This window comes from Methylobacterium sp. E-045 (assembly GCF_022829685.1).
Taxonomy (GTDB): domain Bacteria; phylum Pseudomonadota; class Alphaproteobacteria; order Rhizobiales; family Beijerinckiaceae; genus Methylobacterium.
On the sequence record NZ_JAKSYE010000099.1, the window covers coordinates 55,940 to 110,605 of the forward strand.

The following is a 54,666-nucleotide window of genomic DNA, read 5'->3' on the forward strand; positions in this document are numbered from 1 at the left end:
GCGCTAGGCCCGCCTCCGCGAAGCCCTCCTCCTCGGCCGGCAAGTCCCCGGTGACGAAGACCGCGTCCGCCAAACCCGCCCCGGCCAAGCCGAAGGCCACGGACGGCTTCGACACCGAACGCCTCAACGCCCTCCTGCGCGGCGACCCCATCACCCCTTCGCGGCGCTGACCGGGGACGGCCCGGTCCTCGGGCGGCGGAGCGCGGTGTGACGCGTTCGACCGGTCGAGATGTCGAAGCGGCCGGCACCCGTTCAGGCCGGGCAAGCGGCTCGCCACCCATCTCGGGCCACCGAAAGTGTTTGAACGCCCGGTGTTCGAAAACGGCCTTTCGTTGAGCTCGCGGCCTCGGCGGTCTATGCACGGACCCCATGGACCTCCAAACCTCCGCACGCCGATCCGTGGCTCCCCTCGCCTGCAACCTGCGGCCTCTCAGGAATGCGGCGCCGTTCCTGCCCATGAGCCGCGCCGAGATGGACGCGCTCGGATGGGATTCCTGCGACATCGTCCTGGTGACGGGGGACGCCTATGTCGATCACCCGAGCTTCGGCATGGCCATCATCGGCCGGCTGCTCGAAGCGCAGGGGTTCCGGGTCGGCATCATCGCGCAGCCCGACTGGCAATCGGCGGAGCCGTTCAAGGCACTGGGCCGGCCGACGCTGTTCTTCGGCGTCACCGGCGGCAATCTCGATTCGATGGTGAACCGCTACACCGCGGACCGGCGCCTGCGAAGCGACGACGCCTACACGGCGGGCGGGGAAGGCGGCGCCCGCCCGGATCGCTGTACCATCGTCTACACGCAGCGCTGCCGCGAGGCCTACAAGGACGTGCCGATCATCCTCGGCGGCATCGAGGCGTCGCTCCGCCGCATCGCCCATTACGATTACTGGTCCGACAAGGTGCGCCGTTCGATCCTGGCGGACGCCAAGGCCGATCTCCTCCTCTACGGCAATGCCGAGCGCGCCGTGGTCGAGGTGGCGAACCGCCTCGCGGCCGGCGAGGCGCCGCACGAGCTCGACTCGGTCCGGGGCGTCGCCCTGTTCCGCCGCGTGCCCGAGCATTGCACCGAGCTGCCCGCCGACGATCTCGATTCGGCCGACGAGGCCGCCATGCGCCGCCCGGGCGAGACCGTGATCCGGCTCCCCGCCTACGACGAGGTCAAGGACGACAAGGAGGCCTATGCCCGTGCAAGCCGTGTGCTGCACCGGGAGGCCAACCCCGGCAACGCCCGCCCCCTCGTCCAGCGCCACGGCGACCGCGACCTGTGGCTGAACCCGCCGCCGATCCCGCTCTCCAGCGAGGAGATGGATGCGGTCTACGACCTGCCCTACGCCCGCGCGCCGCACCCCTCCTACGGCGACGCGAAGATCCCGGCCTGGGACATGATCAAGTTCTCGGTGACGATCATGCGCGGCTGCTTCGGCGGCTGCACCTTCTGCTCCATCACCGAGCACGAGGGCCGCGTCATCCAGAACCGCTCGGAAGGCTCGATCCTGCGCGAGATCGAGCTCATTCGCGACAAGACGCCGGGCTTCACGGGGGTCATCTCGGATGTCGGCGGGCCGACGGCGAACATGTACCGGATGGCCTGCAAGGACCCGAAGATCGAGGCGGCGTGCCGGCTGCCGTCCTGCGTGTTTCCGGACATCTGCCCGAACCTGAACACCTCGCACGACGACCTGATCCGGCTCTATCGCAAGGTCCGCGAGGTGGAGGGCGTCAAGAAGGTGATGGTCGCCTCCGGCGTGCGCTACGACCTCGCGGTGCGGAGCCCCGAATATGTCGAGGAACTCGTGACCCACCACGTCGGTGGCCGTCTCAAGATCGCGCCCGAGCACACCGAGCGCGGCCCCCTCGACCTGATGATGAAGCCGGGAATCGGCACCTACGACCGCTTCAAGGAGATGTTCGACGCCGCCGCCAAGAAGGCCGGCAAGAAATACTACCTGATTCCGTATTTCATCGCGGCGCATCCGGGCACGACCGACGAGGACATGATGAACCTCGCCGTCTGGCTCAAGAAGAACGACTATCGCGCCGACCAGGTCCAGACGTTCCTGCCCTCGCCCATGGCGACGGCCACGACCATGTATCACACCGAGATCAATCCGCTGCAGGGCGTGCGGCGCGGCGGCAGCGAGCCCGTCGACGCCATCAAGGGGATGCGGCAGCGCCGGCTGCACAAGGCGTTCCTGCGCTACCACGATCCCGAGAACTGGCCCCTGTTGCGGGAGGCGCTGCGGGCGATGGGCCGCGCGGATCTCATCGGGCCGAGGCCGGACCAGCTCATTCCGTTCTCGCAGCCGCCGGGAACGGGCTCGGGCAAGGGGCAGCCGCGACCCATGCGCCATCCGGGCGCGCCGCGCTTCACCACGAAGGGCGTGCCGCTGCGGAAGTGACGGTTTCGCGCGTCGGGCGACCGAATGGTCCAAGGGCCGCTTTCGGGGTTCTACGCCGCGAAACGGATTCTTCCCGCGCCTGCCAGGGGACCGGGCGGTCGACGGGGGGCGACAGGTTTCGACCGGGACATCGCCGTTCTGGCGGGAGGCGTCGACACCCGGCCATCGCCGCCCCGCCGCTCCTGATCACGGCCATCCCGTCGCGGACCCGCACGGCGTCCAGATCGGAGCCGTCCCGCGAGACTTGGTGTAAGCCCCGTCTCAACCTCGCGGAGGGGGGAGGAACGTTGTGGGTCTGATCTACGCGCTCGGTGCCTATCTGAGCTGGGGCGTCGTCGTGCCGGTGCATTTCCGGCTGCTCGATGCCGTGCCGGCCGGCAGCATCCTGGCTCACCGCATCGTCTGGTCGAGCGTCCTCGTGGTCGGCCTGCTGGCGATCCTGCGCCGGCGGATCCGCAATCCGTTTCCCCTGAGGCGGCGCCATCTCCTCCTCGTCGTCTCGGCCGGGCTGATCGGCGTCAACTGGCTGCTCTACCTCCGGGCGGTCCAGTCCGGTCACATGCTCGATGCGAGCCTGGGCTATTTCATCAATCCGCTGATGAGCGTGGCGCTCGGCGCCCTCGTCCTCGGCGAGCGGCTGCGGCCGGTCCAGGCCGTGGCGGTGGGGCTCGCCGCCGCCGGCGTGGTCCTGGCGGTGGTCCTGGCCGGACACCTACCCTGGCTGTCCTTGAGCCTCGCCGCGAGTTTTTCCCTCTACGGGCTGGCGCGCAAGGTGGTGGGCGTCGACGCCATGGTGGGCTTTGCCGCCGAGACCTTCCTGCTCCTGCCCGCCGCCGCGTTCTATCTCCTCTTCGCCGCCCCCTCCGTGGTGAACGGCGATCCCGTCCGCCTCGGCCTCCTGCTCCTCACCGGCGCCACCACCGCCCTGCCGCTGATCTGGTTCGCCGCCGCCGCACAGCACCTCACCCTCTCCACCCTCGGGCTGATGCAATACCTCGCCCCCTCCTGCCTCCTGGGGCTCAGCGTCCTCGTCTACGGCGAGCGGCTGGAGCCGCATCGACTGGTCCTGTTCGTCCTGATCTGGCTGGCGCTGGCGCTCTATGCCGCCGATTCCTTCCGCGCGGCACGGAGGGCCAAGGCGCCGCCGGAACCCGTCACCGCTGGCCCCGAACGCCGCGGCATGCGATCGTTCTGAGGGAGATTCGGAGGGTCTGGATGCGCAACCGTATCACCGACATCGCCGGCATCAGGGTCGGCCACGCCCATGACGCGCGCGTGGCGAGCGGTACCACCGCGATCCTGTTCGACGCAGCCGTGGTGGCGGGCGTGGATGTGCGCGGCGGCGGGCCGGGCACCCGCGAGACCGACCTCCTCGACCCCGAGCGCACGGTGGAGCGCATCGACGGCCTGGTCCTGTCCGGCGGCTCGACCTTCGGCCTCGACGCGGGGGCGGGCGTCGTCGCCCGGCTCGCCGAGTCGGGGAGGGGATTTTCCATCGGCGACGTCCGCGTCCCCATCGTCCCCGGCGCGATCCTGTTCGATCTCCTCAACGGCGGCGACAAGAACTGGGGCCGCTTCTCGCCCTATCGCGACCTCGGCTATGCGGCTGCTGCCGCGGCGTCCGAGGATTTCGGCCTCGGCACCGTGGGGGCGGGCTACGGCGCCCGCACGGCCAATCTCAAGGGCGGTCTCGGCTCGGCTTCGTCCCTCGTGGACGGCACGCCCGTACGGGTCGGCGCGCTCGTGGCCGTCAACGCCTTCGGGCGGGTCACGGTGGGGGAGGGGCGGCGCTTCTGGGCGGCGCCGTTCGAGCGGGAGGGGGAGTTCGGCGGCCTCGGCTTCCCCGATCCGATGCCGGCGGACGCCTTCACCTGGCCGCGCGAGGCCCCGCCCGGCACCAGCACCACCCTGGCCCTCGTCGCCACCGACGCGATCCTCACCAAGGCTCAGTGCCGCCGCCTCGCGGTGATGGCGCAGGACGGGTTGGCGCGGGCGATCCACCCGGTCCACACGCCCCTCGACGGCGACGTGGTCTTCGCGGTCTCCACCGGGGCCGTGCCGCTTGGCGATCCCGTCACCGACCTCGCCCGTATCGGCGCGGCGGCGGCCGACACCCTCGCCCGCGCGGTCGCCATCGGCATCCACGCGGCGACCGGCCTGCCGGGGCTGGCGATGCCTCCCGCCTGGCGGGATCTGTGGGGCGGGTAGAGGCCAAAACGGTTTCCCGGCGCCCCATTCCCCGGACGCCCGGAGCGAGGCGGAGGGTGATCAGGAACCCAACTCAAGTAGCGCTGCGTGAGCGGCTCATGCCACTCACCCGAAGAGTTTTGCGCGAAGTGTTTTGACCGCTTCGCGACGTCTCCCGATGAGATCCGGATCGGGTTCCGCTCACGCCCGACCCGCCCGGGGAAGGGATGGGTGAGGGGCCGGGTGGCTCACTCCCCCTTGGCGTCCTCGACCAGCTGCGCCAGCCCCGCATCGACCTCGGCGCCGAGGAGGGCCCGCTCCGCCTCGCTGAGGTCGCGCGCCCAGGTCGGGCCGGCGAACCCGGCGGCGCATTTGGCCCGCTCGGCGGCGATATAGGCTTCCGTTTCCTCCGGCTGCCGGCGCATCGCCTCGGCGAAGCCGAACCAGGCCGCGCGCTCCACCACCGCGAGGCGGGCGCGCAGGCGGATCATCACCGCCCGGTCCGGGCTGACATCGTCGCTCATGGGAGATTCGTTCCTGGCTGATTCGCTTCCGGCCGGGTCAGCGCCGCGGCTCGCAGCGGGTCTTCACGTAGGTGCCCGTATCGTCGCCATGGCCGGCATTGGCCGCCAGGACCGGCCCCTGCATCATGCACTCCTGAAGCGTGTGGGCCGGCCCCGTGATCACGTCGAGGGCCGTCTCGCGGGAGCAGTCGGGGGCCTGGACCGTCGAGGCGCAGACCAGGGCAACGATGAGGACTGAGTTCATGAGACCGGAACCTAGACGCGCGGGGCAGGGCGGCAAGGGTGGCCTGCAGGAAAATGCAGCGCTCCACGCTCGACGGTGCGGCTCCGGACACGTGCCGAAGCCTTGAGGAATGCCATGGCATAAGACTTTTATCCTAAGATAAATAGCCCAGGTAAACTAGCCTAGGCATTCCGGCTTATGCCCGGGAGGCTCGTGCCTGTGGACGTATCGCCTCACGCTCCGCACCATGGGCCCATCCGTGCTCCCATCCGTGCTAAGGTCGGACCGGTCGCGGGCGGGATGCGGGACAGCGGAGCGGGAATGACGGTGGGGATCGAGATGGGTCTGAGCATGGGGTCGGGCGAAGAGCCCGCCCGGCTCGATCTCGAGGAGCTGCTGGCCACCCGGCTCCTGGTCCAGGGCAATTCCGGCTCCGGCAAGTCGCATCTCCTACGCCGCCTCCTCGAACAGAGCGCGGGCTCGGTCCAGCAGGTGATCATCGACCCGGAGGGCGATTTCGTCACCCTCGCCGAGGCCTATGGCCATGTGGTCGTGGACGGCGCTCACGGGGAGGGCGACCTCCAGGCCATCGCGGCCCGGGTGCGCGCCCACCGGGTCTCCGTGGTCCTCACCCTGGAGAGCCTCGACATGGAGGCGCAGATGCGCGCCGCCGCCGCCTTCCTCGGTGGCCTGTTCGAGGCCGAGCGCAGCCATTGGCATCCCGTCCTCGTGGTCGTCGACGAGGCGCAGATCTTTGCCCCCGCCGCCGCCGGCGACGTCTCCGACGAGGCGCGCAAGGCCTCCCTCGGGGCCATGACCAACCTGATGTGCCGCGGCCGCAAACGTGGGCTCGCCGGCATCATCGCCACGCAGCGCCTCGCCAAGCTCGCCAAGAACGTGGCGGCCGAGGCCACGAATTTCCTCATGGGCCGCACCTTCCTCGACATCGACATGGCGCGGGCCGCCGACCTCCTCGGCCTCGACCGCCGGGGCGCCGAGCGGTTCCGCGATCTCGCCCGCGGCGAGTTCGTGGCCCTCGGCCCCGCATTGAGCCGCCGGCCGCTGGCCCTGCGCATCGGTCCGGTCTCCACCTCGGCGCGCTCGGGTTCGCCCAAGCTCGTACCGCTTCCCGCCCCCGCCGACGCGGATCTGCGCGCCCTCATCCTCACCCGTTCGCCCGAGGATGGGCCGGCCTCCTGGGCCCCGGCACCGCGCACCCCGCCGACGCCCCGTGCGAGCCCCGCCGACCTCCTGCGCGAGCTCAGCGCCTACCGGCCGGAGCCCGTCGAGGCCCCCGCCCCCTTGAGCGAGGAGGACCTGCGGGCCGGTCTCGACGAGGTGCTGCGCGGCATCGCCGCCGATCCCGATGCGGGACGTCAACCCGTGGCCGTGATCTACCAGGACTTTCTCGTCCGCTGCCGCATGCGCGGGCTCGACGGCGAATCCCTCACCCTCGCCGCCTTCCGCCGCCGCCTCGGCGTGGCGCGGGCCGGGTTCGACGGGCAGGCCTCCCCGGCCGACGGGGACGGGCGCTGGGACGAGGCGCAGGCCGCCGCCGCCAGCCTGCCCGACGAGGTCCAGGGCCTTTTCCTGCTGCTCGCCCGCGCGGCCCTGGCCGGAGAGCCCTGCCCCGGCGACGAGGCCCTGGCGCGGGCCATCGGCAGCCGCTCCCCTGGCCGAGCGCGGCGGCTCCTCGCCTATGTGGAGACGCGGGGCACCATCGTCTGCCGCACGGATTTTCGCGGGCTGCGCGTCATCGCCCTGCCCGTCCTCGGCTGCGAGACCGGGCCGGGCGACCCCAAGGCGCTCCTGCCGGGAAGCGCCGAGCCGGAGATGCCGGGTCTGTTCGCGGCCGAATAGGCCGCGCCCCTCGCAGCCAAGGGGCGGGCCGTCGTCACACCCGCACGCGTCCGGCCTCGGAGGCCCGCTCGATCCTCGTCATGCCGAGGAGGTGATAGATCAGGATGGCCCCGAAAGTGGCGGTGCCGATGCCGCCGAAGGCGAAGGAGCCGATTTTCAGGGTGAGGTCGCCCGCGCCCAGCACCACGGCGACGCCCACGGTGAGGAGGTTGCGGGCATTGGCGAAGTCCACCCGGTTCTCCACCCAGATCCGCCCGGCGGTGGCCGCGATCAGCCCGAACACCACCACCGAGAGGCCGCCGATCACCGGCACCGGCAGGGTCAGGATCAGCGCCCCGAATTTCGGGCACAGGCCGAACAGGATCGCGGTGAAGCCGGCGACCACGAAGACCAGGGTCGAGTAGATCCGGGTCATGGCCATGACGCCCATATTCTCCGCATAGGTCGTCACCCCGGTGCCGCCGAGCCCGCCGGACAGCATGGTGGCGAAGCCGTCGCCGAGGAAGGCGCGGGCGATGTAGGGGTCGAGATTGCGGCTCGTCATCGCGCCGATGGCTTTGATATGGCCGAGATTCTCGGCGATCAGCACCACGAAGACCGGGGCGATGAGGGCGATCGCCTTGGGGTCGAAGACCGGCGCCACGAAGCCCGGCACGCCGATCCAGGGGGCGGCCAGGACGGCGGAGAAATCGATGGGTTTGGCGAGACCGAACCCGTTGGCGAGGAGGAGATAGAGCAGGTAGGCGAGGGCCGCTCCGATCAGGATCGGCAGGCGTCGGGCGAGGCCGGGCGCGTAGATGGTGATGACGCTGACGATGACCACCGTCAGGAGGCCGAACCAGGTGTCGAAGGCGGAGGCCGAGATGATCCGCGTGGCGATCGGCGCGAGGTTGAGGCCGATGGCGGCCACCACCGCGCCGGTCACCACCGGGGGCATCACGCGCTCCACCCAGGCATAGCCGACGAGGCCGATGACGGCGCCGACGAGGCCGTAGAGCAGGCCCGCCGCGACGATGCCGCCGAGCGCCACGGCGATGTTGGGGTTCGGCCCCGCCCCGGCATAGCCCGTGGCCGCGATCACCACCCCGACGAAGGCCGCCGACGAGCCGAGATAGCTCGGCACCCGGCCTCCCGTGGCGACGAAGAAGATCAGCGTGCCGATCCCGGAGAAGAAGATCGCCAGGTTGGGGTCGAACCCCATCAGGATCGGCATCAGGGCGGTGGCACCGAACATCGCCACCACGTGCTGGAAGCCGAGGAGCACGGTCTGGCCCGCTGGCAGGCGCTCGTCGGGCATGACGTCCGTGGCCTCGGACGTCGCATCCTTGCCGCGCCAGACGGGGAAATAGGGTTCGGCTGCCATGATCGCGTCGTCTCCGGACGGTGGGGTCGCGTAATGCACATCGCGTGATGCAAGGAGCGTGGCAGGCGCATCCCAGGGAGCGGATGGCCTGAGCGCTCTCCCCCGACATGGATGCCGGTTCGGCGAAGAGGGGCGCCGCACGACGAAGGCCTGGAGAGGTGTCCCGACCCGACTTGGTCGGGCGCAGCCCTAGCCCGGCCCGGTCGCGGCCTCCTCCGACCGCCCCGCCAAGGCGAAGGCGATGGGCAGCCAGAGGAAGAAGAAATGCATGTTCACGAACGAGAACGGGTTGGGAAGGTCCGATCCCATATAGCCGAAGCTGAAGATCAGCGCGGTGCCGCAGAATCTCGAGAGCGCTTCGTCGACGGTCGCGAGGTGACGGCAATAGACGAAGGTCATCGCCAGAGCGGCCACCAAGGCCGGAACGCCGAAATACATCGCCGTGCCGAACAGGCCGTTATGGGCGTGGTTGAAGAGCGAATCGGCAAAGCGGAAGACGGGCGTGAAACCGAGCAGCGGCCGCTGCGAGATATGCTCGAACACCCAGGTCCAGATCTGCTGGCGGCTGGAGGGGCGGCAGAAATTCGACTGGTCGACGCAGAGCATCGCTCTCAGCCAGGGCTCGATCACGATCAACGCCGTGGTGAGGCTCCAGGCCAGGAGGGCCACCGCGAAGAGGCGCCCGCCGGTGAGGCGCCAATCGTTCGGACGCCATGCCAGCCGCGTCGCCGCCAGGGCGACGATCGTCGCGAGGATGGGGCCGCGGCTCTGGGTCATGGCCACGGCCACGACGATCGGCAGCGCGGCCAGGGCGACGAGGGCGAGCGTCGCGGGTGTGGTAGGACGTGACCGGTCGCCGAGGAGGGCGACGATGCCGATCAGGGCGATGCAGAGGCCGCCGGCTCCCGGGATGGAGTTGGACGGCCGGCCCAGCGGCACGAGCCTGTCCGCGAAGGAGAGGCCCCCGCCGAAATGCAGGACGAGGGTCAGGAGGGCGCTGAGGCTGGCCACGGCGAAGAGCGCGCCCAGGATGAAGCGGAGGCCGCAGCAGGCGAGCAGGCGGCGTCCCGCGAGGAGCGCGACGGCCAGGAGCGCGAAATTCGCCACCGCATCGCTCGCCGGCCCCAGGGGGACGCGGTTGACGAGAAGGCCGAGCACCGTCCAGGCGGCGAAGCCCGCGAGCACGGCGAGCCCCCATTCCAGGGGGCGCGGCAGGCGTTCGCGCAGAAGCGTCGGATCGCTCACGGCGATGGCGACGAGGCCCGCGATCATCAGCTTGGCCGAGAGGTTCTTGGCGATGAAATAGGCGGAGACCAGAAGCAGGAGGTAGCCGGCCACGCAGAGGGCGTTCCGCCCCGCGAGGCCGCGTGCCGAAGTGTCCGGAATCGTCATGCGTCACGCCCCCCGGCAGGGAGTCTCGGTGCGGTCTCCACGGCGCGGAGGATGGCCTCCGCCGTTGCCGCGGGATCGATCGCGAAGGATTGCCGGGAGCCCTCCGGGCCGCCCAGGATCGGCACGTAGCCGGCCCCGCCCTCGCTCGCCCAGTGAAGCACGGTGCTCTTGCGGGAGGTCGAGGCCATCAGCTCGACGACGGTGGCGCCGGGCTTGCAGAAGATCGTGTTGGCCAGGGCGGCGCCATGCACGGCGGTCACCACGTCGGCCCCCGATATCGCCGCCATCTGCTCGGCATGGTTGCCCCATCCCGGCTCGAAGATGCGGAAGCCCGCGCGTTCCAGCCGCTCGACCAGCGCGTCCTCGCCCTCCACGACACGCAGGCGCTGGTTGCGGCGCCGGAGATAGAGCTTCGAGGCCGGCGGCGTGACCGGATGCCCCCGATAGGCCGCGCGGAAGATGGCCCGTGCCGTATCCAGCGCCTGGGGAACGCCGAAGATCCGTTCGATATTGGGGCAATGGCTCCGGGCATAGAGATAGCGCTCCGCGACCACATGGTCCGTCGCCCTGAGCACGAGCTGCCGGATCGGATAGCCGAGCGCCTTCAGCCCATCGAGGAAGGCGGCGACGAGGGGCGGATGGGAGGCGGTGACGAACACCGTCTCCTCCCGCTTGTCGATGGCGCCGACGCGCACGGCCTCGCAGATCGGCATCAGCACGTCGGTGAGGAGATGGCCGTAATGGAAGACGGGCGGGATCGCCAGGCAGCGCTCCCTCACGACGACCTTTCTGAAGCCGATCGGGGCGGGATGGCAGAAGGCCCAGCGCGCCTGGCCCCGCTGGCCGAGGGCGACCTGGCGGCCCGTGTCGAAATCGGCGGGGATCACGGTGTGGCCGGGAATCAGCACGTCGCCGATCCCGGCGATCATCGTGCGGGTGGTGTCCTCCGTGCAGGCCGTCTCCAGCCCGTTCATCACATCGGCGTTGTGGCGCATGACGATGGCCCGCGCCGCGTCGTATCCCGGGGCGTAGAGGCGATGCCTCCGGGTCTCGTCGCTGATCACCTGCGCGCGGTCGGCCGGCCAGGCGAAATCCGGGAAGTAACCCGTGCTCCGCCGCAGGGCCGGATGCCAGCCCAGCAGGGCGGTGCTGACGGCCGAGGCATAGGGCTTCAGATCGAACAGGCGTTCGAGGAAGGTATGGTGCCGAGCCAAGCAGGTCCCCCACGAAATCGCACGCTCGACCCTACGGCACCATTGGTGAAGAACGCCGAAACGATACAACCGTTTCTACGGTCTCGCCCCGTGTTTAGGGTCGGAACGTGTATTTCGAATGCCCGATGCAAATGGAGAGCTTGGCGCACCCGGTCGAACCCGGTTCTTCGGTCCGATGCCGTGGAGCAGGACAAGTCCGCCGCCGTTTAATGGCTCTGCGGTAAGCAGCCCCGGTGGATAAATCAACATCCGCCTGCTCGTCGAACCCGTGCGCACGAACGGCCGGATGGGCCGCATCGTTCGGAGTGCGGCGTCAGAGCGCCCCCAGCAGGCCGTCCGCCTTCCGGGCGGATACGGGTGACACCGGCGATGACACGGGTACGGTGTGATAGCGCCGGCCGGCATAGACGAGGCCCTGTCCGCTACCGAGCTCCGCGAGATCCACCACCTCGCAGAACAGCACGTCGTGGCTGCCGACGGCATGGCGCGCGACGATGCGGCAATCGAAGGCGGCGAGCGCTCCCTCCAGCACCGGCGCCCCGGTGGTGAGTTCGCCCCACGCCCCGGCGGCGAAGCGCTCGTCCATGGGGGTGCGGCCCCCGAACGCGCCCGCGATGCCGGCCTGCTCGCCCGACAGGGTGTTCACGCACAGGACCGCGTTGGCGCTCACCGCCGCATAGGCCGAGGAGGTGCGGTTGATGCAGACGAGGAGGGTCGGCGGCGCGTCGCTGACGCTGCAGACGGAGGAGGCGGTGAAGCCCGCCCGTCCCCCCGGTCCATCGCTGGTGACGAGATGGACCGAGCTGGCCAGATGCGACATCGCCTCGCGGAAGGCGCCGGCTTCGACCGGGGGCATCGTCGTCTCGGTCATGGCCGGGGCTGTCCTCTAGGCAGGTCTAGCAAAAATGGTCACCGGTTTTGCGTTCCAAGACCTGCGACACGTCGGAGGCTTGAGCGAGGTGGAGCGTTGGCTTGCTCATGCGAACCCGCTCAGGGTCGGTCGAGAAAGGCGAGGAGGGTGCGGTTGAACGCCTCCGCCTGCGTCACGCTATGGGCGTGGCCGCCGCTCTTGGCCAGATCCAGCCTGGCGTCGGGCAGGCCGGCCGCGAGCCGTTCCGAGCACAGATAGGGCACCAGCACGTCGTCTTCCGCTGCCATCACCAGAGTTTCGTGCGGAATGTCGGCGAGACGATCGCTGAGATCGAAGGCCTCGAGCGCCGCGATCCGCCGGAACGTGTTCTCGGACCCCGGGAAATGCGCCAGGGCATGGGCCTCGTCCGCCGCCACCCGTCCGGCGTTGAGCGACAGCCAGGGAGCGGGATAGAGGAAGATGGCCTGCGCCGCCACGTAGGCCTCCGGTCCGGCATGGGTCAGCAGCGCCTTGCGGGCGGCAAAGCAGCGTTTCGTCGCCGGATCGGCCCTGGCCCAGCCGTTGACGACCACGAGACGCCCGACCCGGTCGGGATGGGTACGGGCGAGCTCAAGGCCGATCAGGCCGCCCAGCGCATGGCCGACGATGTCGGCGGTGGCGATGCCGAGCTCATCCAGCACCCCGAGCGCGTCGCGGGCCATCGCCGCGATGTCGTGGCCCTCCTCCAGGGCAGCGGGCGAACGCCCGGTGCCGCGATGATCGTACCCCACCACCCGGAAGCGCTCGGCCAGGGCCGGGATCTGCGGCGCGAAATAGCCGCAGGAGCCGCCGAGACCGGGCGAGAGCAGGAGGGTGCGCGCTCCGGCCCCGTGGACCTCGTGGTGGAGGGCTGCGCTCACGGCTTGCCCACATGCGCGATGGAGGCGATCTCGACGAGGGCGTCGGGCTTCACCAGGCCGCACTGGATGCAGTAGCGCGCCGGCTTCTCGCCGGGGAAGTAGGTGGCATAGACCGCGTTGATCGCGGCGTAATCGGCCCAGTCCTTCAGGAAGATGTGATTGAAGGTGACGTCGTCCATGGTGCCGCCGGCCGCGGTGACGACGCCCTTGATCGTCTCCAGCACGTGGCGGGTCTGGGCGCCCGCATCGCCCACATGGACGACGTTGGCGTCGGCATCCAGCGGCAGGGTGCCGGAGACGTAGAGCACGCCGTCGGCGAGGGTGCCCGGCACGTAGGGGGCGAGGGGCTTGCCGGTACCGGGGGGAATGATCACGGTCTTGGGCATGGTCCTGGACGTCTCCGCTGCAGAAAGGACGGTGTTCGACGGCAGCGCGATCGAGGCCGTGCCGCCGATCTCTCCTCCCCACAAGGGGGAGGGAGGGGAGCCCTACATCGCGGTCTCGCCCAGGGCCGCTTCGAAACTCGCCACGTCCGAGACCCAGCCGAAGAAGGTCTCGATATTGGCGAGCGCTCCCGCCTGGAGGCTGTCCGGCCCCGCCTGATGGGTGGCGTCGGCCAGCACGATGCCGAAATATTCGAGGAAGAAGCCGTCGCGCAGGGTCGATTCCACGCAGACGTTGGTGGCGATGCCGGTGAAGACCAGGGTGCGGATGCCGGCTGAGCGCAGCAGGCTGTCGAGCTGGGTGTTGTAGAAGCCGCTGTAGCGCGGCTTTCCCAGCACGATGTCGCCGGGGTCGGGCACCAGCGCATCCACCAGGGCGTAGTCCCAGCTTCCCTTGGCGAGCAGCCGCTCGTTCCTATCGGGACGGCTGCGCATGGTCTTGAGGGCGTTGGACTTGTGCCAGTTCGGCGAGCCCGGCCCGCCGGCCTCCACATAGTCCGGGTCCCAGCCGTTCTGGAACCAGACGATCCTGATCCCGGCCTTGCGCGCGGCGGCGACCGCCGTCGCGATCTTCTCGATCACCGGCCCGGTCGCCGAGACGTCGAACCCGGCGAGATCGAGATAGCCGCCCTTGGTGGCATAGGCGTTCTGCATGTCGACGACGATGAGGGCGGTGGCCTCGGCGTCGAAGGCGATCGGCTCGGGCCGGGCCGGGAGGGTGATGCCGCCATGGCGGCCGGCCGGGTCGTGATAGCCGGCGACCATCACGCCACCTTCGCCATCGGCACGGCATCGGCGGTGACATGCGCCCGCGATCGCATCAGCGGCTGGATGCGGGTGCCGTAGGCGTCGAGCCCTTCGAGGAAGTCGTCGAACACCAGGAGCACGCCCTCGGTGCCGGGCACGGTGGCGACCTCGTCGAGCATCCGCGCCACCTCCGCGTAGGAGCCGACCAGGGTGCCCATGTTGATGTTCACCGCCGAGGTCGGGTCGGCCATCTGGCGCACGTTGGTGTCCGAGCCGGATTTGGTATCGGCCGCCCCCTGGACCCCGAGCCAGGCGATGGCCTCCTGATCCGCGCCCGCCTTGTAATGGTCCCAGGTGGCGCGGGCCTCCTCGTCGGTCTCGGCGGCGATGATCATGAACAGCACGTAGGACGACACGTCTCGGCCCGTCGCGGCCTTGGCGAGTTCCAGCCGCTCGACCGTGGGGGCGAAGGCTGTCGGCGTGTTCACGCCCTTGCCGAAGCAGAAATTGTAGTCGGCGTATCGGGCGGTGAACTCCATCCCGGCGGTGGATTGGCCGGCGCAGATGATCTTCATGTCGGCCTGGGGCCGGGGCGAGAGCCGGCAATCGTCCATCTGGAAGAACTCGCCCTTGAGGTCGCAGGACCCCGTCTCCCACAGATCGCGCAGTACCTGGGCGTATTCTGAGAGGTATTCGTAGCGCCGTGAAAAGTATTCGTCGCCGGGCCACAGGCCCATCTGCGCGTATTCCGGCCGCTGCCATCCGGTGACGAGGTTGAGTCCGAAGCGCCCGCCGGAGATGGAATCGATGGTGGAGGCCATCCGCGCGGTGATGGCGGGGGGCATGCACAGGGTGGCGGCGGTGGCGAAGAGCTTGATCCGGCTCGTCACCGCAGCGAGGCCCGCCATCAGCGTGAAGGATTCGAGGTTGTGGTCCCAGAACTCGGTCTTGCCGCCAAAGCCCCGCAGCTTGATCATCGACAGGGCGAAATCGAGCCCGTAACCCTCGGCCTTCAGCACCACCTGCTTGTTGAGCTCGAAGCTCGGCCTGTATTGCGGCGCGTTCTCCGACAGGAGCCAGCCGTTGTTGCCGATGGGAATGAAGACGCCGACATTCATGACCGCCTCGCTAGTCTGGCGGAGATTGGACGAAGGGATCCAATCCCGGTCAAGGTTGCGAACGGATCGTGCCGTGATCGCCCCGTTCGGTGATGAACGGTAGCTGTTTGGACCATATGGTCAAACTCGAAATCCGATATTTCAGCCGTTTGCTCAAACTCTCTTCGATCTGCCCAGCCGGGAGGCGGCTTCTGCTGAAACGCGCGGCGGATACGCGAATCTTCTCGGGCTTTTCCCGGGCGGCGACACGTTTTCGTGAGGCCGCCCTCTCGGACATTGCCTTCGGGGGAGACGGGGTCAGTAATCTGGAGTTATTCAAAACAACCCGGAGAGGAAACCCCATGCGCTACCCGATGCTCGGTGCTCTCGCCGCGATGCTGCTTCCGATGGCGGCCCACGCCGAAGGCGATGCCGCCGCCGGCGAGAAGGCATTCGCGCCCTGCAAGGCCTGCCATGCCTTCGGCAAGAACGGCGTCGGCCCGGACCTGACCGGGGTGGTCGGGCGCAAGGCGGCCTCCCTCGACGGGTATTCCTACTCGGCCCCGCTCAAGGCGTCGGGCATCACCTGGGACGAGGCGAACCTGCACGAATGGCTGAAGAACCCGAAGGCCAAGGTGCCGGGGACGAAGATGGTGTTCGCCGGCTATCCCGACGACAAGAAGATCGACGATGTGATCGCGTATCTCGCCTCGAAGAAATAGGCTCGCTTTCCGATGCCTATCGCAGGCCCAGACTCGCGAGGATCAGGGCCTGCGTGCGCGACACGGTGCTCTCGAAGAAGTCGGGTTCGTCGAGGCTCCGGCCGGTGACCGCATCCACTTGGACCGCGAAATCGGCGTAGTGCTGGGTGATCGCCCAGATCGAGAAGATCAGGTGGTGCGGGTCGTGGGCACCGATGCGGTCCTGGTCGATCCAGCCGCGCAGGATCGCCGCCTTGCTCTCCACCAGCCCGCGCAGGGGGCCTTCGAGTTCGGCCCGCAGGAGCGGCGCGCCCTGGACGATCTCCAGGCAGAACAGCCGCGAGGCCTGCGGCGCGTCCCGCGACAGGGTGAGCTTGGCGCGGATATAGGCCCGGATCGCCTCGGCCGGATCGCTGTCGGCGTCGAGTTCCTGCAGCGGGTCGAGCCAGACGTCGAGGACGCGGCGGAGCACCGCCAGATACAGCTCCTCCTTCGAGGGGAAGTAGTAGAGCAGGTTGGCCTTCGACAGCCCGGCCCGCTCGGCGAGGCGGTCCAGGCTCGCCCCGTGCAGGCCGACCCCCGAAAAGATCTCCAGCCCCGCATCGAGGATCGCCTCGCGCCGCGCCTCGCCGTCCTTGCGGCGGCGGCGGGCGGGGGGCTTGTCTGCGATCAGCGGCACGTGGTCGTCTCCTGGCGCCCCGACCGAGGCGACACCGTCACGACGCATGTCGATCGCGAATGCGCCTGTTCGTCCGGTATCGTCACACTCAAGGAGCGCAGGACAGGTCGGCTGAAACCGCCCGACACGTCCTCCTCCACTCTCCCACAAGGCTGCAGTCGCTCAGGTTCATCGTCTCGGCGCCTGACCCGAAGGAATAGGTGCACCTCTCAAGTGGTTTGCTACCGACCCACCCATCACCAGGAAAGCCCAAGATTTCTAATTCGGTCTGGGAACCGCGATACTGGCCCTCACTTTGAAAAGCTTCTTTGTGGGCACGAGAGTATATGCTTGTTCCAAGTCTGCCGCTTCTCCCGAAGCAGAGTGTTTCGCTGCCCGGATTTTCATCGCCCTCCAAATTCCGAGGCTTCATATCCTTCGTCCAGCAACCTTTCAAATCCGATGCTGCTTTCGTCTTCTTCGCGACGGCAGGCTGAACGAGCACTGGGATGAGTGCCAATGCATGGGCGAAAAGAAAGTATCTCTTCCAATCGCACACGGTCATGACCCCGCCGGGTGATGGTCGATCCAGTGCCGGGCGATGTCGATCCGACGTGCCACCCATACGTCCTTATGGGCGGCGATATGATCAAGGAAGCGGGCCAGCGCCCCGATCCGGCCCGGCCGTCCGACGAGGCGGCAATGCAGCCCCACCGACATCATCTTCGGCGCCGTCCCGCCTTCTTCGTAGAGGGCATCGAACGTGTCGCGCAGGTAGGTGAAGAAGTGGTCGCCGGTGTTGAATCCCTGCAGGGCGACGCAGCGCATGTCGTTGGCGTCGAGGGTATAGGGCACCACGAGGCCCCGCCCGCTCGGCGCCTCGATCCAGTAGGGCAGGTCGTCGGCGTAGGAATCGGCGAGCCAGGTGAAGCCGGCTTCCACCCCGAGATCGAGGGTGTGGACCGAGGAGCGGCCGGTGTACCAGCCGAGCGGCCGCTCGCCGGTGATCTCCGTGTGGATGCGGATCGCGTCCGTCATATGCGCCTTCTCCTCCTCGCGGGTGAAGTCGCGGTAGTCGATCCATTTCAGGCCGTGGCACGCGATCTCCCAATCGGCCTCCTTCATGGCCGCGGCGATATCGGGATGACGGGCCAGCGCCGTGGCGACGCCGAACACGGTGACGGGGATGTTTCGCGCCTGCAACAGCCGCCAGATCCGCCAGAACCCGGCGCGCGACCCGTATTCGAACATCGATTCCATGTTCATGTGCCGCTGGCCCGGCCAGGCTTGCGCGCCCACGATCTCCGACAGGAACGCCTCCGAGGCCGCGTCCCCGTGCAGGATGCAGTTCTCGCCGCCCTCCTCGTAGTTGAGCACGATCTGCACCGCGATCCGCGCACCGTTCGGCCAGCGCGGATGCGGCGGGTTGCGGCCGTAGCCGACGAGGTCGCGGGGATAGGTCACGGGGCCTGCCGTTCGGATGGACATATGGACGTTCGACGCACAGTCCTGCCACGACCAGTCCCCTCGATCCAGATCGCACCTGCTCTATCGATTGTAGAAACGTAGTCCATGAGCTACATTCCTCAATCATGGACATGCGCCGCACCGACGTGTTCGACGGTTGGCTCAGGGGCCTTCGCGACACACGCGCAACGGCACGGACGGCACGGATCGCGCTGCGCCTCGACCGTCTCGCCCATGGCAATCCTGGCGATGTAAAGCCGGTCGGAGAGGGCGTGAGCGAACTGAGAATTGATTATGGGCCCGGCTACCGGATCTATTTCGTTCGTCGGGGCGAGGCTCTCGTGATTCTCCTGTGCGGCGGCGACAAAGGAAGCCAGGATCGCGACATCGCTCGGGCCAAGGCGATCGCGCGGACCGTGTGAGGTGAGACTCCTAAAGCGAGAACTCCGCAAGGAATGAGCGATGACCAAGACCCAGCCCTATGATTCGGCGGATTATCTCGACACCGATGAAGCTGTGGCCGAATATCTGGCCGCCGCGTTCGAGGAGGGAGACGCCACCCTCCTGCGGCATGCGCTCGGCGTTGCTGCGCGCGCTCACGGCATGACCCAGATCGCCAGAGAGACGGGTCTCTCCCGCGAGAGCTTGTACCGGGCCCTGTCCGACGAGGGCAATCCGAGCCTCGATACGACCATGCGCGTTCTGAAAGCCCTCAACCTGCGCTTGACGACGACGGTGGTCCCGGCTCCCTAGGAAGCGACCCGCGCACGCTCCTTGCCTGCACCCCGCCGCCCGCGACCAACACCCGAGGTTTCCCGTGCTCCTGACCCCACGCGAAAAGGACAAGCTCCTCGTCGCCATGGCCGCCCAGGTCGCCCGCAACCGGCTCGCCCGCGGCGTCAAGCTGAACTACCCGGAGGCGATCGCGCTCATCACCGACGCCGTGGTCGAGGGCGCGCGGGACGGCCGCTCGGTTTCCGAACTGATGCAGGCGGGCGCCCATGTGCTGACCGCCGACCAGGTGATGGAGGGCATCGCCGAGATGATCCACGACATCCAGGTGGAGGCGACCTTTCCCGACGGCACCAAGCTCGTCACCGTCCATCATCCGATCCGCGGCGCGCCCTCGGCGGATGTGCCGGGCACGGTGACGACGCTGCCCGGCGAGATCGTCTTCAACGACGGCGCGCCCCGCACCCTGCTCGCCGTGTCCAATGTGGGCGACCGGCCGATCCAGGTCGGCTCGCACTACCATTTCTACGAGGTGAATCCGGGCCTGACCTTCGAGCGCGAGAAGGCGAGGGGCCAGCGCCTCGACATCGCGCCGGGCACGGCGGTGCGGTTCGAGCCGGGCGCCACGCGGGAGGTCGCCCTGGTGCCGCTGCTGGGAGCACGGACGGTCTACGGGTTCCGGGGTGACGTGATGGGGTCCCTATGACCGACGAGACATCCCGTCTGCGCGACGGCATCCTCCTCGTGACCCGTGCCGCCGAGTTCGCGGCGCGGCGTCACGTGGGGCAGACCCGGAAGGGCGCGGCGCGCGAGCCTTACGTGAACCACCTCGCCGAGGTGGCCTCGCTCCTGGCCGCCACCGCCGAAGCGCCCGATGCCGATCTGGTGGCGGCGGGCTGGCTCCACGACACGGTGGAGGATACCGGGACGAGCAACGAGGAGATCGAGCAACTGTTCGGCCGGCGCGTCGCCGAACTCGTGGCCGAGGTCACCGACGACAAGTCGCTGCCCAAGGCCGAGCGCAAGCGTCTCCAGGTCGAGCGGGCGCCGCACAAGTCGCCCGGCGCCCGCGCCCTCAAGATCGCGGACAAGATCAGCAACCTGCATTCGCTCGTGGTGAGCCCTCCGGACGATTGGGGCGCGGAGCGCGTGGCGAGCTACATCGATTGGGCGAAAGAGGTCGTCGCCGGCTGTCGCGGCGTCAACGCGGCGCTCGACGCTCTTTTCGACCGCGCCGTCGCAGAGGCACGAGAGGCCGCCTGATGTCCAACACCCCGCGCCCCGCGAGCCTTCCCCGCGCTGCCTATGCTGACATGTTCGGCCCCACCACCGGCGACAAGATCCGGCTGGCCGACACCTCCCTCGTCATCGAGGTGGAGCGCGACCACACCACTTACGGCGAGGAGGTGAAGTTCGGCGGCGGCAAGGTCATCCGCGACGGGATGGGGCAGTCGCAGGTGACGAATGCCGACGGCGCGGTGGACACCGTCATCACCAACGCCGTGGTCCTCGACCACTGGGGCGTGGTGAAATGCGATGTCGGCATCGTGAAGGGGCGAATCTTCAAGCTCGGCAAGGCCGGCAACCCGGATATCCAGCCGGGCGTCGACATCGTCGTCGGTCCCGGCACCGAAGTGATCGCGGGCGAGGGCAAGATCCTCACGGCCGGCGGGTTCGACAGCCACATCCACTACATCTGCCCGCAGCAGATCGAGGAAGCCCTGTGCTCGGGCGTCACCACCATGCTCGGCGGCGGCACCGGCCCAGCGCACGGCACCTTCGCCACCACCTGCACGCCCGGCCCGTGGCACCTCGCACGGATGATCGAGGCGGCGGACTCGTTTCCGATGAACCTCGCCTTCGCCGGCAAGGGCAACGCCTCGCGGCCCGAGAGCCTCGTCGAGATGGTCCGCGCCGGGGCCTGCGCCCTCAAGCTGCACGAGGATTGGGGCACCACGCCCCAGGCCATCGACACCTGTCTCACCGTGGCCGATCTGCACGACGTGCAGGTGATGATCCATTCTGACACGCTCAACGAATCCGGCTTCGTCGAGGACACGATCCGGGCCTTCGCCGGGCGGACCATCCACGCCTTCCACACGGAAGGGGCGGGGGGCGGCCACGCGCCGGACATCATGAAGGTGGCGGGGCTGACGAACGTCCTGCCTTCGTCGACCAACCCCACGCGCCCGTATACGAAGAACACCATCGACGAGCATCTCGACATGCTCATGGTCTGCCACCACCTCGACCCGGCGATTCCCGAGGATCTGGCGTTTGCCGAGAGCCGCATCCGCAAGGAGACCATCGCCGCCGAGGACATCCTGCACGACATCGGCGCGCTCTCGATGATGTCCTCGGACAGCCAGGCCATGGGCCGGGTCGGCGAGGTCGTCATCCGCACCTGGCAGACGGCGGACAAGATGAAGCGCCAGCGCGGCAGCCTGCCCGGCGATGCCTCCGGCAACGACAACCTGCGCGCCCGCCGCTACATCGCGAAATACACGATCAACCCGGCCATCGCGCATGGCGTCTCGGCCCATGTCGGCTCGGTGGAGGCGGGCAAGCTCGCCGATCTCGTGCTGTGGACGCCGGCCTTCTTCGGGGTGAAACCGGATCTCGTCATCAAGGGCGGCATGATCGCCACCGCGCCCATGGGCGACCCCAACGCCTCGATCCCCACGCCCCAGCCGGTGCATTACCGTCCGATGTTCGGGGCGATCGGGCGCTCGCCCTTCGCCACGGCGCTCACCTTCGTCTCGAAGGCCGCCATCGAGGACGGATTGGGCGAGCGGCTCGGGGTGCAGAAGCGGCTCGTCGCCGTGGAGAACGTGCGCGGCGGCATCTCGAAGAAGAGCATGATCCTCAACGACGCCACGCCGACCATCGAGATCGACCCCGAAACCTACGACGTGCGCGCCGACGGCGAGCTCCTGGTCTGCGAGCCAGCCGAGGTGCTGCCCATGGCGCAGCGGTATTTCCTGTTTTGAGGTAGGGTGGAGTCCATTGGCAGGAGGCTCCCGATGTCGAACGCCGCGCTGAAGCCGCTGGCAGACAATCTCTACGAGCGGGATTTCTACGCCTGGACCAAGGTGCAGGCGCGTGCCCTGACGACGCGCGAGGACAGGGCGCTCGATGTCGTCAACCTGATCGATGAGGTGGAAAGCTTGGGCCGGAGCCAGCGGGCGGCGATCGCGTCCCGTCTCGAGATCCTGATCGCGCATCTTCTCAGGTTTCGCGTTCAGCCGGAGCGGGCATCCCCCAGTTGGCGCCGGACGCTGCGCGAGCAGCGTCGACAGATCGCGCGCCTGATCGAGCGCAATCCGAGCCTTGCCCGACTTCCCGGCGAGATCCTGCCGGAGGTCTACCGCGATGCCGTTCACACCGCGTCGCGCGAGACCTTCCTGGAGGAAATACGCTTCCCCACATCCAATCCCTTCGCCTTGGAGCAGATCCTGGATCCGGACTTCGAACCGTGATGATGGAAATCGATACGAAGACCGGGACTGAGATCGAGGCGGTCGACCTGAGCGCCTGGGCCGAGACCCAGGCCGCCGCACTCCGGGAGGCGCGTTCGGCCGATATCGACCGCGCGAATCTCACGCGCCTGGTCCATGACCTCGGTCTGCGCGAGCGTCGCGCCTTGCGGGCGCGCCTCGGTGTCATCCTCACCGGATTGCTGCGCTGGACGGAGCAGGTCGATCTGCGTTGCCATGGCTGGGCCGCGACGCTCGATATCCAGAGATTGCGCGTCGCGGACATCCTCGAAGACAATCCGAGCCTTCGCCCCCTGGTCCCGACGCTGGTGGCGGAGATCTACCCCGTGGCCAAGGCAAGGGCGGTGCTCGAGAGCGGATTGTTCGACGACACCTTTCCCGACGGCTGCCCGTTCCTGGAGGACGAGATCTTGACGATCGGATTCCTGCCCGATCCTTACGGGGACGACGCCATCCGCGGCGCGAATTGGTGGAAACGTCGCGAGCCATGATCCGCGCCACCCGCGTCCTGCGCCGCGACTCGCTCTCCGGCGAGATCGTCGACCGCATCGTCCTCGACCATGGCGACCGCCATCGCCGGCGCATGGCCATGCGCGGGGTCGGCGGCCTGTCCTTCCTGCTCGACCTGCCCGAGCCGACGGTTCTCGACGACGGCGACGCCCTGGTGCTGCAGGACGGCCGCCTCGTCTGGGTCGAGGCTGCGCCGGAGCGCCTGCTCGAAATCCGGGCCGCCGACGACCTCGCCCTCAAGCGCCTGATCTGGCACATCGGCAACCGGCACATCCCGGCCGAGATCGGCGCGGACGCGGTCTACATCGCCCACGACCACGTGCTGGCCGAAATGGTGCGGGGCCTTGGCGGTTCGGCCGAGCCGGTGGAGCGTCCGTTCCGGCCCGAGGGCGGCGCCTATGCCGGCGATGCCGCCGGGCACCACCACGGGCATGGCCATGCCCACGATCATGACCATGCCCACGAACATGCCCATGGTCACGACCACCCTCATCCGCACGACCACGACGCGGTGCCGGGTTGAGCCTCGTCCTCTGCCCTCATCCTCTACCCCCTTGGGCCGGTGGCGGGCAGGGCTTCCAGGGAAGGGCGCCCGGCGCCATGAGGGATGATCCCCGATGATCGACACCGTCCGGCTCATGGCCTGGCTCTCGCCGGGCTATCCCGTCGGGGCCTATGCCTATTCGCACGGGCTCGAATGGGCGGTGGAATGCGGCGATGTCGGCGGCGAGGCCTCGCTCCTGGGGTGGCTCGGCGACGTGCTCGAACGGGGCGCGGTGCGCACCGACCTGATTCTTCTGGCCCATGCCCATGCCGCCGCGGAGGCGGGGGACGTCCCGGCGCTGGTGGAGATCAACGACCTCGCCGTCGCCCTGGCGCCCACGCGCGAACTCCACCTCGAGACGACGCAGCAGGGCCGCAGCTTCCTCGACGCCACCCGCGCCGCCTGGAACATCCCGGACCTCGACCGGCTGAGCGAGGCGTTGCCCGGCGAGGCGGCCTACCCGGTGGCGGTGGGGCTTTCGGCCGGCGCCCACCGCATGGCGCTCGCCCCGGTGCTCGCCGGGTTCGGCCTCGCCGTCCTGCAGAATCTCGTCTCGGCGGCGCTCCGCTGCGCACCCATCGGCCAGAGCGCCGGCACGCGGGTGATCGCCGCCCTGACGCCCCGGGTGGCGGCCCTAGCCGCGACCATCCCGCCCCTGAGCCTCGAGGAGATCGGCACCGCGACCCTGCGCCTCGATCTCGGCTCGGCCCGGCACGAGACCCAGTACTCCCGGATTTTCCGCTCGTGAAAGACCCCGTTATGACCTCACTGAACGGTCCCTCCCCGAACGGCCCCTTGCGCGTCGGCATCGGCGGCCCCGTCGGCTCCGGCAAGACCGCGCTGATGGAGCAGCTCTGCAAACGCTTCCGCGATCGCTTCGAGATCTGCGCCATCACCAACGACATCTATACCAAGGAGGATGCGCGCATCCTCACCGTGGCCGGCGCCTTGCCCGAGGAGCGGATCATGGGCGTCGAGACCGGCGGCTGCCCGCATACGGCGATCCGCGAGGACGCCTCGATCAACCTCGCGGCGGTGGCCGAGATGCGCCGCCGGTTTCCGAAGCTCGACCTGATCCTTATCGAATCCGGCGGCGACAACCTCGCCGCGACCTTCTCGCCGGAGCTCGCCGACCTCACCCTCTACGTGATCGACGTCGCCGGCGGCGAGAAGATCCCGCGCAAGGGCGGTCCCGGCATCACCCGCTCGGACCTGCTCATCGTCAACAAGACCGACCTCGCCCCCATGGTCGGCGCCGATCTCGGGGTAATGGAGGCGGATACCAGGCGCATGCGCGGCACGCGGCCCTATGTGTTCTCGTCCCTGCGCGAGGGCCACGGCGCCGACACGGTGGCCCGCTTCATCGTCGAGGCCGGCGGGCTGGAGTAGGAGCCGGGAGCCATCCCCCTCATCCGCCCCTCGAGGTTCCCCGACGTGTCGACACCCCTGTCCGCCCGCGAGGGTTCCGTGCGGGAAGTCTTTCTCGCCTTCCTCAAGCTCGGCCTCACCGCCTTCGGCGGCCCGATCGCCCATCTCGGCTACTTTCGCGCCGAGTTCGTGCATCGCCGCCGCTGGCTCGACGAGGCGGCCTATGCCGACCTCGTGGCCCTGTGCCAGTTCCTGCCGGGGCCGGCCTCGAGTCAGGTCGGGTTCTCCCTCGGGGTGATGCGGGGCGGGGGCCTCGCCGGCGGGCTCGCCGCCTGGGCCGCCTTCACCCTCCCCTCGGCGCTCCTCCTCGTGGCCTTCGCCTATGGGGCGGACGCCCTCGGCGCCCCGGTCGGATCGGGGATCGTCCACGGGCTGAAGCTCGTCGCGGTGGCGGTGGTGGCGCAGGCGGTCTGGGGTATGGGCCGCACCCTCGCGCCCGATGCCACCCGCGCCGCCATCGCCTTTTCCGCCCTCGCCCTCACCACGGTGCTGACCGGATCGTCCGGTCAGGTCGCCGGCATCGGTCTCGGTGCCGTGGCCGGGTTGGTGCTCTGCCGCCGGTCATCCGGGGCGGCGGGCGGTCATCTCGGCATCCCGGTCTCGCGCCGGGCCGGCGCGGTGGCCCTTCTCCTGTTCGGCCTGTTCCTCGCGGTCCCGCCGTTCCTGGCAAAATCCCTGTCCTCGCAGGGGCTCGCCCTGTTCGATGCGTTCTACCGCTCCGGCGCCCTCGTCTTCGGCGGCGGCCACGTGATGCTGCCGCTCCTGCGCACGGCCCTGGTCGAGACCGGCTGGATCGGCCCGGATGCGTTCCTCGCCGGTTACGGCGCGGCGCAGGCGGTGCCGGGGCCGCTCTTCACCTTCGCGGCCTATCTCGGCGCGGCCCTCGGACCGCAGCCGAACGGTCCGGCCGGGGCTGCCATCGCCCTGGTCGCGGTGTTCCTGCCGGCCTTGCTTCTGGTCTACGGGGCATTGCCCTTCTGGGAATCCGTCCGCGAAAGACCCCTCGCGCAGGCCGCCATGCGCGGCGCCAATGCGGCGGTGGTGGGGATTCTCGCCGCCGCGCTCTACGATCCCCTCTGGACCGGCTCCGTCCTCGGCTCGCGCGACTTTGCCGTGGCGGCCGGCGCGTTCCTGCTCCTGACGATTGGGGCCGCCCCGCCCTGGATCGTCGTCCTGCTCACGGCCGTCGCGGGGGCGGGCCTGGCGGTGGTGGGGGGATGACGCCCCGCCCCCGTTTCATCCCATCCGATCACTTCGGAATGAGGCCGAGTGCGGGAAAGACGAAACGATCACCCGTCGCAATTCGCCGACAGCAGCGCGAGCGTGCGCTGGAAACCCTGGTACTGCGCCATGCTCGACGGGTGCCGGATCTCGGCGGCGTCGGGCATGATGCCGGCGAAGTCCGATCCCGGATCGGCGACGAAGGGGCGCGGGCCGACATGGGCGCCCATCCTGTTGGTCACGTCGACCTCGCCGCAGACGGCGTCCGCCTTGCCCCGGCGCAGCCGCCCGTAGCGCGCCTCGGCCGGGCTCTTGAGCCCCCGGCCGACCAGCGCCATCACGGACGCCGACATCTCCGCCCCGATCGTGGCGTCCGACCCGTCGGTGACGGTCTGCGCCGTGGCGGCCCCGGCGGCGAGAAGGGCGACACAGAGGTAGACGGCGCGCATCACGAGGCCTTCGCCACCACTTCGATGTCCCGGTCCATGCCGCTCTCCACCTTGAACTCGCGCGTGAAGACCTGCCCGTCGTGGCGGGCGATGAGGACGTAGTCGCCCTCCGCCAGGGTCACCTGCGGGAAGGCGCCGATCGCCTCGCGGATCGTGTCGCCGCCCGGCGTCAGCACGCTGAAGGCGGTCCCGGCGAAGGCCTCGGCGCCGGGGGCGGCCACGAGCTTGAGGGTGACGGTGGCGGCCCGGTGGTTGAGGGTGGCGTCGGTGACCTTGCCGTTCTCGACCTTGAGGTCGGCGCGCTGGATCGCGTTCGATTCCCCGTAATTCGAGACCACATGGTAGGTCCCCTCCGGAAGGCGGATCAGCTCGCCCGCCTTGACGCCGCTGCGCACGAGGCGCCCTTCCGAATTGGTGCCGATGGGCACGAAGACCGAGAAGGCGAGGTCGGCGGGGGTGATCTTCATGTCGCCGATGGCACCCGAGAGCTTGAGCGCCCCCGCGGTGATCGTCAGGCGGTCGCTGAGTGGCGCGCCCGCCATGGTGATGCGCTTCGAGGCGCTGGCGAAGCCGTAGGTGACGGTGGCGACATAGGCGCCGGGGGCGAGGGTGAAGCTCGGATCGGCCGCCTCGGAGCGCGCGACGATGTTCGGCCGCACCCCGTCGGAGCGATCCTCGTAGATGCGCCAGGCGAGGCCGGAGCGCACCGGCTGGTTGCTGCCCGCGAACAGGGCGGTGAGGGTGAGCGGCGCCTCGCCCTCGACGGGGGGGCTCGGCAATTGCGGCCCCGTGATCGAAGGGGAGGGCAGGGCCGGGCCGTTGCGGCCGCCGAACGGATCGCGCTCCTGCGCCTGCGCCGACAACGCCGCCATCGCCATGGCTCCCGTCACCGCGAGCGCGCGCATCACCGGTCCCATCCGCTGTCTCCTTCACCGGTCCACCCCGCACGGGTCCGCCATGCATGGCGGCGATTGCCAAGCTGCGGACCGCACGGCATGTTTTCGCGTGTCGCAGTTTTTCTGCCGAAAGCGATCCCCCCGCTTTGGATCCGGACCGTGGCGGCTCCAAGGCCGAAGCTTCTTATCGATCGCCGAAGCGGCTCGGCTCGCCTCGGACCGGTCGCACGCCCGGCTTTGCCCCCCGCGTCCCTCATTCGCGCCCAGCAGGTTTCATGGACAGCATATCCGACATGTCGCGGAACGACACACTCGATCTCCTGCGCATCCGGCGCTCCGTCCCGCCGGTCAATCTCGACGGGCCGGGTCCGAGTGTGAGCGAGCTCGATGCGATCCTCACCATCGCCTCCCGCGTGCCCGACCACGGCAAGCTCAACCCCTGGCGCTTCCTGGTGATCGAGGGCGACGCCCGCCTGCGCGTGGGCGACACCATCGCGGAGGCCTATGCGGCGGATCATCCCGAGGCCGATGCCAAGCGTCTCGACCTGGAGCGCCACCGCCTCGCCCACGCCCCCCTGGTGGTCGCCGTGGTCTCCAGCGCCGCCCCCCACGTCAAGATCCCGGAATGGGAGCAGGTGCTGTCGGCGGGCGCCGTCTGCATGAACCTCGTCGTCGCGGCCAATGCCGCGGGCTTCGCCACCGCCTGGCTGACCGAGTGGTTCGCCTACGACCGCCGCATCCTCGACACCCTGGGTCTCGACCCGCGCGAGAAACTGGCCGGCTTCATCCATGTCGGCCGTGCCCGCGAGGTCCCGAGCGACCGCCCGAGACCCGTCCTGTCCGACATCGTCACACGATTCTGAGCGGCGCCATGCATTACGATTCCGAGAACCGCACCCTGCCGCACAATCCGCTGAAGGCCCTGGTCGCCCCCCGGCCCATCGGCTGGATCAGCGCGATGAACGCGGCCGGCCAGATCAACCTTTCCCCCTATTCCTACTTCAACGCGATCGCCTCCGGCCCCGACATGGTGATGTTCTCGTCCTCAGGCCGCAAGGACGCGATGACCTTCGCGGAGGAGGGCGGTGAGTTCGTCTGCAACTTCGCCACCTACGGGCTGCGCGAGGCCATGAATGCCACCTCGGCCCCCCTCGCCCGGGGCGACAGCGAGTTCGTGGCGGCCGGGCTGACTCCGGTGCCGTCGCGCAAGGTGCGTCCGCCGCGGGTCGCCGAATCCCCCGCCGCCCTGGAATGCCGGTGGCTCCAGACCGTCCCGCTGACGCCTCTCGACGGCAGCGAGGCCAGTCACTTCCTGGTGATCGGCCAGGTCGTGTCGATCTATGTCGACGATGCCTTCGTCAAGGATGGCCGGGTCGATACCGGCGCGATGCATCCGCTCCTGCGCGGTGGCTATTTCGACTATTTCAGCGTCACCGACGAGGCGCGTTTCGAGTTGAAGCGCCCTTCCGGAGCAGGTCAGTAGCCTCGGCTCGGCCAGCCTCCCACGATCGGCGCAAGCTGAGCCATGACGAGAGCGGCCGGGGTCTGCGTCGTGTCAAAGTGGGAACCAAGATAAGGCCCGAGGTCTTAATGGGCCGAGCTGTCGTTCGGCGGCTCCTTTCCGCGAAACGCCTGAGGGGGCGCTCGCACAGGTTGTTATATCATGCTCCTCAAGTTCACCGCCCCGCTTCTGCTGGCCGCCACTCTCGCGACGCCGGCTCTGGCGCAAACGACGACCCGCCCGCCGACCATACTGATCCATGGCAATTACTGTGGTCCCGGCAACAACGCCCCGCTTCCGCCCATCGACGCCCTCGACGCGGCCTGCGCCCGGCACGATGCCTGCACGCCGGATGGCGGGCTGCCCACCAAGGCTTGCAACCTGCGCCTCCAGCGCGAGGCCGCGCTGGTCTCGCGCGATCCGCGCCAGCCGGACGATCTCCGCTCCCTCGCCGGTCTGATCTCGGTGAGCGCCTCGATGATGCTGGCGGATACGGGCTCACGCTCCGCCCCCGCAGTGACGGCGGTCCCCGTCAGTCACGACGTCGTCTCGCCCGACGCCCAGCGCGGGCCGGATGCTCGGGCGACGTTGGCGGATGGGGACGGCGAAGACGCCGAATAAGCCCTTCCGAAGTACTGTCGCGGGAGGCGACTGCTTCCCGGCCCCATCCGCTGATGCGTCAGTTGTCCGTGGACGGGGCCGGGGCCGGACCGCCGAGGGCGATGACGAATCTTGCGTGATCCGGTTCGAAGACGAGTTTCGCCTCGAATCCGTCGCTCCGTGCCGCTTCGACCTCGCGTGCGAGGTCGCTCTCCGGCGGGCATGCCGTGTCGATCGCCGCGACCCTCGCCGCCGCGGCGGCGAGGAGAACCAGGGAGCGGACCTGCGCGAAGGGCGGTTTCAGCCCGCCGTCGCGATCGCGGCTGGTGGGGACCCCGATCTCGGCCCTCACGGATTCGGCGTCCCAGGCGATGCCGACGAGACGCTCACCCGCATCCGCAAGGGTGTGCAGGGCCAGGGCGCCCCTTGCCGTTTCGATGAGGGCGAGGATCCGCGTCGCCCCATCGGCCAGCCCCTGTATCGCCTCCTCGACGGCGAGCCGTGCGCCGAGACGCATGACGTCGCGGGCGCCCTCGCAACGGGGCAGAACGATCCCGTGCGGTGCCGCACCCATCATCGCCGGGAGGTCGCGCTCCAGATCGCGCGAACGCAGGTAGATCAACGGCGCGTCCTGTCCGCGCTCGGGGAGGAATGCCGGCGCTGTGAGGCCGGTCACGTCCACGATCAGCGCATGCGAGCCGCTCGCCCGGGCCGCCGCTGAGGCCCCCTTCCAGTCCGCCGCGACGGCCTGCGCCTCTGCGGAGACGATCAGGAACGCGTGCATGACGGCCTCCCCCGTGACCCGGTGCGGGACGCCCCATGGCTGAACACCGTCATGGAACCGGCCTCTGGCCGCGGCCCATGCGCTCGGCGAGGAAATCCACCAGGACCCGGATGCGGGCGGGCATGGCCGGGCCGCCGACGAACACCGCATGGATCGCCTCGCGGTCCTGGGGATTGTACGCCTCCAGGAGCGGGACGAGCCGGCCCGCCGCGAGATCCTCCGCAATATGGAAGGTGCCGACGCGGGTGATGCCGACGCCCTGCACGGCCAGCTGGACCAGGGTCTCGCCGTTGTTCGCCGCGACGTTGCCCCGCACCGCCAGGAGGTGATCGCGCCCGTCCTCGCGGAACGGCCAGCCCGGCTCGATCCGGCGGAAGTTGAAGTCGAGGCAATTATGATCGGCCAGATCCGCCGGAACCCGCGGCGTGCCGGCGCGGGCGAGATAGGCGGGCGAGGCCACGACCATCCTCCCGGTCTCGCCGAGGCGCCGGGCGGTCAGTGGGCTGTCGGCCAGCGGCCCGAACCGGATCGCCAGATCGGCCCTCCCGCCGATCACGTCCACGACCTCGTCGCTGAGGTCGATCTCCACCACGATCCCCGGATGGCGGGCGACGAAATCGCCGATGAGGGGAACCACCACCCGTCGTCCATGGGCCAGCGAGGCGCTGACGCGGACCCGGCCGCGCGGGCAGCCCTGGTCGGCGATCTGCGCTTCGGTCTCGTCAAGATCGGCGAGGATGCGCCGCGCCGCCCGTCCGTAGGTCTCGCCCTCGGCGGTGAGGCGCAGAGAGCGCGTGGTGCGCACGAGGAGGCGGACGCCGAGCCGGGCTTCGATCCGCGCCACCACCCGGCTCACGGCCGACGGCGTCAGGCCGAACCGGCGCGCGGCCGCCGACAGGCTGCCTGCCTGGGCCACGGCGAGGAAGAGGGCCATGTCACCGGCCCGGTCGACCCTGTCGCGCAGCATTGATGCCTCCGGCGCACGGATGTTGGTCCCGTCACGGTACTACCAGGGAGATCCGTCCTCCGCCATGTGCTGGTCTGGAACAGACGGAAAGCACCCCTCATGAGACTCAACCTTCCCCTGCTGGCGCTGTCGGCCGGTGCCTTCGGCATCGGCGTCACCGAGTTCACGCCGATGGGCATGCTGCCCCTGATCGCGAACGACCTGCGGGTCTCGATCCCGGCGGCGGGCCTCGTCGTCAGCGCCTATGCGATGGGCGTGCTCCTCGGCGCGCCGCTGATGACCCTGGCCTCCGCCCGGATGCCGCGCCGCCGCCTGCTGGTGGGGCTGATGGGCATCTTCACCCTCGGCAACCTTCTCTCGGCGGTGGCCGACAGCTACGCGATGCTGGTGGTCGCCCGCCTCGTCACGTCCCTGAACCATGGTGCGTTCTTCGGGGTCGGCGCAGTGGTGGCGGCGGGCATCGTGCCCCCCGAGCGCCGCGCCGCCGCCGTCGCCGCGATGTTCTCGGGGCTCACCATCGCCACCATCGGCGGCGTGCCCCTGGCGGCCTGGATCGGGGAGATGCTCGGCTGGCGCGCGGCCTTCTGGGGCATCGCCGCGGTGGGGGCCGTGGCTATGCTGTCGCTGCGCCTGGCCCTGCCGCCCCTCGAGGCCGAGGCCGGCGGCGACATGCAGGCGGAACTCCGCGTCCTCATGCGCGGGCCGGTGCTCGCCGCCCTCGCCCTCACGGTGGTGGGGTCGAGCGCGATGTTCACGGTGTTCACCTACATCGTGCCGATCCTGCGGATCGAGACCGGGGCCGCGACGCCGTTCGTGACGGCGATGCTGGTGCTCTACGGGATCGGTCTCACCGTGGGCAACTGGGCCGGCGGGCGCTTTGCCGACCGCTCGGTGGACGGTACGCTGGTGGCCTCCCTGGTCGGCCTGGTGGCGGTGCTGGTCCTGTTCGCCTGGGGCATGCGTTGGGATGTCCCGGCCGCGATCCTGATCTTCCTCTGGGGTGTCGCCAGCTTCGCCCTGGTGCCGCCGCTGCAGATGCGGGTGATGGAGCAGGCGCATGGAGCGCCCAACCTCGCCTCGGCCATGAACATCGGTGCGTTCAACTTCGGCAACGCCATCGGTGCCGCCGTCGGCGGCGGCGTGATTGACGCGGGTCTCGGCTATCCGGCCGTCCCCCTCGCCGGGGCCGCCATGGCCGGTGCCGGCCTCGTTATGCTGCTGGCCCTGCGCCGGGGGCGGCGCGGGGTGGCGGAACCCGTATCGTCGTGAACGCATCGACCGGACCCCGATGAGTTCGACCCATCGAGACCTGCCCGTGCGGCCGTCCGCCGGGCCTCAGCCCGCCCGACCTTTGGGGCAGGTCGCGGAGACTTTGTTTCATGCAGGTTCGGGACGGCATCGGCGGCGCATCATTCAATCTTTGTTTACCATGATCGGAACAGATTGAGGCTCAGGCCGACAGTGTCAGGTCCGCCTGCAGTCGGACGGCCATGTTCCTCTTCACCACGCCCCCCGTCAGCACGCGCGAGACCGGCCTCGGCCGGGACGCGGGCACGCGGGGTGGGGCGAATACGGGGACGGCCGCCGGATCCGCGCCGGCGGGCGTGGTCGATGCGATTCGCAGCGGCGCGCGCAGCACCGGCACCGAGTTCGACTATCTCCTGGCCATGGCCAAGCGCGAATCCTCCCTCGACCCCTCGGCCAAGGCCGCCACGTCCTCGGCCACAGGCCTGTTCCAGTTCATCGAACAGACCTGGCTCGGGACGATGAAGAATGCGGGGCCCAAGCTCGGCCTCTCGGCCTATGCCGACGCCATCACCGCCAAGCCCAACGGAACCTACGCGGTCGAGGACGCCACCGCCCGGCAGACCATCCTCGATCTCCGCCGTGACCCGGCGGTGGCCGCCACCATGGCCGGCGCCCTGACCCAGCGTAACGGCGAGGCGCTCACCGCCGCCCTCGGGCGCGAACCCACCGGCGGCGACCTCTACGCCGCCCACGTGCTCGGCGCGCGCGGGGCGGCGACCCTGATCGGCACCGCGCAGGCGAGCCCGGCGCGCGCCGCCGCCCTCGACATGCCGGAGGCGGCCGCCGCCAACCGGGGCTTGTTCTACGACAAGACCGGCCGGCCCCGGGGCGCCGCCGAACTCTACGCGCTCCTGTCCGCCAGCCAATCCGCCTCGCGGCCCGCCCTCACGGCCCTGGCGGGGGCCGCCATCGAGCCGGCCTCCACGACCGATCCCGTCTCCGCCTATGCGGCCATCGATGGCGGCGGCCTGCGGGCGCTGTTCCAGACCGACAAGCGCCAGGGGGCGATGTCCGAGGGGGTCGCCCGCCTGTGGCAGGGCAGGGCCACGTCGTCGCCGGCCTCCTCACAGGAGCCGGCGCACCGCGCGCCCACCTATTTCCCGCGTTCGGACGGGACAGGCGAGACGGTGTCGGTCACCGCCGCCATCCCGGCGGAGCCGGCGAAGGTCGCGGCCACGACGCCGCCCGCCACCGCCACGGCCGCCGCCCTCGTCGGCGCCCCGCTGCCCCCGCGCCGGCCCGCCGAACTCACGGCTGCGACTGCCCAGCAGGCCGGCTCCTTCACGTCCAAACCTCTCGATCTCTCACTCTTCACGACCCGGAGCGGTCAATGATCATCCGCCAATTCCTGTCCTGGACCCGTGACGCCTCCATCGACCGCCGCGCGGAGGCCGCGGCGGCGCTGACCCGGGCCTATCTCTATGGCGGGCTCGATGCCGTGACGGCGCGCGACGCGCAAGCGGCGATCCTGGCGCTCCTCGACGACCCGGCCCCCGCTGTGCGCCGCGCCCTGGCGGAAGCCTGCGCCGGTTGTGCCACCGCGCCCCGGCCCCTGGTCGTGGCTTTGGCCGGCGACCAGCCCGACATCGCCGCCCTGGTCCTGCGGCGCTCGTCCGTCCTCACCGATGCCGATCTCGTCGATGGCATCGCCGTCGGCTGCGAGACCACCCGCACCGCCATCGCCGGCCGGCTCGGCCTCTCCCACGCGGTGTCCGGCGCCATGGCCGAGATCGGCGGCGTCCCCTCCCTCACCGCCCTGGTGCGCAACCGGGACGCCCGCATCACCACCGGCAGCCTGATGCGGATGGTGGAGCGGCACGGCGACGATGCCGGCCTGCGGGACGCGCTGACGACACGGGCCGGCCTGCCTCTCGAAGTGCGGCAGGCCGTCACCGCTCGCGTGGCGGCATCGCTCTCGGCCTTCGCCATCGCCTCGGGCTGGCTCACCCCGGCGCGCGGCGAGCAGGCGAGCCGCGAGGCCCTGGAGCGCAGCACCCTGGAGGTGAGCGCCGGCGCTGCCGGGGCGGACCTCGCCCGCCTCGTGAGCCATCTCCGCATCCGGGGCCAGCTCAATGCCGGCCTGATCCTGCGGGCGATCCTGTCGGGCCGCATGGCCTTCGCGGAGGCGGCCCTCTCCGATCTCACCGGCCTGAAGGCCGACCGCGTGGCCGGGCTGATGCTTGACCCCTCCGCCTCGGGTTTCGCCGCCCTCCACCGCCGCGCCGGATTGCCGCCCGTCCTGCTGCCCGCCTTCGTCGCCGCGCTCTCGGCCTGGCGCGAGGCCGGTCCCCAGGCCGAGCCCGGTGATGCCACCCTGTCGCGCCGGATGATCGAACGCGCGCTCACCGCCTGCGAGACCATGCCGCTCGCCGTGGCGCAGAGCGTCATGGCCCTTCTCGCCCGCTACGAAGCCGAGGCCGCCCGCGAGGAGGTCCGTGTCGCCGCCAGGGCCAGGGAGGAGCAGGCGAGGCAGGAGACCCGGACGCGGATGCAGATCCTCGACGCCGAATGGCGTCTCGCGCAGCAGCTCGTCTCCCACCGCCCCGCCCAGCCCGCGCCGCTGGCCCTCCAGCCCGTCCGCATCGACACCATCGCCGTCGAGCGGGGGGAGACGCTGGAATCCGTGCTCGATTCCCTGTCCGACGGGCTGAGGGCGAGCGTTCGCGAGGCGAGGGCACAGGTCCGTCCCCTGGCCGCCGCGCCCATCGACCTCACCGGCCACGACCTCGTGACGATCGACGTGCAGCCCCTCGTCGTATCCCAGCCGGAATTCGGCGCCGTGCCCGACCCGGTGCGGATCGACATCGGCCCATCGTTGACCCGCGAGGCCGATGCGATCCTGGACGCCATCCCCGACGCCCTCATCGCCAGCTACCGCGCCGACCGCGACAGGATGCGCCTCGCGGCGTGACGGTGTCGGGGACGCCCAGTCTCCGCCGACCGTCGCCCCCTCGCCCTCGTCCGGCTAAGAGGGCGGCATGACAGGCACCGACACCAGGACCATCCTCGCCGGCCTCGCTCCCGTGGCCGCCCTGGTGGGCTCGATCCTCTCCCTCGTGATCGGCACCTCCTTCGCCAAGCAGCTGTTCCCAGTGATCGGTGCGGAGGGGACCTCGGCCTACCGCGTCACCCTGGCGGCGGTGCTGCTGCTCGCGGTGTGGCGGCCCTGGCGCCGGCCGCTCGGCCGGCGCGATGCCGGTGTGGTGGTGCTCTACGGGCTCGTGCTCGGCGGCATGAACCTGCTGTTCTACCTCTCCCTGCGGACGATCCCGCTGGGGCTCGCCATCGCCATCGAGTTCGTCGGGCCGCTCACCGTGGCGGTGGCCTCGTCGCGGCGCGCCGTCGATCTCGTCTGGGTGGCGCTCGCCCTGCTGGGGCTATGCCTGCTGCTGCCCCTGGATCGGGCGAGCGCCGGCCTCGATCCCGTCGGCGTCGCCTGTGCGCTGGGCGCCGCCCTGTGCTGGGCGCTCTACATCCTCGTCGGCCAGAGGGCGGGGCACCTGCCCGGCGGGCAGGCGGTGGCCCTCGGCATGAGCGTCGCGGCCCTGGTGATCCTGCCCTTCGGCATCGCGCAGGCGGGCAGGGCGCTGCTCTCGCCCTCCCTCATCGTGGCCGGCCTCGCCGTGGCGATCCTGTCGAGCGCGATCCCCTATTCCCTGGAGATGGTGGCCCTGCGGGGCCTGCCGCGCCGGACCTTCGGCATCCTGCTGAGCCTCGAGCCGGTCTGCGGCGCGCTCGCCGGCTTCCTCATCCTCGGGGAGCGCCTGACGCCCCTGCAGGGCGCCGCCATCGCCAGCATCATGGCGGCTTCGGTGGGCAGCACGGTCGGTGCGTACCGGGCGAAGCGGGAGGATCGGAGTCGATCCGGATGAACGAGAAAAATCAAGCTTTTTCAATGCCCTGTAGGTGTTCCTTCTTGCTGGCGATGAGGGGATGAGCCGCCGGCCCGGCGCGTCTTGCACCAGGTTCGGGTCGGCTTGCGCTGGCGCTACCACACGCCTGGAAAACGTGCCGGCACTGGCCGTGTCCGGAAGCGCTGAGCCCCTTCCCCGGACGGGTGGAGCGCCAGCGGAACCCGGTCCGGGGGGCCGTGCGCGCCGTCGCGCGGCGTCACATCAGCCGAACTGTTCGCGAAGAATCCGCTCGTCGAGGCTGTGGCCGGGATCGTGGAGGAGAGTGAGGTCGGTCTTGAGGTCGAGCCAGGTCTCCACGGTGCAGACCCGGCGGAACTCGGTGTGGTCGGCCACCGCCGCCACCGGGCGATGCGCCGCGTCGAGCACCTCCACATGGATGCGGGCGTGGTCCGGCAGCAGGGCGCCGTGCCAGCGCCGGGGGCGGAAGGCCGAGATCGGGGTCAGTGCCAGGAGCCGCGAGTTCAGGGGCAGGATCGGCCCGCCCACCGAGAGGTTGTAGGCGGTGGAGCCGGCGGGCGTCGCGCAGAGTACGCCGTCGGCGATGAGCTCCGGCAGGCGCACATGCCCGTCCACCGAGATCTTCAGCTTGGCGGTCTGGTGCGTCTGGCGCAGCATGTAGACTTCGTTGATGGCCCGCGCCGTGTGCCGGCGTCCCTCCACGTCCACCGCCTCCATCATGAGCGGGTGGATGGTGCTGCGCTTGGTGCTCTCCAGCCGTTCGAGGAGGTTGTCCTCGCGGTATTCGTTCATCAGGAAGCCGACGGTGCCGCGATTCATGCCGTAGATCGGCGTGCCGGCCAGCATGAAGCGGTGGAGCGCCTGAAGCATCAGCCCGTCGCCGCCGAGCGCCACGATCACGTCGGCCTCCTCGGGGGCGACGCTGTCGTAGCGCCGCATCAGCGTGTCGGCCGCGCTGCGCGCATCGACGGTGGGACTCGCGATGAAGGCGATCCTCTGGAAGCGCCGCGCCATGGATGATCGTCCGCTCGTGTTGACGCCGGGCTTCGCCGCGCGCCTCATTCCGCTCGGAACAGGCCGCTGACCCGCAGACCCATAGCATGGAGCGTCCGCTTCTCGTCTACACCACCTTTCCCGATGCCGAGACGGCACTCGCCATCGGCGAGGAACTGGTGCGCGCGCGCCTGGCCGCCTGCGTCAACGTCCTGCCGGGAATGCGGTCGGTCTATGCCTGGAAGGGGGCGGTGGAGCGGGGCGAGGAGGTCGTCGCCATCCTCAAGACGCGGGAGGGGCTCGCCGATTCCCTCGCCGCCGCCCTGAAGCAGCGCCATCCCTACGAGACACCGATCATCCTGCATCTCGCCACATCCGGCGCCGATGCCGGCACCGCCTCGTGGATCCTTGCGGAGACCGGCGGCTGAGGCGCGCCCGATCGCCATCCCGCCGGGCATGAAAAACCCCGCCGAAGCCGGAGCTGGCGGGGAGAATCCGTGAGGGAGGGGCCGATCGACCGGATACGGCTCAGGCGGCCAGACGGTAGGATGCCCGGGCGTTGTCGTTGATGGCGACGAACATGCCGGCGGAGGTCGTGCCGGAGACCGTCTCAGCCGATTCGGCGCGGTCCGTGAGCAGGGCCAAAGCGGGGCCGACGGCGACGGCGGCGAGGCCGAGGAGGAACAGAGCGATCACGGAACAAGCCTCTCTTGCAGCTGCGATGGAGGCTGTATCGCACCGCACCATGATCTCTGGTATATCACATTCCGTATGACGGCCATGTTTCCGGCGCGGAGCCGCCGGGTCGTCCCGGCGGGCGGGGCTCGCATCGGCCGGGACGCCGCCTTGTCACCGCCGTGCAAGGGGGCTTCAGCGATGGTTGCCGCCGGACATGCCGGGCATCAGCGGCAGCGTGTGGTACCCGTCGCCGAAGATGATGATGGAGAGGGTCAGGCCCAGGGCCGCGACATACAGCACCGCGAAGAGATCGCGGTGGGCGCCGGCCGTGGCGAGCACCAGGGCCGCGAACGGGATGCTCTGCAGGGCGAGGATGGCTGCGATGTTCATCTCGGGCACTCCGGCGGTCGCCGATCAGGGTCGGACGTGACGGCGCGTGGGGCAACACGGGACTGGCGGAGATGGCGCTCCTCGAAGGAGGCGCGATGAAACGAGGTGGCGTCGGCCCGGCGGCCATCGCGAGGCCGGCACACAGGCGGGGCGGGATGCCGTATCGGTGGAGAGGCGGCCCGCTCCGGGGTGGGTCGCCAAAGGGCCGATGGGCCGGTCCTTCAGCCGAACCGGTCTCGCCCCGCCGGTCGGGCGGGGCGAGCGGTCGATCAGGCGTGGGCCAGGGCGCCCGCCGGCGTGACCGAGCCGTTGGCGACGTGGTGGCGCTTGAGCATCGGCCGGAGGACGGCCACGGCCAGGAACGCGGCGAAGAGATCCATGATCGCCACCGTATACAGCACCGTCGCCCAGGTGCCCGTGGCCTGCATCAGGATGTTGCCGAGCGGGACGAACAGGGCGGCGAAACCCTTGGCGCAGTAGAGCACGCCGTAGATCTTGCCGATATGCTTGGAGCCGAACGTGTCGGCGGCCGTGGCGCTGAACAGCGAGTAGACCTCGCCCCAGGCCAGGAACACGATGCCGGACAGGATCACGAAGGCCCAGGGATTCGAGCCGAAGTAACCCAGGGCGACGATGCCGATGCCCTCCATGGAGAAGGCGATGAACATCGTCTTCTCGCGCCCGATCCGGTCCGAGATGTAGCCGAAGAGCGGCCGCGAGATGCCGTTCATGATCCGGTCGAGCATCAGCGCGAAGGGCAGGGCCGCCATGGCGAAGAAGTACAGGTTGACCTGGAACTCCTTCACGCCGAGATCCTGCGCGATGACGCCGAGCTGGGCCACGGCCATCAGGCCGCCGGTGACCGTGCAGGTGAACATGAGCAGCATGACGTAGAAGACCGGCGTGCGCAGGGCTTCCCCGAGGGTGTAGTCGCGCCGGCTCTGCAGGACCTTGGTCGAGAAGGTGACCTGGTCCTTCGCCGGGGAGCGCAGGCCGATGGCGGCCAGCATGATGATCGAGCCCTGGATCAGGCCGAAGATGAAGAAGGCCTGGGCGTAGCTGCCCTGCGAGATCATGCTGGCGATCGGCAGGATGGTGAGGGCCGAACCGGCGCCGTAGCCACCCGCCGTCAGGCCGACCGCGAGGCCGCGCTTGTCCGGGAACCATTTCAGGGCGTTGTTGATGCAGGTGGCATAGACGCAGCCCACGCCGATGCCGCCGGCCACGGAGCCGAGATAGAAGCCCGTGAGCGAGGTGGCGTAGGAGTTGATGACCCAGGCGAGGCCGGTCATCAGACCGCCGAACATCACGACCCGGCTCGGGCCGTACTTGTCGATGAAATAGCCTTCAATCGGGGTCAGCCATGTCTGCACCACGACGAAGATCGTGAAGGCGACCTGGATCGCGGCGCGGTCCCAGCCGAAGGTCTTCTGAATTTCAGGGACGAACAGCGTCCAGGCGTACTGGATGTTCGCCGCCGCGACCATACAGGCCACTCCGAGGATGAGTTGGAGCCATCGCTTTGAAGGTTGCGCCGTTATGGGCGCGGTCACGGACGTCGCCATGAGCTTTCTCCCTGATCATGGACATGGATACTTGAGGTCTGGAAGATCGAGGCACCCCAGTGGATTGGCTCCCTCGGCCGCGGCACGTGATCGGCAGGATCAGACGTCGCCAGCTGGTATTCAGTATTTGGCATATCAGATGTGCAAGCAAGCATCATAATGCACTAATGGACGGGGATTCAGCATGATTTCGCGAAATCTTGCCCTGTTACGGCCCACGAACGAGCAGGATGTTTCATCCGCCACATCTGGGAAAAATGATCGGGACGGGGTGGTCCCGGTGGTGACGAGACAGCGGACCATCGAAGCCATCGCATTCCGAGCTGTTTGATGGGCACGGGCAGGCTATGATCGGATCCCTCTGGGGGTAGACAATGTCGCGCCGCGTAGACCCGAGTATTCGATCTGCATAAATTATAAAACCAAGAGTTTTTGACATATACGTCAAAAAAAACAAACAGTTGGTATACTTCGTTCCACGCTCGGCGGTCGCTGGTTCGGTCGACGCTTCATCGCGGTGGCACCAAACCGATGCTTGCGTCGCGGGGAGGGGAATCCTGCGTGCGGCGGTGACCCGGAAGAGCGGACGAGAGACGACGGCGCCCTTGGGAAGCCCGGCCTCGCCTACGGCCGGGAAGAAGGCGTCCTACGCCCCCTTCACCGGATAGCTCCGCCCCTTCCACACCGCCGCTCCGGCGCGCTCGGGGGACAGCAGGACGTTCCACTGGATCGCCAGGGCCACCACCACACCGAGCGGGTGGAGGAGGATGGTCGCGGCCGGCTCGTGGGTGATGAGGGTGATCGCCGCCCGGGTGGCGAGCGACACGACGAGGGCGGCGAGCGCCACCAGCCCTGCATGGGGTGTCGCGAGGCCGAAGGCGGCGGCGAGCACGAGCAGCAGCGGCAGGACATGGCCCGCCAGCAGCAGCAGCGTCCAGACCGGGAGGGCGCGGGGCGTGGCCATGCCCTCATGGGCGTTCTTCGAGAACCCGGCCCAGCACGCGGCGAGGTTTTTGTACATCCGGCAGGTGGCGAGGGCGTGCCCGGCCACGAGGTCGGTGCGATGCCCGGCATGGCGCAGGATCCGGGGCAGGAACACGCCGTCATGCAGGCGCCCGCGGATGGCACCGTGGCCGCCGGTCCGGTCGTAGACGGCGCGGTCAACGAGGACGAGCTGGCCGCAGGCGGCGCCCAGCGCCGGGCGGAGCGAGGCGCGCATCATCGGCACGGGGAGGTAGCCGACGAGGAGGAAATTGATCATCGGCACGGTGAGCCGCTCGCCGAGGCTGCCCATGATCTGGCGCGGCACGGCGCTCACCAGGGCGGCCCCCGTGGCGCGGGCATGGGCCACGAGCCCGGCCGCCGCGGCGGACGCCAGGGTGACGTCGGCGTCGATGAAGAGGAGGTGCTCGCCCCTCGCCTCGGCGGCGAGAGCGGCGCAGGCATGGTTCTTCCCCGTCCATCCCTCCGGCAGAGCGGGCACCGGGACGAGCCGAAGCCGGGGATCGGTCTCCGCCAGGGCGCGGACGAGGCTTGCCGTGGCGTCGGTGGAATGGTCGTCTCCCACCAGCACCTCCACGGCGATGCCGGTGCTCGCCAGCGCGGCCCGGACCGTCTCGACGATGGTGTCCTCCTCGTCGCGGGCGGGGATCAGGATCGAGACCAGCGCGTCCCGTGCCGCCTCGGGCTCGGGCGTGCGCAGGGCGATGAGGTTCGCGCAGGCCAGGATGGCGGGGAGGAGGGCGAAGGCGAGGGCGACGAGCGCCAGGACGAGGGTCACGGGGCTCTGTCTCCCTCGGAGCGGTGGGCCGGGTCGAAGCGGCGACCGGTGAGGACGGACCGCATCCGGCGCCAGCCGTCATAGATGCCGCCGATACCCTTGCCGCCGGAGGTCAGGATCGTGAAGCGGCCGGGCTCGCGGGCGGCGACGTCGGCGGAGAGCCGGTCGAGGGTGGCAGTCAGGTCGGTCTCCATGCGCGCCAGCCGCTCCGGCCGGGCCAGGGCGAGGAGATCGGCGCCCCGCACCGGCGTGCCGAAGGCGGCGAAGGCTTCGGCGCCGCGCTCTTCCCAGAAGGCGTATTCCAGCGCCAGGGGCACGAACAGGGCGTCGGGGGCGAGCTCGGGCAGGCGCGCCACGCCGCCGCGCAGGCCCAGCGGCCGGGTGCGGATATCGGCGAAGCGTCCCTGCGCCGTCACCCAGAGCATCTGCCCCGGTGCCCCCAGGATGGCGCGGGACCGTTTCAGGAACTGCGCGGCGCCGCGGGCCGAATCGAGATCCACCGGAAACGCGCCGATGCGGGAGAAGACGGCGTATTTCTCCAGCGCCGCCGCGTCGAATGGCGCGTGGCTCGTCCGGTCCGGGAAGAGGCGGCCGGCGAGGAGGATCACCACGGCCGCGTCCCACCAGGCGGGGTGGTTCAGATAGACGACGATGGGACCGGAATGGCCGGACATTTCCGGCACGCCCCAGCGGGCGAGCCGGAGCGCGTTCATGTGGCGGCGCAGGAACCGGTCGAAGTACCAGACCATGAACCGCCAGATCGGCGGCGAATGGCGCGGCGTGGAGGGAGCCGGCGGGCTCACGCGCTCTGCCGCACCTCGCCGCGGGTGTCTCCGCCCTGCGCGTCGGAATCGAGCGCGTCGGCGGCGATCCAGCCCGACATCATCACCATGGGCATGCCGGGGCCGGGATGGGCCGCGCCGCCCGCGAGGTAGAGGCCGCGCACCTGCCGCGAGCGGTTGCCGGGCTTGAACGCGCCCATGAACTTGCCGTGCGAGGCGAGGCCGTAGATCGCGCCGTTGAGCACCTTGTAGCGCTCATGGATGTCCTGCGGCGTCAGGTGGCGCTCGACGACGATGCGCTCTTCAAGGTCCGGCATGTGGCCGGTGCGCTTGAGCTTGTCGAGGATCACCTGCCGGTAGGCCGGAAACATCGTCGACCAGTCGTGGTGCGGGCGCAGATACGGCGTGTGGACGAGGACGTAGAGCGCCTCGCCCCCCTCCGGCGCCACCGACGGGTCGGTGGAGGACGGCGCGGCGAGATAGGCGGTCGGATCGGGGGCCGGCTCGCCCTTGCGGTAGATGTAGTCGAACTCCTCCTCCGGATCGCGGGAGAAGACGAAGTCGTGATGATTGAGGTGCTCGTAGCGCTTGTTCAGGCCGAGATAGAGCACCACGCCCGAACAGGCCGGCTCGAAGCTCTTCTTCTCATAGGCCTTGCCGACATCGCCGCCGACGAGCTCGCGATAGGTGCGCACCGAATCCATGTTGGAGATCACCGCGTCGAACGGGGTGATGCCGGCGGCGGTCTTGACGCCCTTCACCGTACCCTTCTCGATGGCGAGGCCGGTGACCTCGTCGCCCGGCCGCAGGGTGGCGCCGAGTTCGGAGGCGAGCTTCGTCAGCGCTTCGGCCACCGCGCGGGTGCCGCCCATCGGGTACCAGACGCCTTCCGCCGTCTGCATATGGGCGATGGCGCAGAGCACGGCCGGCGCGCCGTAGGGGGACGAACCGACATATTGCACGAAGTGGTCGAGCATCTGCGCGAGCCGCGCGTCCTTGACCTTGGAGCGGATGGTGCCGGCCACCGACGATCCCATGCGCAGGGACAGGACGTCCCGCAGGGTGCCGGGGTTCATGTTGGCGCGGATGTTGATCGTGTCGAACAGGTCTTCCACCGGCTTCCAGAAGAAGAACTTGTTCGAGACGTCGTGCAGGTGCTCGGAGATCTCGAGGAACTTCTTGTAGCCCTCGCCGGCCCCGGTATTGGGGGCGAAACGCTCCATGTCGGCGGCCATGGTGGGCACGTCGGCCATGAGGTCGAGACGGGTGTCGTCGTCGAAGAAACAGCGCCATTGCGGGTCGAGGCGGCGCAGGTCCAGATAGTCGTGGATGTTGCGGCCGGCCTCCTGGAAGATGCGCTCCAGCACCTTGGGCACGGTGAGGATGGTCGGCCCCATGTCGAACCGGAAGCCGCCCTCGTGCAGCACCGCGGCCTTGCCGCCGAGCCAGTCGTTCTTGTCGTAGAGCGTCACCGTGTGGCCGCGTGCGGCGCTGACGCAGGCCGCCGCGAGGCCACCCAATCCTGCGCCGACCACGGCGACCGAAGACCCGACCCGCATGTTCATCGTCACTCCCCGGATGCGGACAAGGCCGCGCCCTATGACGGGTAAGCTAGACCGGATCGGCCGGGGGTCAACGCGCTAACCGGTCGCGCCGCCTGAGTTCTTCCCTGTTTCGGGTCCGAGGCGGACCCCGCGGGCTCACACCACCCGCCGCGACACCAGCCCCACCGCCGCCACCAGTCCCAGCGCCGCCACGGTGATCATCACGCCCCAGGCCGGCATGGTTGCGGCCATGCCTTCGCCGAGCGCCGTCTGGTAGGCCTCGATGGCCCAGGCGTTGGGGGTGAGCCAGCCGGCCTGCTGCAGCCAGAGCGGCATCAGGAAGCGCGGGACCATGCTGCCCCCCACCGCCGAGAGCAGCAGCACCCCGAAGGTGGAGGCGAGATGGGCCTGCTGGCGGGTGTTGGCCGCCGCGCAGGCGGCGAGCGCCAGACCCGCCGCCATGGCCGAGACCAGAAGCGAGGTGACGATCCAGGCCGGCCAGTGCGGGCCGATCTCGACCCCGTAGACCAGGGCGGCGGCGGCGAAGATCAGGCCCGCCTGGACCACGCCCTGGATCACCAGGAACAGGAACTTGCCCAGGACCACCACGGCCAGGCCCCCCGGCCCGGCCATGAGCCGGTCGGCGAGGCCCGATTGCCGTTCCTCCACCAGGGACATCGCCCCCTGCATGGCGGCGAACAGTAGGAACACGGCGGTGATGGCGCCGGCATAGTAGCTCACCCGCTCGTTGGTGCGGCCCGAGGCCGTGCTCCGCCGCTCCACCAGGGAGGCGAAGGAGAACGGCTCCTTGCGGGCGCGCTGCTCGGCGAAGGCCTGGGTCAGGAAGGCGCGCTCGTCCGGCCCGATCTTGCCGGAGCGCTCCACATCGGCGACGATCCGGGCGAGGACCACGTCGGGCAGCGACTCGTTGAGGACGCGCTGCAACTGGCCCAGGGCGATCGGGGTGGCCAGCGCGCGGGCCGGGTTCTCGATCAGCACCACCGGCTGGGCGGCCTCCGGCGGGGCTCCCGTCGCCGGCGCGTCGAGATCGCCGCGCAGGACCAGGGCGGCATCGACCTCTCCGCGCCGCACCGCGCCCGTCGCCTCGGCGAGGGTCGTGGCGCTCAACCGCTCGATCCGCAGGGAGGGGTCGGCTTCGAGAGCCGTCATCAGCCGGCCGGTGGTCGCCGTGCCGGCGAGGTCGACGAGGCCGAGATGGATGCGGATGCGGTCGCCGATGGCGCCCGAGAAGATCGCGGCGAAGATCATGAAGATCACGGTCGGCAGGACGAAGGCCATGACCAGGGCGGCCCGGTCCCGCCGCAGGCTGATCAGCATCACCCGGAAGGCGGCGGTGATCATGCCTCGGTTCCCGTCCGGCGGAGGGGGATGGGACGGTTCGGTTCGGCGCGGTTCAGGGCCTCGCGATAGACCGCCTCCAGGCCCGGCGCACGAATGCGGATCTCGGCCACCGGCACGCCCTCCGCCCGTAAGGTGCCGAGGAGGGCGGTCCCGTCGAGCCCGGCCCTGTGGCTGGCCCGCCAGGTCAGGCCGGTATCGACGGGGCTGAATCCCGCCCGGCGCAGGGCCGCCTCGGCGGCGGGATCGGCGAGGGTCGCCAACGCCACTTCGTGCTCGGGCACCTCCGCGCGGATGCGCTCCAGCAGGACCGCGAGGCGGCCCTCCTGGACGAGGCGACCGTCCGCCAGGATGGCGACTCGGTCGGCGAGGCGTTCGGCCTCGGCGAAATCGTGGGTGGCGACGAGGATGGCGGCGCCTTGCGCCCGCAGGCGCGCGAGCACCGCATGGATCGCCGCGCGGGCGTGCAGGTCCACCCCCTGGGTCGGCTCGTCGAGGAGGACGAGGCTCGGCCGCGCCATCAGGCTCGCGGCGATGTTGGCCCGACGCTGGTAGCCGCCGGACAGGTGGCCCACCGGGCGGCGGGCCACCTCGCCGAGATCGGCCAGATCCAGGGCGGACCGGACCGCCGCCTTGCGCTCGCGCCGGCCGATCCCCGAGAGCTGGGCGAAGACGGAGAGATTCTCGGCCACGGTGAGGCGGGGATAGAGGGCGATCTCCTGGGGCACCCAGCCGATGACGCGCCGCGCCTCGCGTTCGCGGAACGGGTCGGCCCCGGCGATCCGCACGATGCCGCTGTCAGGGGGCAGGCGTCCGGCCACGAGGCGCATGAGCGAGCTCTTGCCGGCGCCGTTGGGGCCGAGCAGGGCCAGGGTCTCGCCCGCCTCGATCCGGCAATCGACGCCGCGCAGGACGAGATGCCCGCCATAGGCGAGGGTGGCGCCCCGGACCACGACCAGGGGCTCCTGTCCCGGATTCATGAGCGGCGGGGTCAGCGGGGTGGCAGGGCGCGGACGAGGCGCACCCGCACCGCGACCCCGGGCTCGCGCAGGGTGAAGCGCGCGCGGCTGAAATCCGGTCGGGCACGGCCCGTCTCGCCGGAGAAGCCATAGGGTTCCAGCGGCAGGCCGAGGCCGGTGCGGTCGAGGCGGCGGTTGCCGTCGAGATCCTGGTAGGCGGCGACCGCGTAGATGCCGGGCTCGATGCCGGTGAGAACCACCCGCCGGCTGCGGCCATCCGCCGGGACGTCCTGCCCGTTGCGGCATTCGGCCTCCGACAGGCCGCCCTGGCACAGGGCGACGTAGACCGTGCCGGCGCCGGGCTCGATCCCCTCCACCAGCACTTCCACCGTGGCCGCCCGCGCGCCGCCGCAGGCCATGACGGCGGTGAGGGCCACCGCGAAAACGCCCCTCACGAGGTCTCGCCCGAGGTGGCAAGCGGCGAGGTGGTGGGGATGCCGGCGGCCTCCGCGCCTACGCGACCGGCGGAAAGCTCCTCGATGAGGAGGCGCGCGGTGATGCGGGCCCCCTCGTAGATCACCGGCAGGCCCGAACCCGGATGGGTGCCGCCGCCGACGAGGTAGAGCCCCGGTCCGAAGCGGTTGTGGGGGCGGAAATACAGCATCTGCATCAGGTCGTGGGCGAGGTTGAAGGTGGCGCCCTCATGCACGAAGAAGTCGTCCCGCCATTGCGACGGGTCGACGATGCGCTCGTAGCGAATGCGCTCCTCGATGTCGGTCAGGCCCAGCAGCTTCAGCCGGTCGAGGACGAGGCGGCGGTAGCTCTCGCGGGTGGCGGGCCAGTCGATCCCCGCCTTCAGGTTCGGCACCGGGACGAGGACGTAGAGGCTGGTATGGCCGGCCGGCGCCATGCCGCCGTCGGTGTAGCCCGCGTGCTGGACGTAGAGCGAGGGCTGCATCGGCAGGGTGCCCTCGGTGATCTCGCGGATGTTGCGGGCGTACTCCTCGGACAGGAAGATGGTGTGGTGGCCGAGCCCCGCCGGGACTTTTCCCTCGATCCCGAGATACATCATGAAGGTCGAGCAGGAGAGGCGGGCCTTGTCGATCTTGGCGTCGCGCCAGCGCGGGCGGTGCGTCTGAGGCACCAGATCCTTGATCACCTTGGCGAAATCGCCGTTGATGACCACGGCGTCGGCCTTCAGCGTCTCGGCTCCGCAGACCACGCCGACCGCTTTCTTGCCGTCGAAGAGCACCCTGTCCACCGACGTGCCGAGGCGGATGTCCACGCCCATGCGGCGGGCGAGGCCCGCCATCGCCTCCGACACCGCGCCGCAGCCTCCCACCGGATGGTAGACCCCGTGCTCGTATTCGAGGAACGACAGGATCGTGAACAGGCTCGGGCAGCGGAACGGCGACATGCCGAGGTACTTGGTCTGGAACGCGAAGGCGAGGCGGACCCGCGGGTCCTTGAAGTAGCGCTGCAGGTCCTTGTCGACGCTGCGGCCGGGATGGAGGTGGGGTAGGGCGGCGATCATGGCCGGGGAGGCCATGCTGCGCAGGGTGTGGAAGGCCTGTTCCAGCACCGGCTTGAAGAATTTCAGCTTCACCCGGTTGTCGGCGAAGAATCGTCGCACGTTCCTGGCGTCGTCCGGGGCGATGCGGGCGACCTCGGCCTCAAGCCGCTCCATGTCGTTGGTGGCGCGGATCTCGCCGCCCGCCTCGAAGACGAGGTGGTATTGCGGATCGAGCCGTTCGAGCTTGACGTGATCCTCGAGCCGCTCGCCGCAGGTCTCGAAGATGTCCGCGAGAATCTGTGGATAGAGGAAGAAGGTCGGGCCGATGTCGAACCGGTAGCCGCCGGGGGCCTCCACGGTCTTCGTCCGGCCTCCCACGGCCGGGTCCTTCTCGACCAGGGTGACGTGAACGCCGGCGCGGGCGAGAAGGAGCGCCGTCGCCAATCCCCCCGGACCGGCGCCGACGACGATGACGCGGCGTCCTGACAGGGTCCGCAGGCCATCCCGTGACTGAAGCAACGCGATCAACTCCCTCGTCGACGACCTCCGATGGGAAACCTCCCATGCGCAGGCGTATCGGCATCCGTGCCAAGCTCAAAGCCCCGAGTGCGGGATACCGCCCGTACCGGTCTAGCTTGCCGCCTAATCTCGACCGGCGGCAGGGGCGGGACAATTGCCACGGATTGTCGCGTGCCCGCATCAAGGGCGCCGCATGGCCAGGTGATGGAGCGCCAGCGCCCCGGCCGTGGCCACGTTCAGGGAATCGAATCCGGGGGCCATGGGGATCCGCACGGTGCGGGTCCGCGTCATCAGGCCGTGCGACAGGCCGGGCCCCTCGGTCCCGAGGAGAAGGAGCGTTCGTGGCAGCGGCGGCAGCTCGGCGAGCACCTCGTCTCCCCGCGGGCTGAAGGCGAGGGGAACGAGGGCGTTGGCTTGCGCGAAGTCCAGCATCGCCTCCGCGTCGAGGCGGGCGAAGGGCACGATCAGCGCCGCGCCGGCCGAGACCCGGATGGCCTTGCGGTAGAGCGGGTCGCAGGTGGCGGGGTCGAGGAGCACGCCGTCGGCCCCGAAGGCGGCGGCGTTGCGGAACAGGCCGCCGACATTGTCATGGTTGGTCAGCCCGACGAGGCCGACCACGAGGGCGGGGGCCGGAGGCGGGGGGAGGGCGAAGGGAGCCTCCCCTCCGCGCAACCCCACCGCCATCACGCCCCGGTGGATCGGGAAGCCGGCGATGGCGCTCATCACCGCCTTCGAGGCCGTATAGACCGGCACCGAACCGGGCAGGGCGGCGAGCGCATCGGAGAGGGGCGCCACCCGCTCGTGGCTCAAGAGCAGCGATTCGGGCGCGAACCGCGCGGCCCCCGAGAGCAGCACCCGCAGGGTCACTTCTCCCTCGACGATGAACCGGCCCTCGCGCCCGACGAGGTCGCGCTCGCGCATGGCGGCATAGGCGGCGATGCGCGGATCGGCGGGGTCGTCGATGGGGATGGGTGTCACCGGTGGCCGCATCCTGTGCCCTGGCGGATGATGCGCATGGCCCGAGAGACCCCCTCTCCCCGCATGCGGGGAGAGGGGGAATGCGCTACGCGTTCGCGGGACGTCCGCCCATGCGGATGGCGAGCGGGTCCGCCTCCTCCCTGGTGGGCACCTTCACCAGGGCCTCACCGTCGAGCACGACCTCGCCGGCGACGGAGCAGGTGCATTTGAGTCGGGCGCGGCGGCGCTCGGGGACGAGTTCGGCCACCTCGACGGTGACCTGGACCGTATCGCCGATGCGGACCGGCGCGCGAAAGTTCAGGGTCTGGCTGATATAGATGGCGCCGGGGCCGGGCAGGCGGGTGCCGAGCACCGCCGAGATCAGGCCGGCGGTGTAGAGGCCGTGGGCGATACGGGTGCCGAAGGGCGTGCGCGCCGCGAAATGCTCGGAGAGGTGGATCGGGTTGCGGTCGCCGGTGATCTCGGCGAAGCCCACAACGTCGGAGGAGGAGATCTCCTTGTTCAAGGTCTCGGACAGCCCGACCTCGAGATCCTCGAAATACAGGACGCGCAGCTCTGGCATCATCGGTCGGTCTCCCCCGTCTCACGTCGTTGTCGCGGGCATGATCCCGCGTCTGACGTGTCGCGTCGCACAAGCGCTTCGGCAAATCCAGCGCGAGAACGATGAAAATCTCGCCTCGACAGCCACCTCACCGCCGGTCCAAGAGGCGCAACATTGCGAAAAGCCCGTCCTTGAGAGCCGATGACCGACGCTCCCTCGCCCGCCCCCGTGGTCCCGCCGTCCCTGCGCCCGGTCGTCCTGCGCGTGGCGGGGCTGAACCTCGCCTATTTCGCCGTCGAGATCGCGGTGGCCGTGGCGATCGGCTCCCTCGCCCTCATCGCCGACAGCCTGGACTTCCTGGAGGACGCGGCCCTCAACCTGCTGATCTTCGCCGGGATTGGCTGGAGCCTGCGCAACCGCGCCCGCCTCGGCATGGTCCTGGCCGGCATCCTGCTGCTGCCGGCCCTCGCCACCGCCTACGCCGCCTGGGAGAAGGTGGCGGACATGGCGCCTCCCGCGCCCCTGCCGCTGACGCTCGCCGGCCTCGGGGCGCTCGCCGTGAACCTCACCTGCGCCGTGATGCTGGCCCGCCACCGGGACGGGGGAGGAAGCCTGACGCGGGCGGCCTATCTCTCCGCCCGCAACGACGCCTATGCCAATCTCGCCATCATCGGCGCCGGCCTCGTCACGGCGCTGACGCTCTCGCCCTGGCCCGATCTCGTGGTGGCGGCCGGCATCGCCGTGCTCAACGCCGATTCGGCGATGGACATCCTCAAGGCCGCCCGCGCCGAGTGGCGCGCGGCCCATCCGACGGCTTGAGAGGTCTCCCTTGCGTCTGTTCCCGATCTCCGACCTGCATCTCGAGCGCCGCCGTCCGGAGACGATCACGCGGCCGGACGAACCGTTCGACGTCCTGGTCTGTCCGGGCGACCTCTACGAGGGGCGACCGGAGGCCGGCCTCGCGGCGCTGCGCGAGATCGCGCAGGGACGGCCCATCGTACTTGTGCCGGGCAACCACGAGCATTATGCGCCGACCGGCGATCCGCGCACCGCGCCCGAGCTGATCGCCGCCCTGGAGGCCGAAGTGGTGCGGATCAACGGTGAAGGGGAGGGCGGTCCGGTCCACCTCCTCAACCACGGGGCACGCGTCGTCCTCGACGGCGTGCGCTTCGTCGGCACCACCCTGTGGAGCGACTGGGCTCTCGCCGGCCGCTGGCTCGACGAGACCGTGCCCGACCGCCCGGCCGATCCCGTCGCCTACGCCGCCGCGCGGATGACCGACCCGGTGACGGGCTCGCGCGAGTTCCGCGGCTCGATCCGCAAAGGGGATGGTAGCGCCTGGTCGCCGGCCGACGCCATGGCGGCGCATCTGGCGCAGAAGGCCGAACTCGCCGCCGCCCTCGCCCTGCCGCATGCCGGCCCCACCGTGGTGGTGACCCACCATCCGGCGAGCCCGCTTGCGGCCGACGCGTTCCGGACCACGCCCGGCGTGCCCTGGTGGGTACCGGCCTTCTACGCCACCACCGCCCTCGACGACCTGCCCGAGGCGAGCCGCCCCGACCTCTGGGTCTCCGGCCATTTCCACGCCGGCCACGATCTGCGCATCGGCCGCACGCGCTGGATCGCCAACCCGGTGGAGGGGGGGACGTATTCGGCCGAGAGGTTCGTGGCGGTGGGGTGAGGGGCGAGCGCGGCAGGCCTCGGCTCTCCGATCGTCTCCGAGAGCGCGCGTCCCGCGAAACCTCCTCCCTCCGCCCTACGTAGACGCGGGGAGGGGCGCCGCCCGCGCCCGGATCGGAGCCGTCCATGAACACCTTCATCGCCGTCGTGCTCGTCTGCGCCAACGCGATCCCGATCGAATCCTGCTCGGACGAGAAGGCGAGCGAGGTGCGCAAGGTCCGCGTCTCGAACGAACTCGGCTGCACCAACGGCTGGCAGGAGATTATCTCCCGCACCGACCTCGGCGAGGAGATCGGCAAGACCGCCTACCTCAAGACCGAGTGCCGCCGGGTGAAGGAGCCGCAGTGAGCCTGTCCGTCTCTGAGAAAACTCCCGCCGCGCCGTCATGCTCCGAGGGAGAATCGACCGTGAGCGGGAGCTCTGCGAGGCCCTCCTACCTGTCGTACTTGATGTAGGCGAAGCGCGCGTCGGTGGGCGTGCCCTCGAGGCCCTGCCCTTCGGTGCCCGGCTGCCAGCCAACCACCTCCTCGATCTTCTTGGCGAGGGCGAAGTCCTTGTCGGTGATGCCCTTGGCGGCGTGGTTCATCAGCCGCACCTCGACCCAGGCATAGGAGGCGGTGAGGTCCGGGTGGTGCCAGGCGGCTTCCGCGAGGTGGCCCACCGTGTTGATGACCATGAGCGTGCTCTTCCAGCCCGCCGTCTTGTAGGTCCGCCGGATCCAGCCGTCCTCGTAGGTCCAGGCCGGCAATTCGGCGGCCAGACGCTCCGAGATGGTGGCGTCGTCGAGGGCGTCTTCGCGCGATCCGGCCATGGCTGCAGGTCCTTTGACTGTCGTGGTGGTGGTCGAGGGACTCTGCGACGGGCCGCGTGTCCGGGCAAGGCCGCCGGCAACGATCGCCGGGGCCGTGAATGCGGCGGTCGCCTGCGACGTGGTGGCCCTGCCCCCAAGGACGGCCGATCGGATCTGTGGACGCCGGGGGGGCGAGACCCTATTAAGAAAGAATAATAGTTCGTCGGTCCCGACTGCCGGGACCGGATGCGGGCCGGTTCCAGGGAGACGACGTTCATGCTGTCACGGCGCGGAGTGCTCGCGACGGCTGCGCTGTGGCCCCTGGCCGGGTCGGTGACGGCCGCAGCCGCCGGTCCCGCCGTCCGTGTGGGAAGTCTGCCCTTCGGCACCGTGGCCTGGGAGGCGGCGGTGATCAAGGCGCGCGGGCTCGATGCCGCCAACGGCTTCACCCTCGACGTGGTCAAGCTCGCCGGTAACGATGCCGCCCGCATCGCCTTCCTCGGCGGACAGGTCGACACCATCATCGGCGACCTGCTCTGGGCCGGGCGCCTCGGCAACGAGGGCAGGGCGATGCGCTTCATCCCCTATTCCACCACCGAGGGCTCTCTGATGGTGCCGGCGGGCAGCCCCATCGCCGGTCTCAAGGATCTCGTCGGCAAGCGGCTCGGGGTGGCGGGCGGACCGCTGGACAAGAACTGGCTCCTGCTCAAGGCCCAGGCCAAGGACGCTGCCGGCATCGATCTCGAATCGCAGGCGCAGGTCGCCTACGGCGCGCCGCCGCTCCTGGCGCTCAAGCTCGAACAGGGCGAACTCGACGCGGCGTTGCTCTACTGGACCTATTGTGCCCGCCTTGAGCCGAAGGGTTTCACCCGCCTCATCGGGTCGGACGACATCATGCGCGCGTTCGGCGCCACCGGCTCGATCGCGCTCATCGGCTACCTGTTCGAGGGCGCCACCGTGTCGGACAAGGCCGAGGCCATCGCCGGCTTCGCCCGCGCCTCCCGTACCGCCAAGGAGATGCTGGCCAACGATCCCACCACCTGGGACGTGGTGCGGCCGCTGATGTCGGCCGAGGACGAGCCGACCTTCGAGGCGCTGAAGCGCGATTTCCTCGCCGGCATCCCGCGCCGGCCGCTCGCCACCGAGCGCACCGACGGCGAGCGCTTGTTCGGCGTGCTGGCCAGGCTCGGCGGCGAGCGGCTGGTGGGGGCGGGCAAGACCTTGCCTGCCGGCCTGTATTTCGACGGGGCCGGAAACGGTTGAGCCGCGTCACGCCCTCCCCCGCGGTGCGCTGAATCGTGGCCCGGCCCGGCGCGAATGCCATGGGAGTGGCAACGCGACTCGTCTCCGTGCTGGTGCTGCTCGCAGCCTGGCAGGCGGCGGCGACGCTTGCGGAATCGCGGCTCCTGCCCGCGCCCCTCGCCATCCTCGATTTCATCGTGAAGGAATCCGCCACCGGCGACCTGTGGCGCAACGTCGGCATCACCCTGACACGGGTGGCCGTGTCGTTCTTCTTCGCCATGGGGCTCGGGGTCCTGCTCGGCATCGCGCTTGGCCGCTGGAAGGCGTTCAACCTCGTCCTCGACACGCCGCTCCTCATCCTCCTCAATACGCCCGCCCTGGTGATCACGGTGCTGGCCTACATCTGGGTCGGCCTCAACGAGGGCGCGGCGGTGCTGGCGGTGGTGCTCAACAAGCTGCCCAACGTGGCGGTGATCGTGCGCGAGGGGGCGCGTGGCCTCGATCCGGGACTGGAGGAGATGGCGCGGAGCTATCGTTTCGACCGCCGCACCTGGATCGCCCACGTCCTGGTGCCCCAGCTGCAGCCCTTCGTGGTGGCCGCCGCCCGCTCCGGACTGTCCCTCGCCTGGAAGATCGTGCTGGTGATCGAGCTGCTCGGGCGTCCGAACGGGGTGGGCTTCGCCATCAACTTCTACTTCGTCCAGAGCCTGAACGTGGCGGCCATCATCGGCTATAGCGTCGTCTTCATGAGCGTGATGATCGCCATCGATATCCTCATCCTCCAGCGCCTCGAGGCCCATGTCCGACGCTGGCGCTGAGAGGGCGGACGCGCTCTCCGTCTCCATCCGCAGCAAGATCTATGGAGCCGGCGGGCCGGAGCCGGTGGAGGCGGTGCGCGATCTCTCCTTCGTCATTCGCCGGTCGGAGATCGCCTGCCTCATCGGCCCCTCGGGCGCCGGCAAGACCACGACCCTGCGCATCCTGCTCGGCCTCGACGACGC

The 54,666-nt window shown here is 69.8% G+C and carries 60 protein-coding genes and 1 pseudogene (2 of these 61 only partly in view); 31 read left to right on the forward strand and 30 right to left on the reverse strand.

The window, feature by feature from the left end; translation table 11 throughout:
• The 4 genes from MKK51_RS19845 to MKK51_RS19860 form a co-directional block, all read left to right on the forward strand.
• On the forward strand, positions 1 to 170 hold the 3' portion of the coding sequence (locus MKK51_RS19845) for a hypothetical protein (protein ID WP_243980000.1). Its footprint begins 223 nt before the window's first position; 170 of the gene's 393 nt are visible here — the last part of the coding sequence; the start codon falls outside the window, past its left edge; the stop codon is at positions 168 to 170.
• Between the two features lie 286 nt (positions 171 to 456).
• The gene (locus MKK51_RS19850; protein ID WP_243980174.1) at positions 457 to 2,397 is read left to right on the forward strand and encodes a YgiQ family radical SAM protein; all 1,941 of its coding nucleotides are present in this window, start codon (positions 457 to 459) and stop codon (positions 2,395 to 2,397) included.
• 289 nt (positions 2,398 to 2,686) lie between these two features.
• Positions 2,687 to 3,592 (forward strand): EamA family transporter RarD, encoded by a 906-nt coding sequence (gene rarD / locus MKK51_RS19855; RefSeq protein ID WP_243980002.1) that lies wholly within the window; start codon positions 2,687 to 2,689, stop codon positions 3,590 to 3,592.
• 20 nt (positions 3,593 to 3,612) lie between these two features.
• On the forward strand, positions 3,613 to 4,605 hold the full coding sequence (locus MKK51_RS19860) for a P1 family peptidase (protein WP_243980004.1): 993 nt from the start codon (positions 3,613 to 3,615) through the stop codon (positions 4,603 to 4,605).
• Between the two features lie 227 nt (positions 4,606 to 4,832).
• Here MKK51_RS19860 and MKK51_RS19865 read toward each other — a convergent pair whose 3' ends face one another.
• Positions 4,833 to 5,108, reverse strand: a complete 276-nt coding sequence (locus MKK51_RS19865; protein ID WP_243980006.1) for a hypothetical protein — start codon at positions 5,106 to 5,108, stop codon at positions 4,833 to 4,835.
• 37 nt (positions 5,109 to 5,145) lie between these two features.
• Positions 5,146 to 5,352 carry a hypothetical protein gene (locus tag MKK51_RS19870; RefSeq protein ID WP_243980008.1) on the reverse strand — a complete coding sequence of 69 codons (207 nt, stop codon included), beginning with the start codon at positions 5,350 to 5,352 and terminating at the stop codon, positions 5,146 to 5,148.
• Positions 5,353 to 5,652: 300 nt separating this feature from the next.
• Here MKK51_RS19870 and MKK51_RS19875 point away from each other — a divergent pair, with 300 nt between their 5' ends.
• Positions 5,653 to 7,191, forward strand: a complete 1,539-nt coding sequence (locus tag MKK51_RS19875; RefSeq protein WP_243980010.1) for an ATP-binding protein — start codon at positions 5,653 to 5,655, stop codon at positions 7,189 to 7,191.
• 34 nt (positions 7,192 to 7,225) lie between these two features.
• Here MKK51_RS19875 and MKK51_RS19880 read toward each other — a convergent pair whose 3' ends face one another.
• The 8 genes from MKK51_RS19880 to rutA form a co-directional block, all read right to left on the reverse strand.
• Positions 7,226 to 8,554 (reverse strand): solute carrier family 23 protein, encoded by a 1,329-nt coding sequence (locus MKK51_RS19880; protein WP_243980012.1) that lies wholly within the window; start codon positions 8,552 to 8,554, stop codon positions 7,226 to 7,228.
• A gap of 189 nt (positions 8,555 to 8,743) precedes the next feature.
• On the reverse strand, positions 8,744 to 9,946 hold the full coding sequence (locus MKK51_RS19885) for an O-antigen ligase family protein (RefSeq protein WP_243980014.1): 1,203 nt from the start codon (positions 9,944 to 9,946) through the stop codon (positions 8,744 to 8,746).
• Entirely contained in the window at positions 9,943 to 11,160 is a 1,218-nt protein-coding gene (locus tag MKK51_RS19890; protein WP_243980016.1) for a glycosyltransferase family 61 protein, read from the reverse strand. The genes MKK51_RS19885 and MKK51_RS19890 overlap by 4 nt, the downstream gene beginning before the upstream one ends.
• Positions 11,161 to 11,473: 313 nt before the next feature.
• Positions 11,474 to 12,031 (reverse strand): flavin reductase, encoded by a 558-nt coding sequence (locus MKK51_RS19895; protein WP_243980017.1) that lies wholly within the window; start codon positions 12,029 to 12,031, stop codon positions 11,474 to 11,476.
• Between the two features lie 119 nt (positions 12,032 to 12,150).
• Positions 12,151 to 12,930, reverse strand: coding sequence for a pyrimidine utilization protein D (rutD, locus tag MKK51_RS19900; RefSeq protein ID WP_243980019.1), 780 nt, complete (start codon positions 12,928 to 12,930; stop codon positions 12,151 to 12,153).
• The gene (gene rutC / locus MKK51_RS19905; protein WP_243980021.1) at positions 12,927 to 13,316 is read right to left on the reverse strand and encodes a pyrimidine utilization protein C; all 390 of its coding nucleotides are present in this window, start codon (positions 13,314 to 13,316) and stop codon (positions 12,927 to 12,929) included. Before rutC ends, rutD begins: the two co-directional genes overlap by 4 nt.
• Positions 13,317 to 13,418: 102 nt before the next feature.
• Entirely contained in the window at positions 13,419 to 14,138 is a 720-nt protein-coding gene (rutB, locus tag MKK51_RS19910; protein WP_243980023.1) for a pyrimidine utilization protein B, read from the reverse strand.
• The gene (gene rutA, locus MKK51_RS19915; RefSeq protein ID WP_243980025.1) at positions 14,138 to 15,238 is read right to left on the reverse strand and encodes a pyrimidine utilization protein A; all 1,101 of its coding nucleotides are present in this window, start codon (positions 15,236 to 15,238) and stop codon (positions 14,138 to 14,140) included. Before rutA ends, rutB begins: the two co-directional genes overlap by 1 nt.
• Before the next feature lie 341 nt (positions 15,239 to 15,579).
• Here rutA and MKK51_RS19920 point away from each other — a divergent pair, with 341 nt between their 5' ends.
• Complete coding sequence (locus MKK51_RS19920; RefSeq protein ID WP_243980028.1) at positions 15,580 to 15,939, forward strand: c-type cytochrome; 360 nt, start codon at positions 15,580 to 15,582, stop codon at positions 15,937 to 15,939.
• A gap of 16 nt (positions 15,940 to 15,955) precedes the next feature.
• Here MKK51_RS19920 and rutR read toward each other — a convergent pair whose 3' ends face one another.
• Together rutR and puuE are read right to left on the reverse strand one after the other, a co-directional pair.
• On the reverse strand, positions 15,956 to 16,597 hold the full coding sequence (gene rutR, locus MKK51_RS19925) for an HTH-type transcriptional regulator RutR (RefSeq protein WP_243980029.1): 642 nt from the start codon (positions 16,595 to 16,597) through the stop codon (positions 15,956 to 15,958).
• Positions 16,598 to 17,146: 549 nt separating this feature from the next.
• A pseudogene (puuE, locus tag MKK51_RS19930) lies at positions 17,147 to 18,064 on the reverse strand (allantoinase PuuE); the annotation flags it as partial.
• A gap of 104 nt (positions 18,065 to 18,168) precedes the next feature.
• Between puuE and MKK51_RS19935 the strand changes: the two are divergent.
• From MKK51_RS19935 to chrA, 11 genes are all read left to right on the forward strand, one after another.
• A complete protein-coding gene (locus MKK51_RS19935; RefSeq protein ID WP_279601234.1) occupies positions 18,169 to 18,465 on the forward strand; it encodes a type II toxin-antitoxin system RelE/ParE family toxin in 297 nt (98 codons plus the stop codon).
• A gap of 40 nt (positions 18,466 to 18,505) precedes the next feature.
• Entirely contained in the window at positions 18,506 to 18,796 is a 291-nt protein-coding gene (locus MKK51_RS19940; protein ID WP_243980031.1) for an addiction module antidote protein, read from the forward strand.
• A 64-nt stretch (positions 18,797 to 18,860) separates the two neighbouring features.
• Complete coding sequence (locus MKK51_RS19945) at positions 18,861 to 19,481, forward strand: urease subunit gamma (RefSeq protein WP_243980040.1); 621 nt, start codon at positions 18,861 to 18,863, stop codon at positions 19,479 to 19,481.
• Complete coding sequence (locus tag MKK51_RS19950) at positions 19,478 to 20,038, forward strand: HD domain-containing protein (RefSeq protein ID WP_243980042.1); 561 nt, start codon at positions 19,478 to 19,480, stop codon at positions 20,036 to 20,038. Before MKK51_RS19945 ends, MKK51_RS19950 begins: the two co-directional genes overlap by 4 nt.
• On the forward strand, positions 20,038 to 21,765 hold the full coding sequence (gene ureC / locus MKK51_RS19955) for an urease subunit alpha (RefSeq protein ID WP_243980044.1): 1,728 nt from the start codon (positions 20,038 to 20,040) through the stop codon (positions 21,763 to 21,765). The genes MKK51_RS19950 and ureC overlap by 1 nt, the downstream gene beginning before the upstream one ends.
• A gap of 33 nt (positions 21,766 to 21,798) precedes the next feature.
• Positions 21,799 to 22,254 (forward strand): DUF29 domain-containing protein, encoded by a 456-nt coding sequence (locus MKK51_RS19960; protein WP_243980068.1) that lies wholly within the window; start codon positions 21,799 to 21,801, stop codon positions 22,252 to 22,254.
• The gene (locus tag MKK51_RS19965) at positions 22,254 to 22,763 is read left to right on the forward strand and encodes a DUF29 domain-containing protein (RefSeq protein ID WP_243980070.1); all 510 of its coding nucleotides are present in this window, start codon (positions 22,254 to 22,256) and stop codon (positions 22,761 to 22,763) included. The genes MKK51_RS19960 and MKK51_RS19965 overlap by 1 nt, the downstream gene beginning before the upstream one ends.
• Positions 22,760 to 23,305 (forward strand): urease accessory protein UreE, encoded by a 546-nt coding sequence (locus MKK51_RS19970; RefSeq protein ID WP_243980080.1) that lies wholly within the window; start codon positions 22,760 to 22,762, stop codon positions 23,303 to 23,305. The genes MKK51_RS19965 and MKK51_RS19970 overlap by 4 nt, the downstream gene beginning before the upstream one ends.
• Positions 23,306 to 23,399: 94 nt before the next feature.
• Positions 23,400 to 24,074, forward strand: a complete 675-nt coding sequence (locus MKK51_RS19975; protein WP_243980082.1) for an urease accessory protein UreF — start codon at positions 23,400 to 23,402, stop codon at positions 24,072 to 24,074.
• Positions 24,075 to 24,085: 11 nt separating this feature from the next.
• On the forward strand, positions 24,086 to 24,715 hold the full coding sequence (ureG, locus tag MKK51_RS19980) for an urease accessory protein UreG (RefSeq protein WP_243980084.1): 630 nt from the start codon (positions 24,086 to 24,088) through the stop codon (positions 24,713 to 24,715).
• Between the two features lie 45 nt (positions 24,716 to 24,760).
• Entirely contained in the window at positions 24,761 to 25,975 is a 1,215-nt protein-coding gene (gene chrA, locus MKK51_RS19985) for a chromate efflux transporter (protein ID WP_243980093.1), read from the forward strand.
• Positions 25,976 to 26,043: 68 nt separating this feature from the next.
• On the opposite strand, the gene MKK51_RS19990 is transcribed toward chrA, so the two are convergent.
• Entirely contained in the window at positions 26,044 to 26,424 is a 381-nt protein-coding gene (locus MKK51_RS19990) for a hypothetical protein (protein ID WP_243980095.1), read from the reverse strand.
• A complete protein-coding gene (locus tag MKK51_RS19995; RefSeq protein WP_409565731.1) occupies positions 26,424 to 27,341 on the reverse strand; it encodes a hypothetical protein in 918 nt (305 codons plus the stop codon). The genes MKK51_RS19990 and MKK51_RS19995 overlap by 1 nt, the downstream gene beginning before the upstream one ends.
• 254 nt (positions 27,342 to 27,595) lie before the next feature.
• Between MKK51_RS19995 and MKK51_RS20000 the strand changes: the two genes are divergently transcribed.
• From MKK51_RS20000 to MKK51_RS20010, 3 genes are all read left to right on the forward strand, one after another.
• Positions 27,596 to 28,183 (forward strand): nitroreductase, encoded by a 588-nt coding sequence (locus MKK51_RS20000; protein WP_243980096.1) that lies wholly within the window; start codon positions 27,596 to 27,598, stop codon positions 28,181 to 28,183.
• Between the two features lie 8 nt (positions 28,184 to 28,191).
• A complete protein-coding gene (locus MKK51_RS20005; protein WP_243980098.1) occupies positions 28,192 to 28,803 on the forward strand; it encodes a flavin reductase family protein in 612 nt (203 codons plus the stop codon).
• 180 nt (positions 28,804 to 28,983) lie between these two features.
• Positions 28,984 to 29,442 (forward strand): hypothetical protein, encoded by a 459-nt coding sequence (locus MKK51_RS20010; RefSeq protein ID WP_243980100.1) that lies wholly within the window; start codon positions 28,984 to 28,986, stop codon positions 29,440 to 29,442.
• 58 nt (positions 29,443 to 29,500) lie between these two features.
• Here MKK51_RS20010 and MKK51_RS20015 read toward each other — a convergent pair whose 3' ends face one another.
• Entirely contained in the window at positions 29,501 to 30,205 is a 705-nt protein-coding gene (locus MKK51_RS20015; protein ID WP_243980113.1) for an aldolase/citrate lyase family protein, read from the reverse strand.
• A gap of 49 nt (positions 30,206 to 30,254) precedes the next feature.
• A complete protein-coding gene (locus tag MKK51_RS20020; protein ID WP_243980114.1) occupies positions 30,255 to 31,172 on the reverse strand; it encodes a LysR family transcriptional regulator in 918 nt (305 codons plus the stop codon).
• 99 nt (positions 31,173 to 31,271) lie between these two features.
• On the opposite strand from MKK51_RS20020, the gene MKK51_RS20025 reads away from it, so the two are divergent.
• The 4 genes from MKK51_RS20025 (at position 31,272) to MKK51_RS20040 (ending at position 36,352) form a co-directional block, all read left to right on the forward strand.
• Positions 31,272 to 32,441, forward strand: a complete 1,170-nt coding sequence (locus tag MKK51_RS20025) for an MFS transporter (RefSeq protein ID WP_243980119.1) — start codon at positions 31,272 to 31,274, stop codon at positions 32,439 to 32,441.
• A gap of 221 nt (positions 32,442 to 32,662) precedes the next feature.
• Positions 32,663 to 33,814, forward strand: a complete 1,152-nt coding sequence (locus tag MKK51_RS20030; protein WP_243980128.1) for a transglycosylase SLT domain-containing protein — start codon at positions 32,663 to 32,665, stop codon at positions 33,812 to 33,814.
• Positions 33,811 to 35,391, forward strand: a complete 1,581-nt coding sequence (locus tag MKK51_RS20035; protein ID WP_243980131.1) for a DUF2336 domain-containing protein — start codon at positions 33,811 to 33,813, stop codon at positions 35,389 to 35,391. Before MKK51_RS20030 ends, MKK51_RS20035 begins: the two co-directional genes overlap by 4 nt.
• Positions 35,392 to 35,458: 67 nt before the next feature.
• The gene (locus MKK51_RS20040; protein WP_243980133.1) at positions 35,459 to 36,352 is read left to right on the forward strand and encodes an EamA family transporter; all 894 of its coding nucleotides are present in this window, start codon (positions 35,459 to 35,461) and stop codon (positions 36,350 to 36,352) included.
• 243 nt (positions 36,353 to 36,595) lie between these two features.
• Here the strand turns inward: MKK51_RS20040 and MKK51_RS20045 are convergent, their stop codons facing one another.
• The gene (locus tag MKK51_RS20045; protein ID WP_243980135.1) at positions 36,596 to 37,366 is read right to left on the reverse strand and encodes an NAD kinase; all 771 of its coding nucleotides are present in this window, start codon (positions 37,364 to 37,366) and stop codon (positions 36,596 to 36,598) included.
• An 86-nt stretch (positions 37,367 to 37,452) separates the two neighbouring features.
• On the opposite strand from MKK51_RS20045, the gene cutA reads away from it, so the two are divergent.
• Entirely contained in the window at positions 37,453 to 37,773 is a 321-nt protein-coding gene (gene cutA, locus MKK51_RS20050; RefSeq protein WP_243980137.1) for a divalent-cation tolerance protein CutA, read from the forward strand.
• 100 nt (positions 37,774 to 37,873) lie between these two features.
• Here the strand turns inward: cutA and MKK51_RS20055 are convergent, their stop codons facing one another.
• The 12 genes from MKK51_RS20055 to croR form a co-directional block, all read right to left on the reverse strand.
• Positions 37,874 to 38,041, reverse strand: coding sequence for a hypothetical protein (locus MKK51_RS20055; RefSeq protein WP_243980139.1), 168 nt, complete (start codon positions 38,039 to 38,041; stop codon positions 37,874 to 37,876).
• A 174-nt stretch (positions 38,042 to 38,215) separates the two neighbouring features.
• On the reverse strand, positions 38,216 to 38,413 hold the full coding sequence (locus MKK51_RS20060) for a hypothetical protein (RefSeq protein ID WP_243980141.1): 198 nt from the start codon (positions 38,411 to 38,413) through the stop codon (positions 38,216 to 38,218).
• Positions 38,414 to 38,682: 269 nt separating this feature from the next.
• Complete coding sequence (gene oxlT / locus MKK51_RS20065) at positions 38,683 to 39,978, reverse strand: oxalate/formate MFS antiporter (protein ID WP_279601235.1); 1,296 nt, start codon at positions 39,976 to 39,978, stop codon at positions 38,683 to 38,685.
• A 646-nt stretch (positions 39,979 to 40,624) separates the two neighbouring features.
• Positions 40,625 to 41,758 carry a glycosyltransferase gene (locus MKK51_RS20070; protein ID WP_243980145.1) on the reverse strand — a complete coding sequence of 378 codons (1,134 nt, stop codon included), beginning with the start codon at positions 41,756 to 41,758 and terminating at the stop codon, positions 40,625 to 40,627.
• Positions 41,755 to 42,561: a lysophospholipid acyltransferase family protein gene (locus tag MKK51_RS20075; protein WP_409565732.1), complete on the reverse strand. Its 807-nt coding sequence runs from the start codon at positions 42,559 to 42,561 to the stop codon at positions 41,755 to 41,757. The genes MKK51_RS20070 and MKK51_RS20075 overlap by 4 nt, the downstream gene beginning before the upstream one ends.
• Positions 42,558 to 44,099 carry a phytoene desaturase family protein gene (locus MKK51_RS20080; protein WP_243980147.1) on the reverse strand — a complete coding sequence of 514 codons (1,542 nt, stop codon included), beginning with the start codon at positions 44,097 to 44,099 and terminating at the stop codon, positions 42,558 to 42,560. Before MKK51_RS20080 ends, MKK51_RS20075 begins: the two co-directional genes overlap by 4 nt.
• A 141-nt stretch (positions 44,100 to 44,240) precedes the next feature.
• Positions 44,241 to 45,446 carry an ABC transporter permease gene (locus MKK51_RS20085; RefSeq protein WP_243980149.1) on the reverse strand — a complete coding sequence of 402 codons (1,206 nt, stop codon included), beginning with the start codon at positions 45,444 to 45,446 and terminating at the stop codon, positions 44,241 to 44,243.
• A complete protein-coding gene (locus tag MKK51_RS20090; protein WP_243980150.1) occupies positions 45,443 to 46,423 on the reverse strand; it encodes an ABC transporter ATP-binding protein in 981 nt (326 codons plus the stop codon). The genes MKK51_RS20085 and MKK51_RS20090 overlap by 4 nt, the downstream gene beginning before the upstream one ends.
• 11 nt (positions 46,424 to 46,434) lie before the next feature.
• Positions 46,435 to 46,857 carry a DUF2141 domain-containing protein gene (locus MKK51_RS20095; RefSeq protein WP_409565733.1) on the reverse strand — a complete coding sequence of 141 codons (423 nt, stop codon included), beginning with the start codon at positions 46,855 to 46,857 and terminating at the stop codon, positions 46,435 to 46,437.
• Complete coding sequence (gene crtI, locus MKK51_RS20100) at positions 46,854 to 48,434, reverse strand: phytoene desaturase family protein (RefSeq protein ID WP_243980152.1); 1,581 nt, start codon at positions 48,432 to 48,434, stop codon at positions 46,854 to 46,856. Before crtI ends, MKK51_RS20095 begins: the two co-directional genes overlap by 4 nt.
• 180 nt (positions 48,435 to 48,614) lie before the next feature.
• Entirely contained in the window at positions 48,615 to 49,424 is an 810-nt protein-coding gene (locus tag MKK51_RS20105; RefSeq protein ID WP_243980154.1) for a TrmH family RNA methyltransferase, read from the reverse strand.
• 73 nt (positions 49,425 to 49,497) lie between these two features.
• The gene (gene croR, locus MKK51_RS20110) at positions 49,498 to 49,977 is read right to left on the reverse strand and encodes a 3-hydroxybutyryl-CoA dehydratase (RefSeq protein WP_027173515.1); all 480 of its coding nucleotides are present in this window, start codon (positions 49,975 to 49,977) and stop codon (positions 49,498 to 49,500) included.
• A gap of 177 nt (positions 49,978 to 50,154) precedes the next feature.
• Here croR and MKK51_RS20115 point away from each other — a divergent pair, with 177 nt between their 5' ends.
• The 3 genes from MKK51_RS20115 to MKK51_RS20125 all read left to right on the forward strand — a co-directional run bounded on the left by MKK51_RS20115 (position 50,155) and on the right by MKK51_RS20125 (position 51,981).
• Complete coding sequence (locus MKK51_RS20115; protein ID WP_243980156.1) at positions 50,155 to 50,772, forward strand: cation transporter; 618 nt, start codon at positions 50,155 to 50,157, stop codon at positions 50,770 to 50,772.
• 10 nt (positions 50,773 to 50,782) lie between these two features.
• Positions 50,783 to 51,634: a metallophosphoesterase gene (locus MKK51_RS20120; RefSeq protein ID WP_243980158.1), complete on the forward strand. Its 852-nt coding sequence runs from the start codon at positions 50,783 to 50,785 to the stop codon at positions 51,632 to 51,634.
• Between the two features lie 125 nt (positions 51,635 to 51,759).
• On the forward strand, positions 51,760 to 51,981 hold the full coding sequence (locus MKK51_RS20125) for a hypothetical protein (protein ID WP_243980159.1): 222 nt from the start codon (positions 51,760 to 51,762) through the stop codon (positions 51,979 to 51,981).
• 85 nt (positions 51,982 to 52,066) lie between these two features.
• On the opposite strand, the gene MKK51_RS20130 is transcribed toward MKK51_RS20125, so the two are convergent.
• Complete coding sequence (locus MKK51_RS20130; protein WP_243980162.1) at positions 52,067 to 52,444, reverse strand: 4a-hydroxytetrahydrobiopterin dehydratase; 378 nt, start codon at positions 52,442 to 52,444, stop codon at positions 52,067 to 52,069.
• A 255-nt stretch (positions 52,445 to 52,699) separates the two neighbouring features.
• Here MKK51_RS20130 and MKK51_RS20135 point away from each other — a divergent pair, with 255 nt between their 5' ends.
• The 3 genes in view from MKK51_RS20135 to MKK51_RS20145 are tightly spaced (at most 59 nt apart) and all read left to right on the forward strand, a layout consistent with a single transcriptional unit that may run on beyond the window.
• The gene (locus tag MKK51_RS20135) at positions 52,700 to 53,686 is read left to right on the forward strand and encodes an ABC transporter substrate-binding protein (RefSeq protein WP_243980164.1); all 987 of its coding nucleotides are present in this window, start codon (positions 52,700 to 52,702) and stop codon (positions 53,684 to 53,686) included.
• Positions 53,687 to 53,745: 59 nt separating this feature from the next.
• Positions 53,746 to 54,483, forward strand: a complete 738-nt coding sequence (locus MKK51_RS20140; RefSeq protein ID WP_243980183.1) for an ABC transporter permease — start codon at positions 53,746 to 53,748, stop codon at positions 54,481 to 54,483.
• Positions 54,464 to 54,666, forward strand: partial view of an ABC transporter ATP-binding protein gene (locus tag MKK51_RS20145; RefSeq protein WP_243980165.1) — the 5' portion only. It continues 547 nt past the right edge of the window; the window shows 203 of its 750 coding nt (coding positions 1–203); the start codon lies at positions 54,464 to 54,466; the stop codon falls past the right edge of the window. Before MKK51_RS20140 ends, MKK51_RS20145 begins: the two co-directional genes overlap by 20 nt.

Bases quoted from the DNA above. Each gene is read 5' to 3' on its own strand.
- MKK51_RS19850 (WP_243980174.1), top strand. From the start codon at position 457: ATGAGCCGCGCCGAGATGGACGCGCTCGGATGGGATTCCTGCGACATC.
- MKK51_RS19860 (WP_243980004.1), top strand. From the start codon at position 3,613: ATGCGCAACCGTATCACCGACATCGCCGGCATCAGGGTCGGCCACGCC.
- MKK51_RS19865 (WP_243980006.1), bottom strand. From the start codon at position 5,108: ATGAGCGACGATGTCAGCCCGGACCGGGCGGTGATGATCCGCCTGCGC.
- MKK51_RS19870 (WP_243980008.1), bottom strand. From the start codon at position 5,352: ATGAACTCAGTCCTCATCGTTGCCCTGGTCTGCGCCTCGACGGTCCAG.
- MKK51_RS19875 (WP_243980010.1), top strand. From the start codon at position 5,653: ATGACGGTGGGGATCGAGATGGGTCTGAGCATGGGGTCGGGCGAAGAG.
- MKK51_RS19880 (WP_243980012.1), bottom strand. From the start codon at position 8,554: ATGGCAGCCGAACCCTATTTCCCCGTCTGGCGCGGCAAGGATGCGACG.
- MKK51_RS19885 (WP_243980014.1), bottom strand. From the start codon at position 9,946: ATGACGATTCCGGACACTTCGGCACGCGGCCTCGCGGGGCGGAACGCC.
- MKK51_RS19895 (WP_243980017.1), bottom strand. From the start codon at position 12,031: ATGACCGAGACGACGATGCCCCCGGTCGAAGCCGGCGCCTTCCGCGAG.
- rutC (WP_243980021.1), bottom strand. From the start codon at position 13,316: ATGCCCAAGACCGTGATCATTCCCCCCGGTACCGGCAAGCCCCTCGCC.
- rutB (WP_243980023.1), bottom strand. From the start codon at position 14,138: ATGGTCGCCGGCTATCACGACCCGGCCGGCCGCCATGGCGGCATCACC.
- rutA (WP_243980025.1), bottom strand. From the start codon at position 15,238: ATGAATGTCGGCGTCTTCATTCCCATCGGCAACAACGGCTGGCTCCTG.
- MKK51_RS19920 (WP_243980028.1), top strand. From the start codon at position 15,580: ATGCGCTACCCGATGCTCGGTGCTCTCGCCGCGATGCTGCTTCCGATG.
- MKK51_RS19935 (WP_279601234.1), top strand. From the start codon at position 18,169: ATGGACATGCGCCGCACCGACGTGTTCGACGGTTGGCTCAGGGGCCTT.
- MKK51_RS19940 (WP_243980031.1), top strand. From the start codon at position 18,506: ATGACCAAGACCCAGCCCTATGATTCGGCGGATTATCTCGACACCGAT.
- MKK51_RS19950 (WP_243980042.1), top strand. From the start codon at position 19,478: ATGACCGACGAGACATCCCGTCTGCGCGACGGCATCCTCCTCGTGACC.
- ureC (WP_243980044.1), top strand. From the start codon at position 20,038: ATGTCCAACACCCCGCGCCCCGCGAGCCTTCCCCGCGCTGCCTATGCT.
- MKK51_RS19960 (WP_243980068.1), top strand. From the start codon at position 21,799: ATGTCGAACGCCGCGCTGAAGCCGCTGGCAGACAATCTCTACGAGCGG.
- MKK51_RS19965 (WP_243980070.1), top strand. From the start codon at position 22,254: ATGATGGAAATCGATACGAAGACCGGGACTGAGATCGAGGCGGTCGAC.
- MKK51_RS19970 (WP_243980080.1), top strand. From the start codon at position 22,760: ATGATCCGCGCCACCCGCGTCCTGCGCCGCGACTCGCTCTCCGGCGAG.
- MKK51_RS19975 (WP_243980082.1), top strand. From the start codon at position 23,400: ATGATCGACACCGTCCGGCTCATGGCCTGGCTCTCGCCGGGCTATCCC.
- ureG (WP_243980084.1), top strand. From the start codon at position 24,086: ATGACCTCACTGAACGGTCCCTCCCCGAACGGCCCCTTGCGCGTCGGC.
- MKK51_RS19990 (WP_243980095.1), bottom strand. From the start codon at position 26,424: ATGCGCGCCGTCTACCTCTGTGTCGCCCTTCTCGCCGCCGGGGCCGCC.
- MKK51_RS19995 (WP_409565731.1), bottom strand. From the start codon at position 27,341: ATGGGACCGGTGATGCGCGCGCTCGCGGTGACGGGAGCCATGGCGATG.
- MKK51_RS20000 (WP_243980096.1), top strand. From the start codon at position 27,596: ATGGACAGCATATCCGACATGTCGCGGAACGACACACTCGATCTCCTG.
- MKK51_RS20005 (WP_243980098.1), top strand. From the start codon at position 28,192: ATGCATTACGATTCCGAGAACCGCACCCTGCCGCACAATCCGCTGAAG.
- MKK51_RS20010 (WP_243980100.1), top strand. From the start codon at position 28,984: ATGCTCCTCAAGTTCACCGCCCCGCTTCTGCTGGCCGCCACTCTCGCG.
- MKK51_RS20015 (WP_243980113.1), bottom strand. From the start codon at position 30,205: ATGCACGCGTTCCTGATCGTCTCCGCAGAGGCGCAGGCCGTCGCGGCG.
- MKK51_RS20020 (WP_243980114.1), bottom strand. From the start codon at position 31,172: ATGCTGCGCGACAGGGTCGACCGGGCCGGTGACATGGCCCTCTTCCTC.
- MKK51_RS20025 (WP_243980119.1), top strand. From the start codon at position 31,272: ATGAGACTCAACCTTCCCCTGCTGGCGCTGTCGGCCGGTGCCTTCGGC.
- MKK51_RS20030 (WP_243980128.1), top strand. From the start codon at position 32,663: ATGTTCCTCTTCACCACGCCCCCCGTCAGCACGCGCGAGACCGGCCTC.
- MKK51_RS20035 (WP_243980131.1), top strand. From the start codon at position 33,811: ATGATCATCCGCCAATTCCTGTCCTGGACCCGTGACGCCTCCATCGAC.
- MKK51_RS20040 (WP_243980133.1), top strand. From the start codon at position 35,459: ATGACAGGCACCGACACCAGGACCATCCTCGCCGGCCTCGCTCCCGTG.
- MKK51_RS20045 (WP_243980135.1), bottom strand. From the start codon at position 37,366: ATGGCGCGGCGCTTCCAGAGGATCGCCTTCATCGCGAGTCCCACCGTC.
- cutA (WP_243980137.1), top strand. From the start codon at position 37,453: ATGGAGCGTCCGCTTCTCGTCTACACCACCTTTCCCGATGCCGAGACG.
- MKK51_RS20060 (WP_243980141.1), bottom strand. From the start codon at position 38,413: ATGAACATCGCAGCCATCCTCGCCCTGCAGAGCATCCCGTTCGCGGCC.
- oxlT (WP_279601235.1), bottom strand. From the start codon at position 39,978: ATGGCGACGTCCGTGACCGCGCCCATAACGGCGCAACCTTCAAAGCGA.
- MKK51_RS20080 (WP_243980147.1), bottom strand. From the start codon at position 44,099: ATGCGGGTCGGGTCTTCGGTCGCCGTGGTCGGCGCAGGATTGGGTGGC.
- MKK51_RS20085 (WP_243980149.1), bottom strand. From the start codon at position 45,446: ATGATCACCGCCGCCTTCCGGGTGATGCTGATCAGCCTGCGGCGGGAC.
- MKK51_RS20090 (WP_243980150.1), bottom strand. From the start codon at position 46,423: ATGAATCCGGGACAGGAGCCCCTGGTCGTGGTCCGGGGCGCCACCCTC.
- MKK51_RS20105 (WP_243980154.1), bottom strand. From the start codon at position 49,424: ATGCGGCCACCGGTGACACCCATCCCCATCGACGACCCCGCCGATCCG.
- croR (WP_027173515.1), bottom strand. From the start codon at position 49,977: ATGATGCCAGAGCTGCGCGTCCTGTATTTCGAGGATCTCGAGGTCGGG.
- MKK51_RS20115 (WP_243980156.1), top strand. From the start codon at position 50,155: ATGACCGACGCTCCCTCGCCCGCCCCCGTGGTCCCGCCGTCCCTGCGC.
- MKK51_RS20125 (WP_243980159.1), top strand. From the start codon at position 51,760: ATGAACACCTTCATCGCCGTCGTGCTCGTCTGCGCCAACGCGATCCCG.
- MKK51_RS20130 (WP_243980162.1), bottom strand. From the start codon at position 52,444: ATGGCCGGATCGCGCGAAGACGCCCTCGACGACGCCACCATCTCGGAG.
- MKK51_RS20135 (WP_243980164.1), top strand. From the start codon at position 52,700: ATGCTGTCACGGCGCGGAGTGCTCGCGACGGCTGCGCTGTGGCCCCTG.
- MKK51_RS20140 (WP_243980183.1), top strand. From the start codon at position 53,746: ATGGGAGTGGCAACGCGACTCGTCTCCGTGCTGGTGCTGCTCGCAGCC.